Annotated in this window: 55 protein-coding genes (2 of these 55 cut by a window edge); 20 read left to right on the top strand and 35 right to left on the bottom strand. The window is 67.9% G+C overall.

The window, feature by feature from the left end:
• The 6 genes from JL11_RS08340 to JL11_RS08365 all read right to left on the bottom strand — a co-directional run.
• A protein-coding gene (locus JL11_RS08340; RefSeq protein ID WP_054765265.1) for a copper-binding protein crosses the window boundary here: on the bottom strand, positions 1-119 show its 5' end (the start). The gene continues 253 nt to the left of window position 1, outside the view; the window shows 119 of its 372 coding nt (coding positions 1-119); the start codon lies at positions 117-119; its stop codon lies beyond the left edge, outside the window.
• Positions 116-3265, bottom strand: a complete 3150-nt coding sequence (locus tag JL11_RS08345) for an efflux RND transporter permease subunit (RefSeq protein ID WP_054765266.1) — start codon at positions 3263-3265, stop codon at positions 116-118. The genes JL11_RS08340 and JL11_RS08345 overlap by 4 nt, the downstream gene beginning before the upstream one ends.
• Positions 3262-4731 (bottom strand): efflux RND transporter periplasmic adaptor subunit, encoded by a 1470-nt coding sequence (locus JL11_RS08350; RefSeq protein ID WP_054766879.1) that lies wholly within the window; start codon positions 4729-4731, stop codon positions 3262-3264. Before JL11_RS08350 ends, JL11_RS08345 begins: the two co-directional genes overlap by 4 nt.
• Positions 4732-4739: 8 nt before the next feature.
• Entirely contained in the window at positions 4740-6014 is a 1275-nt protein-coding gene (locus JL11_RS08355) for a TolC family protein (protein ID WP_082382643.1), read from the bottom strand.
• A gap of 92 nt (positions 6015-6106) precedes the next feature.
• On the bottom strand, positions 6107-6490 hold the full coding sequence (locus tag JL11_RS08360; protein ID WP_054765267.1) for a hypothetical protein: 384 nt from the start codon (positions 6488-6490) through the stop codon (positions 6107-6109).
• A gap of 34 nt (positions 6491-6524) precedes the next feature.
• Positions 6525-6950 (bottom strand): MerR family transcriptional regulator, encoded by a 426-nt coding sequence (locus tag JL11_RS08365; RefSeq protein WP_224761354.1) that lies wholly within the window; start codon positions 6948-6950, stop codon positions 6525-6527.
• Positions 6951-7028: 78 nt separating this feature from the next.
• On the opposite strand from JL11_RS08365, the gene JL11_RS08370 reads away from it, so the two are divergent.
• The 5 genes from JL11_RS08370 (at position 7029) to JL11_RS08385 (ending at position 11425) form a co-directional block, all read left to right on the top strand.
• Positions 7029-7418, top strand: a complete 390-nt coding sequence (locus JL11_RS08370) for a hypothetical protein (protein WP_054765269.1) — start codon at positions 7029-7031, stop codon at positions 7416-7418.
• A complete protein-coding gene (locus JL11_RS17190; RefSeq protein WP_082382644.1) occupies positions 7415-7633 on the top strand; it encodes a GDCCVxC domain-containing (seleno)protein in 219 nt (72 codons plus the stop codon). Before JL11_RS08370 ends, JL11_RS17190 begins: the two co-directional genes overlap by 4 nt.
• 9 nt (positions 7634-7642) lie before the next feature.
• The gene (locus tag JL11_RS08375; protein ID WP_054765270.1) at positions 7643-8002 is read left to right on the top strand and encodes a bleomycin resistance protein; all 360 of its coding nucleotides are present in this window, start codon (positions 7643-7645) and stop codon (positions 8000-8002) included.
• A gap of 357 nt (positions 8003-8359) precedes the next feature.
• Positions 8360-10366 (top strand): ParB/RepB/Spo0J family partition protein, encoded by a 2007-nt coding sequence (locus JL11_RS08380; protein ID WP_054765271.1) that lies wholly within the window; start codon positions 8360-8362, stop codon positions 10364-10366.
• A 147-nt stretch (positions 10367-10513) separates the two neighbouring features.
• Positions 10514-11425: a HEPN domain-containing protein gene (locus tag JL11_RS08385; RefSeq protein WP_054765272.1), complete on the top strand. Its 912-nt coding sequence runs from the start codon at positions 10514-10516 to the stop codon at positions 11423-11425.
• A gap of 107 nt (positions 11426-11532) precedes the next feature.
• Here JL11_RS08385 and JL11_RS08390 read toward each other — a convergent pair whose 3' ends face one another.
• The 8 genes from JL11_RS08390 to JL11_RS18230 all read right to left on the bottom strand — a co-directional run bounded on the left by JL11_RS08390 (position 11533) and on the right by JL11_RS18230 (position 22466).
• Positions 11533-13047 (bottom strand): argonaute/piwi family protein, encoded by a 1515-nt coding sequence (locus JL11_RS08390; protein WP_054765273.1) that lies wholly within the window; start codon positions 13045-13047, stop codon positions 11533-11535.
• Positions 13044-14435, bottom strand: coding sequence for a toll/interleukin-1 receptor domain-containing protein (locus JL11_RS08395; RefSeq protein ID WP_054765274.1), 1392 nt, complete (start codon positions 14433-14435; stop codon positions 13044-13046). The genes JL11_RS08390 and JL11_RS08395 overlap by 4 nt, the downstream gene beginning before the upstream one ends.
• Positions 14436-14604: 169 nt before the next feature.
• Complete coding sequence (gene chrA, locus JL11_RS08400) at positions 14605-15798, bottom strand: chromate efflux transporter (protein ID WP_054766881.1); 1194 nt, start codon at positions 15796-15798, stop codon at positions 14605-14607.
• A 367-nt stretch (positions 15799-16165) separates the two neighbouring features.
• Positions 16166-17305 (bottom strand): hybrid sensor histidine kinase/response regulator, encoded by a 1140-nt coding sequence (locus JL11_RS08405; RefSeq protein ID WP_054765275.1) that lies wholly within the window; start codon positions 17303-17305, stop codon positions 16166-16168.
• Positions 17302-17889: a chemotaxis protein CheB gene (locus JL11_RS08410; RefSeq protein WP_054765276.1), complete on the bottom strand. Its 588-nt coding sequence runs from the start codon at positions 17887-17889 to the stop codon at positions 17302-17304. Before JL11_RS08410 ends, JL11_RS08405 begins: the two co-directional genes overlap by 4 nt.
• Positions 17886-18710 carry a CheR family methyltransferase gene (locus tag JL11_RS08415; protein ID WP_054765277.1) on the bottom strand — a complete coding sequence of 275 codons (825 nt, stop codon included), beginning with the start codon at positions 18708-18710 and terminating at the stop codon, positions 17886-17888. The genes JL11_RS08410 and JL11_RS08415 overlap by 4 nt, the downstream gene beginning before the upstream one ends.
• An 8-nt stretch (positions 18711-18718) precedes the next feature.
• Complete coding sequence (locus JL11_RS08420) at positions 18719-22150, bottom strand: response regulator (protein ID WP_054765278.1); 3432 nt, start codon at positions 22148-22150, stop codon at positions 18719-18721.
• 91 nt (positions 22151-22241) lie between these two features.
• Positions 22242-22466 carry a DUF4334 domain-containing protein gene (locus tag JL11_RS18230; protein ID WP_125902269.1) on the bottom strand — a complete coding sequence of 75 codons (225 nt, stop codon included), beginning with the start codon at positions 22464-22466 and terminating at the stop codon, positions 22242-22244.
• Positions 22467-22593: 127 nt separating this feature from the next.
• Between JL11_RS18230 and JL11_RS08425 the strand changes: the two genes are divergently transcribed.
• The 5 genes from JL11_RS08425 to JL11_RS08445 all read left to right on the top strand — a co-directional run bounded on the left by JL11_RS08425 (position 22594) and on the right by JL11_RS08445 (position 26316).
• Entirely contained in the window at positions 22594-23220 is a 627-nt protein-coding gene (locus JL11_RS08425) for a tyrosine-type recombinase/integrase (protein WP_054765279.1), read from the top strand.
• Positions 23221-23445: 225 nt separating this feature from the next.
• Entirely contained in the window at positions 23446-24741 is a 1296-nt protein-coding gene (locus tag JL11_RS08430; RefSeq protein WP_054765280.1) for a cation:proton antiporter, read from the top strand.
• Positions 24742-25026: 285 nt separating this feature from the next.
• Positions 25027-25383, top strand: coding sequence for a DUF6768 family protein (locus JL11_RS08435; protein WP_054765281.1), 357 nt, complete (start codon positions 25027-25029; stop codon positions 25381-25383).
• 17 nt (positions 25384-25400) lie between these two features.
• Positions 25401-25961 carry an RNA polymerase sigma factor gene (locus JL11_RS08440; RefSeq protein ID WP_054765282.1) on the top strand — a complete coding sequence of 187 codons (561 nt, stop codon included), beginning with the start codon at positions 25401-25403 and terminating at the stop codon, positions 25959-25961.
• Positions 25954-26316 carry a DUF6768 family protein gene (locus tag JL11_RS08445; protein ID WP_054765283.1) on the top strand — a complete coding sequence of 121 codons (363 nt, stop codon included), beginning with the start codon at positions 25954-25956 and terminating at the stop codon, positions 26314-26316. Before JL11_RS08440 ends, JL11_RS08445 begins: the two co-directional genes overlap by 8 nt.
• 171 nt (positions 26317-26487) lie before the next feature.
• Here the strand turns inward: JL11_RS08445 and JL11_RS08450 are convergent, their stop codons facing one another.
• The 4 genes from JL11_RS08450 to JL11_RS08465 are packed head-to-tail and all read right to left on the bottom strand — an operon-like array spanning position 26488 to position 32589.
• Complete coding sequence (locus JL11_RS08450; RefSeq protein WP_054765284.1) at positions 26488-29739, bottom strand: error-prone DNA polymerase; 3252 nt, start codon at positions 29737-29739, stop codon at positions 26488-26490.
• Positions 29740-29794: 55 nt separating this feature from the next.
• Positions 29795-30364, bottom strand: coding sequence for an alpha-ketoglutarate-dependent dioxygenase AlkB (locus JL11_RS08455; RefSeq protein ID WP_054765285.1), 570 nt, complete (start codon positions 30362-30364; stop codon positions 29795-29797).
• Between the two features lie 31 nt (positions 30365-30395).
• Positions 30396-31916, bottom strand: coding sequence for a Y-family DNA polymerase (locus tag JL11_RS08460; RefSeq protein WP_054765286.1), 1521 nt, complete (start codon positions 31914-31916; stop codon positions 30396-30398).
• Positions 31831-32589 carry an ImuA family protein gene (locus JL11_RS08465; RefSeq protein ID WP_054765287.1) on the bottom strand — a complete coding sequence of 253 codons (759 nt, stop codon included), beginning with the start codon at positions 32587-32589 and terminating at the stop codon, positions 31831-31833. Before JL11_RS08465 ends, JL11_RS08460 begins: the two co-directional genes overlap by 86 nt.
• Positions 32590-32740: 151 nt before the next feature.
• On the opposite strand from JL11_RS08465, the gene JL11_RS08470 reads away from it, so the two are divergent.
• Together JL11_RS08470 and ku are read left to right on the top strand one after the other, a co-directional pair.
• Positions 32741-32977, top strand: coding sequence for a DUF5961 family protein (locus JL11_RS08470; protein ID WP_054765288.1), 237 nt, complete (start codon positions 32741-32743; stop codon positions 32975-32977).
• Positions 32978-33059: 82 nt separating this feature from the next.
• On the top strand, positions 33060-33923 hold the full coding sequence (ku, locus tag JL11_RS08475; protein WP_054765289.1) for a non-homologous end joining protein Ku: 864 nt from the start codon (positions 33060-33062) through the stop codon (positions 33921-33923).
• Here the strand turns inward: ku and JL11_RS08480 are convergent.
• On the bottom strand, positions 33920-34099 hold the full coding sequence (locus JL11_RS08480; RefSeq protein WP_054765290.1) for a hypothetical protein: 180 nt from the start codon (positions 34097-34099) through the stop codon (positions 33920-33922). The two genes, ku and JL11_RS08480, sit on opposite strands and share 4 nt — an antisense overlap.
• 147 nt (positions 34100-34246) lie before the next feature.
• Here JL11_RS08480 and JL11_RS08485 point away from each other — a divergent pair, with 147 nt between their 5' ends.
• From JL11_RS08485 to JL11_RS08495, 3 genes are all read left to right on the top strand, one after another.
• Positions 34247-34825 (top strand): SOS response-associated peptidase, encoded by a 579-nt coding sequence (locus JL11_RS08485; protein WP_054765291.1) that lies wholly within the window; start codon positions 34247-34249, stop codon positions 34823-34825.
• 337 nt (positions 34826-35162) lie between these two features.
• A complete protein-coding gene (locus JL11_RS08490; RefSeq protein WP_054765292.1) occupies positions 35163-35456 on the top strand; it encodes a DUF736 domain-containing protein in 294 nt (97 codons plus the stop codon).
• A 72-nt stretch (positions 35457-35528) separates the two neighbouring features.
• Positions 35529-36419 carry an ArdC family protein gene (locus JL11_RS08495; RefSeq protein WP_054765293.1) on the top strand — a complete coding sequence of 297 codons (891 nt, stop codon included), beginning with the start codon at positions 35529-35531 and terminating at the stop codon, positions 36417-36419.
• A 52-nt stretch (positions 36420-36471) separates the two neighbouring features.
• Here the strand turns inward: JL11_RS08495 and JL11_RS08500 are convergent, their stop codons facing one another.
• On the bottom strand, positions 36472-38100 hold the full coding sequence (locus JL11_RS08500; protein WP_054765294.1) for a hypothetical protein: 1629 nt from the start codon (positions 38098-38100) through the stop codon (positions 36472-36474).
• Positions 38100-38921, bottom strand: a complete 822-nt coding sequence (locus tag JL11_RS08505) for a hypothetical protein (RefSeq protein ID WP_054765295.1) — start codon at positions 38919-38921, stop codon at positions 38100-38102. Before JL11_RS08505 ends, JL11_RS08500 begins: the two co-directional genes overlap by 1 nt.
• Positions 38922-39204: 283 nt before the next feature.
• Between JL11_RS08505 and mobC the strand changes: the two genes are divergently transcribed.
• The 5 genes from mobC to JL11_RS08530 all read left to right on the top strand — a co-directional run bounded on the left by mobC (position 39205) and on the right by JL11_RS08530 (position 43072).
• On the top strand, positions 39205-39726 hold the full coding sequence (mobC, locus tag JL11_RS08510) for a plasmid mobilization relaxosome protein MobC (RefSeq protein WP_054765296.1): 522 nt from the start codon (positions 39205-39207) through the stop codon (positions 39724-39726).
• Entirely contained in the window at positions 39723-40715 is a 993-nt protein-coding gene (locus JL11_RS08515) for a relaxase/mobilization nuclease domain-containing protein (RefSeq protein WP_054766882.1), read from the top strand. Before mobC ends, JL11_RS08515 begins: the two co-directional genes overlap by 4 nt.
• 71 nt (positions 40716-40786) lie before the next feature.
• Positions 40787-41380, top strand: coding sequence for a DUF6088 family protein (locus JL11_RS08520; RefSeq protein WP_054766883.1), 594 nt, complete (start codon positions 40787-40789; stop codon positions 41378-41380).
• The gene (locus JL11_RS08525; protein WP_054765297.1) at positions 41373-42389 is read left to right on the top strand and encodes a nucleotidyl transferase AbiEii/AbiGii toxin family protein; all 1017 of its coding nucleotides are present in this window, start codon (positions 41373-41375) and stop codon (positions 42387-42389) included. Before JL11_RS08520 ends, JL11_RS08525 begins: the two co-directional genes overlap by 8 nt.
• A complete protein-coding gene (locus JL11_RS08530; RefSeq protein ID WP_054765298.1) occupies positions 42386-43072 on the top strand; it encodes a hypothetical protein in 687 nt (228 codons plus the stop codon). The genes JL11_RS08525 and JL11_RS08530 overlap by 4 nt, the downstream gene beginning before the upstream one ends.
• A 171-nt stretch (positions 43073-43243) precedes the next feature.
• On the opposite strand, the gene JL11_RS08535 is transcribed toward JL11_RS08530, so the two are convergent.
• From JL11_RS08535 to JL11_RS08600, 14 genes are all read right to left on the bottom strand, one after another.
• On the bottom strand, positions 43244-43828 hold the full coding sequence (locus tag JL11_RS08535) for an LPD7 domain-containing protein (RefSeq protein WP_054765299.1): 585 nt from the start codon (positions 43826-43828) through the stop codon (positions 43244-43246).
• A complete protein-coding gene (locus JL11_RS08540) occupies positions 43825-45645 on the bottom strand; it encodes a type IV secretory system conjugative DNA transfer family protein (protein WP_054765300.1) in 1821 nt (606 codons plus the stop codon). Before JL11_RS08540 ends, JL11_RS08535 begins: the two co-directional genes overlap by 4 nt.
• Positions 45611-46618: a P-type DNA transfer ATPase VirB11 gene (gene virB11 / locus JL11_RS08545; protein WP_054765301.1), complete on the bottom strand. Its 1008-nt coding sequence runs from the start codon at positions 46616-46618 to the stop codon at positions 45611-45613. The genes JL11_RS08540 and virB11 overlap by 35 nt, the downstream gene beginning before the upstream one ends.
• Positions 46618-47733 carry a type IV secretion system protein VirB10 gene (virB10, locus tag JL11_RS08550; RefSeq protein ID WP_197273290.1) on the bottom strand — a complete coding sequence of 372 codons (1116 nt, stop codon included), beginning with the start codon at positions 47731-47733 and terminating at the stop codon, positions 46618-46620. Before virB10 ends, virB11 begins: the two co-directional genes overlap by 1 nt.
• The gene (locus JL11_RS08555; protein ID WP_054765302.1) at positions 47730-48557 is read right to left on the bottom strand and encodes a TrbG/VirB9 family P-type conjugative transfer protein; all 828 of its coding nucleotides are present in this window, start codon (positions 48555-48557) and stop codon (positions 47730-47732) included. The genes virB10 and JL11_RS08555 overlap by 4 nt, the downstream gene beginning before the upstream one ends.
• A complete protein-coding gene (locus tag JL11_RS08560; RefSeq protein ID WP_054765303.1) occupies positions 48554-49237 on the bottom strand; it encodes a virB8 family protein in 684 nt (227 codons plus the stop codon). Before JL11_RS08560 ends, JL11_RS08555 begins: the two co-directional genes overlap by 4 nt.
• Positions 49238-49426: 189 nt before the next feature.
• On the bottom strand, positions 49427-50347 hold the full coding sequence (locus JL11_RS08565) for a type IV secretion system protein (RefSeq protein WP_054765304.1): 921 nt from the start codon (positions 50345-50347) through the stop codon (positions 49427-49429).
• Between the two features lie 9 nt (positions 50348-50356).
• Positions 50357-50572 (bottom strand): EexN family lipoprotein, encoded by a 216-nt coding sequence (locus tag JL11_RS08570; protein WP_054765305.1) that lies wholly within the window; start codon positions 50570-50572, stop codon positions 50357-50359.
• Positions 50569-51297 (bottom strand): type IV secretion system protein, encoded by a 729-nt coding sequence (locus JL11_RS08575; protein ID WP_054765306.1) that lies wholly within the window; start codon positions 51295-51297, stop codon positions 50569-50571. The genes JL11_RS08570 and JL11_RS08575 overlap by 4 nt, the downstream gene beginning before the upstream one ends.
• The gene (locus JL11_RS08580) at positions 51294-53669 is read right to left on the bottom strand and encodes a VirB4 family type IV secretion/conjugal transfer ATPase (protein WP_224761366.1); all 2376 of its coding nucleotides are present in this window, start codon (positions 53667-53669) and stop codon (positions 51294-51296) included. The genes JL11_RS08575 and JL11_RS08580 overlap by 4 nt, the downstream gene beginning before the upstream one ends.
• A complete protein-coding gene (locus tag JL11_RS08585; protein WP_054765307.1) occupies positions 53662-53997 on the bottom strand; it encodes a type IV secretion system protein VirB3 in 336 nt (111 codons plus the stop codon). The genes JL11_RS08580 and JL11_RS08585 overlap by 8 nt, the downstream gene beginning before the upstream one ends.
• On the bottom strand, positions 53990-54172 hold the full coding sequence (locus tag JL11_RS08590; RefSeq protein WP_054765308.1) for a hypothetical protein: 183 nt from the start codon (positions 54170-54172) through the stop codon (positions 53990-53992). Before JL11_RS08590 ends, JL11_RS08585 begins: the two co-directional genes overlap by 8 nt.
• Positions 54172-54471 (bottom strand): TrbC/VirB2 family protein, encoded by a 300-nt coding sequence (locus JL11_RS08595; protein WP_054765309.1) that lies wholly within the window; start codon positions 54469-54471, stop codon positions 54172-54174. The genes JL11_RS08590 and JL11_RS08595 overlap by 1 nt, the downstream gene beginning before the upstream one ends.
• Positions 54468-54935, bottom strand: partial view of a lytic transglycosylase domain-containing protein gene (locus JL11_RS08600; RefSeq protein WP_054765310.1) — the 3' portion only. 147 nt of this gene lie beyond the right edge of the window; only the last 468 of its 615 coding nucleotides appear in the window; the start codon falls outside the window, past its right edge; the stop codon is at positions 54468-54470. Before JL11_RS08600 ends, JL11_RS08595 begins: the two co-directional genes overlap by 4 nt.

Raw genomic sequence — 54935 nt, forward strand, 5'->3', positions numbered from 1 at the left:
ATGCCGGGTTCGGCGGCAGCGGGTTCAGCCGCTGGCGTGGCGGCCTTATCGGCGGGCTGGCCGCAGGCGGCGAGCAGGGCGGCTGAAGCCAGGGCGGTCAGGGTCAGGTAGCGCTTCATGGGGTGTCTCCTTGAGTTGAAGCGATGGAAGGGAAACGTCGACGTCTCAGGAGCAGGTAAGCCGCGGGGATCACCAGCATCGAGAGCAGGGGGGCGGTCAGCATGCCGCCGATCATGGGCGCGGCGATGCGGCTCATGACCTCCGAACCGGCGCCATGGCCGATCAGGATAGGGAAGAGGCCGGCGAGGATCACCGCCACGGTCATGGCCTTGGGGCGCACCCGTAGAAGCGCGCCTTCGCGTACGGCCTCGACGACCTGGTCCGGCGACGGCGCGGGGCCTCGGTCGGCCAGGGCGTGTTTGAGGTAGATCAGCATGACCACGCCGAACTCCGCCGAGACCCCGGCCAGGGCGATGAAGCCCACGCCGGTCGCGACGGATTGGTGATAGCCCATCAGGTAGAGGATCCAGACGCCGCCGGTCAGGGCGAACGGCAGGGTCGCCATGATCATGGCGGCCTCGTCCAGCCGGCGGAAGGTCAGGTAGAGCAGGCCGAAGATGATCAGCAGGGTGACCGGCACGACGAGCATCAATCGCGCCTCGGCCCGCTGCAGATATTCGAACTGGCCGGCGTAGGCGACGCTGACCCCGGGCGTGAGCCGCACATCCCGGGCGACCGCTGTCTTGAGATCGTCCACGACCGAGGCCAGGTCGCGGCCGCGCACGTCGATATAGACCCAGGTCGAAGGGCGGCCGTTTTCGGTCTTGAGCATCGGCGGGCCGTCGGCGATGCGGATGTCGGCGACCGTGCCGAGGGTGATCTGCTGGCCGCCGGGGGTCAGCACCGGCAGCGCCCGCAGGCCCTCCAGGCTGTCGCGCAGCTCGCGCGGATAACGGACGTTGATCGGATAGCGGGCCAGGCCCTCGACCGTCTGGCCGATGGTCTCGCCGCCGATGGCGCCGGCGACGATCGACTGTACGTCAGCGATGTTCAGGCCGTAGCGGGCGGCGGCGGCGCGGTCGATGTCGACATCGACGTAGCGGCCGCCGGTCAGCCGCTCGGCCAGGGCCGAGCTGACCCCGGGCACCCTCTTGGCCGCCTGTTCGACCTCGGCGGCGATGCGGTCGATCTCGGCCAGGTCCGCGCCCGAGACCTTGACCCCGATCGGGCTCTTGATCCCGGTCGCCAGCATGTCGATGCGATTGCGGATAGGGGGCACCCAGACATTGGCCAGGCCCGGGACCTGGACGGCCCGGTCGAGTTCCTCGACCAGCTTGTCCGGCGTCATGCCCGGCCGCCACTGGTCGCGCGGCTTGAACTGGATGGTGGTCTCGAACATCTCCAACGGCGCGGGATCGGTGGCGGTTTCAGCGCGGCCGGCCTTGCCGAACACCGTCTTCACTTCGGGCACCGTCAGGATCATGCGATCGGTCTGCTGCAGCAGTTCCGAGGCTTTCGCCGCCGACAGCCCCGGCAGGGCCGAGGGCATATACAGCAGGTCGCCCTCGTCCATATTGGGCAGGAATTCGCCACCCAGGCGGCTGAGCGGCCAGGCCGTGGTGGCCAGGACGAGCGCGGCCAGAACCAGCGTCAGCCGGGGCCGGCCCATCACCCAGTCCAGCGCAGGCCGATAGGCCCGCGTCAGTGCGCGATTCAACGGATTGTCGGCCTCGGCCGGGATGCGGCCTCGGATCAGATAGCCCATCAGCACAGGGACCAGGGTGATCGACAGGATCGCGGCGGCGGCCATGGCGTAGGATTTGGTGAAGGCCAGCGGCGCGAACAGCCGGCCCTCCTGGGCCTGCAGGCTGAACACAGGCACGAACGACAGGGTGATGATCACCAGGCTGAGGAACAGCGCCGGCCCGACCTCGGCCGCCGCGTCGGTGACGATCCGCCAGCGGGTCTCGCCGGCGAGGCGCTCGCCCGGATGCTCATGCTCCCAGCGCTCGATATGCTTGTGGGCGTTCTCGATCATCACCACCGCCGCATCGACCATTGCCCCGACGGCGATGGCGATGCCGCCCAGCGACATGATGTTGGCGTCCACGCCCTGGACGCGCATGACCAGCAAGGCCGCCAGGACCCCCAGGGGCAGGGTTATAACCGCGACAAGGGCCGAACGGACGTGCCAGAGGAACAGGGCGCAGACCAGGGCCACGACCAGGAACTCCTCCAGCAACTTGCCGCTCAGATTGGCGATGGCCCGGTCGATCAGCTGTGAGCGGTCATAGGTCGTGACCACCTCCACTCCGGGCGGCAGGCTCGCCTTCAAGGTCTGGAGCTTGGCGCGGACGCCTGCGATGGCGGCGCGGGCGTTCTCGCCGGAGCGCAGGATCACCACGCCGCCGGCGACTTCGCCCTGGCCGTTCAGTTCGGCGATGCCGCGTCGCATCTCCGGACCGATCTGGACCGTCGCCACATCGCCGAGCCGGATCGGTACGCCGCCTGCGGCGGCGCGGATGGGCACGGCCCGGAAATCGTCCAGGTCGGTCAGGTAGCCATTGGCCCGGACCATGTATTCGGCCTCGGCCAGTTCCAGCACCGAGCCGCCGGTCTCCTGATTGGCGCGCTGGATGGCCTCGACGACGGCTTGGTGGGTGACGCCGTAGCCGGCGAGCCGGGCCGGATCGAGGACCACCTGGTATTGCTTGACCATGCCGCCGACGCTGGCGACTTCAGCTACGCCCGGCACGGTCTTGAGCTCATAGCGCAAGAACCAGTCCTGCAGGGACCGCAGCTGCGACAGGTCGTGGCGGCCGGTCCGATCGACCAGGGCGTATTCGTAGATCCAGCCCACGCCGGTGGCGTCCGGCCCAAGCGCCGGTCGGGCGCTCTCGGGCAACCTGGACTGAGCCTGGTTGAGGTATTCCAGCACCCGTGAGCGGGCCCAGTAGAGGTCGGTCCCGTCGTCGAACAGCACATAGACGAAACTGTCGCCGAAGAAGGAATAGCCGCGCACCGTGCGCGCGCCCGGGACGGACATCATTGTCGTGGCCAACGGATAGGTGACCTGGTTCTCGACGATCTGGGGCGCCTGGCCCGGATAGCTCGTGCGGATGACGACCTGAACGTCGCTGAGGTCCGGCAGGGCGTCGACCGGGGTGCTGCGCGCGGCCCACAGACCGGCGGCGAGTAGGGCCAGCGCCGCAAGCAGGACGAAGACGCGGGCCTTGACCGAGGCGCGGATGACGGCGGCGATCACGGTCTGGCCTCGACGGGGGTGAGACGCAGGATCGTCGCCTTGCCGGCCTTCAGCTCGAAGTCGAGGCGGACCCGGTCGCCGACGGCCAGGCCGCGCGTACGGGCGGCGTCGGGAAGGTCGAAGGCCATGGTCATGGCCGGCCAGTTCAAGCTGGCGATCGGCGGATGCGAAATGGTGATTGACCCGGGCGTCAAGGCTTCGACCCGTCCCGTCGTCTGGTGGACTGTCGGAGCGGCCGCCGCCGTCGCGGCGCCGGGCGATCCGATCGGCCGCGCCTCGACCCCTGAGAGGCTGGCTTCGGAATCGATCAGGAACTGGCCGGAGGCCACCACCCGCTCCCCTTCGGCGAGGCCGGCGAGGACTTCGCTCTGGCCGGCGGCCTCGCGGCCGATACGGACCTCGGCCGGGCGGAACCGCCCGCCCGGCTCGGCCAGCATGACCAGCGTACGGGTTCCGGTGCGGATCACCGCTTCGGAAGGGACGACCAGGGCGTCAGTTCCGCCACCGCCGAGGGCGATCTGGCCGAACATCCCCGGCCGCAGCCGGCCGCCACGGTTGGCGAGTTCGACGCGCCCGGTGACCGTGCGACTCTCGCCGGCCACCTCGGGCAGCAGAGCCGTGAGACGACCGGTGAACCGCTCGCCCGGGAAGGCGGCGAGCGTGACGTCCACCATCTGACCGGTGCGCAGGCGGCCGGCTAGGGCTTCAGGAACGGCGGCGTTGAGCCAGACCGTCGACAGGCCGTTGATCTCAGCCAGGGTCGCGCCCGCCGGGACGCTCATGCCAGACCGGACGCCCAAGGTGCGGATCACGCCGCCGATGGGACTGGTGACGGTGATGACGGTGCGCGGCCGGCCGCTCCGCTCGACCGAAGTGATCAGGCTCTCGGGCATGCCCAGCAGCACCAGGCGCTGGCGCGCCGCCTCGATCAGGCGATCGTCGCCGCTGCGCCGCACCGCCAGATACTCGGTCTGGGCCCCGCCCCAGTCCGGGACGAGCAGATCGGCCAGCGGCGCCCCGGCGACGATGATGTCGCCGGGCGCGCGATTGTAGGTCCGCTGCACGAATCCGGCGGCTCGGACCTGGACGACGGCGATGTCGCGCTGGTTGAAATCGACCACGGCGGTGGCGGTCAGATCGTCCGCCAGCCGACCTTGTCGCGCCGTGGCGAAGCGGACGCCCAAGGCCTGAATTCGGGACGGGTCGATGCGGACGCCCGGCGCCGCGCCGGCCTCGTCGGCGTAGCGAGGAACCAGCTGCATATCCATGAAGGGCGATTTGCCAGGTGCGTCGAAATGCTGGTCCGGGACCATGGGATCGTACCAGTAGAGCACGGCGCGGCCGTCGCCCGAGGCGGCGGTCGGCGCCTTGGCGGCCGGCAGCCATCGGCCGGCCAGCAGGCCGCCGCCCAGGCCGACGGCGAGCAACAGGACGGCCGCCGCCGCCAGCCGGGCGCGGGGGGACATGAGGCGGGTCATTGATCGGCGCTCCCATAGATGAGCGTGAGCCGCACGGCGTCGCGGGCCACGGCGGCCTCGCGGTCCAACGCCTCCAGGCGGGCGTCGGCGACGGCGGTGAAGGCTTCCAGCACCTCGCCGATCCCGGCGCGGCCCGCGCCGTAGCTGGCGGTCTCCAGGTCCGCGCGCCGCAGGGCGTCAGGCAGGACCACGTCCCGCGCCCTCAGCCATTGGTCGTGATGCATGACATGGTCTGCGAGGTCGCTCTCGAGCTGAGCCCGCAGCGTCCGCAGCGCGGCCTCGCGCTCGACACGGACCCGGGCGGCGTCGGCGGACCGGGCCGCGATCACCGGAGCCTGTCGCTGGTCGGCGAACAGAGGCAACCTGACACGCGCGCCGACCGAGACCATGTCGCCGAACATCGGGTCGCGTCGGCCGTACTCGACCTCGAACGCCCAGTCGGGCCTTTGCCCGGCCTGGGCCATGGCGACATCGGCGTCGGCGCGCGTGCCCGCCGCGGCGTAGGCCTGCAGCATCGGCAGGCGGTCCAGGGCGGCCCGCAGGGTCGCAGGATCGACCTCGACGTGAGGCGGCGTCCCGGCGGTCGTGGGCGCGGGATCGTCAGTCCAGCGGGTCACCTCAGCGCGCGCCCGGGCCTCGTCGGCCCGCAGGCCCGCGAGTCGATCTTCCAGGGCGGCCCTGAGGCGGACGGGCGCCAGCCCCGTCGCCGGCCGGTCGGCGCCCGAGGCGACGCCGGCGGGGGCGGCCTCCCACAGCGGCTCCAGGGTCGCCAGGACCTCTTCGACCGCGCGGCGCTTGCGGTCGGCGTAGTGCAGGTCGATCCAGGCCAGCCCCGCCGCGAGGCGGACGTCGCGCCGGGCGATGCCCGCCCGGGCCTCGGCCACGCCGATGTCGGCGTCGGCGACCGCGCGTTCGGCGCGCCGCCGCTCGCCGCTCGGCACGCTCTGCATCAGGCCGATGCGGGCCATGGTCATCTCGTCGTCGCCGAAGCGGCCGGCCATCGGACCCGACACCGGAAAATTGTCGACGCCGAAGGTCAACTCCGGGTCCGGCAGTCGTCCGGCCGCGTCGGCGCCGGAGCGGGCGGCTGCGACCTCCAGGTCGCTGGCTCTCAGATCCGGCGCCGACTCGGCCCGGGTCAGGGCCTGGTCGAACGTAAGGGGGTCGGCGAGGGCGGGCCCGGACGCGTGGAGCAGGGCGATCAGGCTCGCCGCGAGGCCGGCGCGGCGCGGCGCGACGCCTGGCGCGGTCGGCCAAATGGGGTTCGACATGGGTCAAGGTCCGAAAGTTGACGAGGCTCGAGCGAGCGCGACGGACGGCGGCGCGACGCCAGACGGCGTCGGCAGTCGTTCAGGGCGTGGCTTCAGGCCTGGGGCTTTGGAGGACCTTGCAGCGGCCGCGGACCGACTCCGTCGCGGTCGGTGTCGGCCGGACGCAGGACGGCCAGACGATGTGGGGGAAACGGGGCGGCCAGCGCCGCCGGGCCGGGGAAGGGAACGGCCAGGCCGGCGCAGCCGACCTTGGCGAGGCAGGCGGAGCTCATGTCCCGGCACGGCGCCTTGGACTTGGAGGACGGGTCAGAAACCGGCGCGGCCGTTTCGGGGCAGTCCGGACAGCAGTCCGACATGTCCATCGTGGTCGCCGTCGCCGGCGTCATCGGGGGCGAAGGGGTCGCATGCGCCGTCGTCTGACCGACGAAGCCGGTCAGGGCCAAGGCGACGAGAAGGGAGCGGATCAGGGCCCACATGCGAACCCGACTAGGCTCCTCACGCCATGCCGAGTCAAGATCGACGGGTCTGGAGCAAGGCCCTCGCCGGCTCCGATGAGCCGAGTTCGGCGATGACCGGGCAGTGGATTCGCCGGCCCGCCTCGCAGGCGTCGACCGCTTGCTGGAGCACACCCCGCAATCTTTGAAGGTCGGCGATCCTGGCGTCGATGCCGGCGACATGCTCGCTCGCAAGGTCCCTGATCTGGGCGCAGGCTTGCAGGCCCGGTTCGCTAAGCGCGATCAGCTTGCGAATGGCGTCGACGCCGAATCCCAGCTCCCGCGAGCGGCGAATGAACCGCAGCCTCTCGAGATGTTCGGGGTCATAGCTGCGGTGGCCGCCGCGGGTGCGGCCCGGCTTCGGCATCAGGCCGATGCCTTCGTAGTAGCGCACCGTTTCGAGGTTCACGCCGGCGCCCGCCGCCAACTTTCCGATCGTCAAGACACTCGCCGACATTTCCGCTTGATCCCGTAGCCGCTACGGGTTGCATCCTAGCGATCGATCGAGCGAGGGAAAGCCATGGACGCGCCAGAAAACAAAAACGGAAACGTTCCGGAGATGGCGGTCAGCGTGTCAGCCGCCGCCGGCGCCGCCGCGTCCCTGTTCGCTTGGGCCGCCTGTTGCGTCCTGCCGCTCGCGCTCTCGCTCGCAGGGGTCACGTTCGCGGGAGCGGCGGTGATCGCCGGGATGCGCGGCTGGCTGACGCTCGTCGCGATCGCGGCCTTGCTCGCAGGATGGGCGCTTCACTGGCGGCGGCGCCAGCGATGTCGCCGCGATGCGTCGTGCCGGCGGCCGTCGCGTGTGGCGTTCTGGCTGCTCGTGGCGGCCACGGTGCTGGTCACGCTGTCTCTGGCCTGGCAACCCATCATCGAGCCGTGGGCGCTGCCCCGCCTGGCGGTGGCCCGATGACGGCCGCGGTGGAGTTGCAGTCCACGCTGGTGTGCCCGCACTGCGGCCACTCTGCGACCGAGACCATGCCCACGAACGCCTGCCTGTATTTCTATGACTGCCTGGGCTGCGGTCGAACGCTCAAGCCCAAGGCCGGTGACTGTTGCGTCTTCTGCTCCTACGCCGACGTGCCCTGTCCGCCGATCCAGGTGGATGGAAAGGGTTGCTGCGCTTAGTCTGGCGCGATGAGCGATCACGCAACCCCCAACCTCCCGTCCCGCGACTTCGAAGCGACCTCGCGCTTCTACATCGCCCTTGGCTTCGTCCAGGGTTGGCGCGACGACGGCTGGATGATCCTGACGCGTGGCGAACTGACGCTGGAGTTCTTCCCCCATCCCGACCTCGACCCGTCGACCAACGACTTCAGCTGCTGCCTGCGACTGGACGATCTCGACACTTTCTATGAGATCTGCAAGTCGACGGGACTCGCCGAAACCTGCTGGGGCCAGCCGCGCCTGCATGCGCCGAGGGTCGAGGACTGGGGCGGCTGGGTGGGCGCCCTGATCGATCCCGACGGAACGCTGCTTCGACTGATACAAAACTGAGGCCGCCGGAGATCCCGGCGCGACAATCGGCCGGGCGCAAAGTGTCCGCGCCACGCCCTTGCGACGCTTCAGGTCTGGAGGCGCGCGACCGCGCCGGCGACGCCGCCGCCAAGAGCTAAGGGCGACGCCCTCGCGCAGGCCAGGGTAAAGCGGCTTCGCCGCCGGCCCGGCCGGTCTCCCCGACCTTCCGCGCAGGCGAAGGGCGTCATGCCAATCATCACGGTCAGGCTTGTGCAGGTCGGGCGATCCCCCTCCGGCCGGTCCGCCCTGGCCCTTGCTACCCCGGTCTCGCCGACGGGCAGGGTTTCAGGCGCGCGGTTCGCGTGCCTGCAACCCTTGCCCAAAGGAGGCAGAGACATGACTGCTCAATCCACCCAAACCGCCCCGACCGAAGCGACCGCGCCGCAGCATGGCGCGGAGGTGATCGTGCCGCTGAACCAGCTCAAGGCCTCGCCGAAGAATGCGAGGAAGACCCCGCACAGCCCGGCGACCATCGAGGCCTTCGCGGCCTCCATCAAGGCCAAGGGAGTGTTGCAGCCGCCTGTGGTCGAGGTCGAGCGGGACGGGGAGGGCGTTCCGACCGGGAACTACCTCGTGACCATCGGCGAGGGCCGCCGTCAGGGGCTGCGGCTGTTGGCCAAGCGCAAGGCGATCAAGCGGACCCATCCGGTGCGCTGCATCGTGGACGCCGAGAACGACGCCCACGAGATCAGTCTCGACGAGAACATGACGCGCGAGGCCATGCATCCCGCCGACCAGTTCGAGGCCTTCCAGCGGCTCGCCGAAGAGAGGGGTTACGGCGCCGAGGAGATCGGCGCCCGGTTCGGGGTGTCGGCCCATGTCGTGCGTCAGCGGCTGCGGCTGGGCGCGGCGGCGCCTGAATTGATGGCGGCCTATCGGGCCGGGGCGCTGGCCTTGGACCAGCTGATGGCCTTCTGCGTCAGCGAGGATCAGAACCGGCAGCGGCAGGTGTTCGAGCAGTTGGGCGAGTATCGTCCCGTCCACGCCATTCGCCGGGCCATGACCGAGGCCAAGGTGGCGGTGGGCGACCGGCGCGTCCGCTTCGTCGGCGTCGAGGCCTATGAGGCGGCGGGCGGGGGAATCCTCCGGGATTTGTTCACTGAGGATGGTGGGGGCTGGCTGGAGGACGTGGTCCTGCTCGACCGGCTCGTCGGCGAGAAGCTGACCGGTTTGGCTGACGAAGCGCGCGGGCGGGAGGGCTGGAAGTGGGCCGAAGCGGCTCTGGAGTATCCCGACCTGTCCGCGTTCGGTCGCGTCTATCCGGTCGCGGTCGAACGGTCGGAGGCTGACGCCGCCGAGATCGCGGCCCTGTCCGAGGAGTACGACGGCATCGTTTCGGAGGCCGGTGACGACGGCCTGTCCCCCGAGGCCGACGCGCGGCTGGAGGAGATCGACAAGGCCTTGCAGGCCTTCGGTCCCGACTTCGCCTACGCCCCCGAGGCCAGGGCGCGCGCCGGGGTCATGGTGATGCTCGGCCACGACGGCCTCGCCCGCTTCGAACGCGGTCTGGTCCGGGCCGAGGACGTGCCCGCCGATCCGCCGTCGCCGTGGTCGGAGGAAGAGGCGGCGGACGACGGTGCGGACGGTGGGGCGCAGGCAGGCGCGGACGCGCCCCACGAGGGCGGAGCGGCGTTGTCGGACCGGCTGCTGATCGACCTGACGGCCCACAGGACCATGGGGCTGCGTGACGCGGTGCAGGCCGATGTCAACGCGGCGCTCGCGACCGTGGTCCACGCCCTCGTCCTGCAGGTCTTCTATCCGGGCTACGGCGTCTGGACGCCCCTGCAGCTTCGGCTGACGACCACGGGGCTGGAGCGGCTGGCGCCGGGGGTGGACGACGGTCCCGCCGGTCGGCGGGTCCGCGACCGGTGCGAGGCGTGGGGCGCGCGTCTGCCCGAGCGCCCCCAAGACCTCTGGGGTGTCGTGGCCGCGCTGGCCCCGTCGGACCAGTTGGACCTGATGGCCTGTTGCGCCGGGGTCGGTCTCTACGCCGTGCGCGATCCGCACGACCGCAGGCCCGGCGCCTTGGCGCAGGCCGAGACGCTGGCCACGGCGGTCGGACTGGACATGACCGGCACATGGTCGGCGACGGCGGCCAGCTACTTCACCCGTGTCGCCAAACCCAAGGTGCTGGAGGCGGTGACGGAGGCGGCAGGCGCCCAAGAGGCCGGGCGGATCGCCGGGTTCAAGAAGGCGGACATGGCCGAGGCCGCCGAGCGGCTGGTCGAGGGCAAGGGGTGGTTGCCCGCGCCGCTGCGGACGGTGTCGGACGCGGCGGAGCCGGAAGAGCCGGGCGCCGAAGCGCCAAGTGATGACGACGCCTATTCGTTCGCCGCAGAATAGAACCGTCCGGGACGAAAACTCGCCGCGCGCCCTTTGGGGGCGCGCGGCTTTTTCGTTTGGCGAAATCAGGCATGACATCAAGGCTAAGGTCGACAGAAAGGCCGTTTCAGCCTTGCCGTGTGCGGCCGTATCGCGGAGACTCCGGCCATGAAGACGAGCCTTGATCATCTGCCGCCGCGCAAGCAGGCCGAACTCCGCCAGGTGGTCGAGACTGTGCGCGCGGCTTTCGAGGAGGCGACCGCCACCCGGCGCGCTGATCGGCTCAAGCACGGCAAGATCCTCAAGATCATTCTCTATGGCAGCTATGCGCGCGGCGACTGGGTGCACGACCCGGTCGGACGGTATTTTTCGGACTTCGATCTACTGATCGTCGTCGATCATGAAGACCTCACCGACCGCGAATTCTGGCACGAGGCCGAGAACCGGACGATGCCCATCGGTCCGGACATTCGCACCCCCGTCAGCTTGATCGTCCATTCGCTCGACGACGTGAACGACCAGCTGGACCGTGGGCGGTACTTCTTCGCCGACATCGTGCGCGAAGGCGTGGTGGTCTACGATACCCCGGCGGGCAAGCTGCACAAGCCGGCCGATTTGAGAGCGCGTCTCGCGCTGGAGGAAGCGCAGCGACACTACGAGAAGTGGATGGCGAGCTCGGCAGAGTTTCAGGCTGGTGCTCGCTTCTATATCCAACGTGAAAGCGCCAACCTGGCCGCCTTCTCCTTGCATCAAGCGTCAGAGCATCTCTACCACTGCGTCTTGCTCGTCACGACGCTGTACAGCGGCAAGGCTCATAACCTCGCCTTCCTCCGGAAAAAGGCCGAGGGCATCGACACCCGGCTCGCCGACGCGTGGCCCCGTGAAACCAAGTTCGAACGCCGCTGCTTCGAGCTTCTCCGTGAGGCCTATGTGAAGGCGCGCTACTCCGAGCACTTCAAGATCACTGCCGAGGAGCTCGCATGGTTGGCCGAGCGGGTCGATGTGCTTCGCGGCCTGACGGCGACCATTTGCACCGAACGGCTGGAAGATCTCCGTAGGCAAGCTGAAGCCGAAGGCTAACGAGTCGCCGACACGACTGCTGCTGACTCAAAGGCGAACTTGGGAAGCTCTGCTTTCGGGCGGCCTCTAGTGGATGCGGGCCCGCGACGCCCCGGGCGCGATTGCGATCAGATATAATATCGGAACGGCAACGGCGCGGTGATGTCGGTCGGGCCTGCCGTAAGTATTTCACCGGTCAGGTCAGCGAAGCGCAGCGTGACCGGCAGGCCGTCCGCGAAGCCGGCGTTGTTGAAGTTCAGTTTGGTCAGCGACATTAGGTCGGTGAGTACTTGCCGGATGTCCGCCTCGCCTTGGACGATGTCTACGGTGATGGGGTTCGGCACCTCCCGGCCCGGATAGGTGTTAAGCCGAGGCGTGAAGCCGGTCGTCCAGAGGTAGGCGCGACGATCCGAGGCGAGGATGGCGGTCCCCCGCAACACCGGCCGACTGCCGTAGCGAAACAGCTTCAACTCGTTCTGCCGCCGGATGCGAATGCCGACCAGTCTGGTCTCCGGGGGCACGGTCGATTGGAAACCCTCCCATTCCGCCGTCTCAAACCACGTCTTGCCGTGGATGAACAATTCGGCTGGCGGGCGGCCGTGCATCTCGGTGTAGGAGGCGATCACCATCCCCATCAGTTCCGCGGCCTTTTCGCGGCTCAGGTGGAAGCTGTGGTCGGTGGATGAGAACCAAGGTCCGACGGCGCCCTTGAAAACCACGCCTTCGCCAGAATCCAGAAACATCTGGGCACCGCAACAGGCGTTGTCGCGGCCGTTGGCGTTTTCGATGTGTTTGAACACCAGCCCGACATAGCAAACGCCCTCGCGGACCTCTGCGACCCGCCACGGGCGGCCGCCCGCCTTGTAGAAGCTGGTCGTGGCGAGGTTCCAAGCGACCGACGCCGGATCCTGCAGGGACCTGCGGGCACCTTCCTCGAACTCGGAAGGGGTCAGGGTCGTTTCCCGAACCACCTGCAAGACCTGGCCCGTGTCGAGCAGCCGAGCCTTCAGCTGATTGTGGAAGTTGAGCTCATACTCATAGAGCGCGGCGGCCTCCATCTCTTCGACGAAGAGCGAGCCTGCCGACAGGATGGACTTCGCAGCTCGACGCCCGATCGTTCCTGATGCCTTCTCCCGTTGTTCTCGAGGCACGATGGATTTCGGCCGACCGAACCGATGCACCTCTTCGGGGATGACCACGAACCAGAACTGCGGTCGGGCTTCCTGCTCGCGCAGGTATTTCCGCAAGGCGTCGCCATAGACATCGACCGCGCGGAAAATCCCGTCATGTCGATCCTCGCTGCGGATGCGGCGGCTCAGAAGATCGCCGTCGATCGTGATCTTGGCAAAGGGCGTCGCGGGCCAGGGCACGCCGAACGCGGCCTGAAATCCCGGCCACATCGTCTTGTTCTCTTCGCGGCCGCTTTCCGGAGCCGCGATCGTCGCGCCCAAGGCCTTCACCCAGGTCTCGTACCGCCTGATCCCCTCCAGCGTTCCGATCACGCCCACATCCATGCGCGCGGGATTCTGGTTGGAGGCCGGCGGGCCGAACAGGAATAGGCCGTCCTTTGGATGCTCGGTCTTCTGGTTGAAGCCAAAGCTAAGCATCGGTTCGTCGATGTGCGTCAGTGTCCAGTCGCTCATGCCTCGTCCTCAGCATCAGCATCGAAGACGCCGTCGTCGTCATCATCCTCCGGTTCGTCCGGATCTTCAGCGTCGTCCTGGAACTGGAGATCTCCGACGATGTGTCTCTGGGCGGTCAGCTGCAGCAGCCGACCGGCGAGGGTTAGTCTCTGGTCTCCGTCGAGTGGAATGACGCAGTCCGACTGTCCGTCCGCCAGCCAGGCGGCGAAGGCTTCCTGAAGCTGGCGCCAGTGCTGGTTCCACCAATTCTTGCAGAACCGCCTGCGTATCGGTGTCGTTCGCTTCGGATCCGTGATTGCAGCCTGCCCGTCGTCGGAGAAAGCGACATAGGGCTTGAACCGAACGAACGCCGGCGGTCCGAGGACGACAGTCACCTTCATTGCCAGATGCCAGAAGACGCGGTTCCGCTCGCTGCGACCCACGACCTTCTTGTAGGTCCGCTTTCCGGACGCGGCCGTATAGATGACTTTGTTGTTGGCGAGGAGATCGGCCGGGAAATAGAAGGCCGATCCCGAGCGCTGCTCCAGGGGTTTGAGGCCGCGGCTGAGCAGATGCCGCTCCACATGCTCCCGGAACAAGGCCGTGGCGATATTGTGAGCGTCGCCGCGCTTGGGACTCGTGACGTCGGCTGAGGGGCCCTGCAGAAAGTCCTCCAGCGGACGTTCGGCGCGGAGCTCGGCGACAAACGGCGTCGGCAGGGCCGCATTCACCTCATCGAGGTCGGCGAAGGTCAAAAGCAACTGATAGAAGACCGAGAAGGGAATCCCGCTCGGGCGCAGCGACTGCGCGACGATTGCGGCGTCCGCGTTGACCTTTAGATAGCGCAGTGTGGCCGGCAGAGAGTTGATGGGAGACAGGCTGGTCAGCACAGGCTCCGGCTCGGCGTTGACGAGGGCTGCGGTCTTGGCCGCGTCCTGTCGCCATCGTTCGAACTCGGCGGTCTGGTCGTGCTCAAGGCGAGGCACGTTGGCGGTGTCGAGCGTGTCGAGCAGTTCAACGAGTTTAGGACCCCAGCCCTTGCTGAAATCGATGGCGTTGAGCTGGTGCACGAGGATCGGAAAGTCGGCGAAGGCGACGCCGTCGATCCGAACCGGGATGATGAAGCTTGGGTCCGCCAGCGTTTTCCGCACCGCGTCGGCCACGGAGAGCTCGTTTCTTACCCCTTGGCGCTGGGGATCGACGCTCTCAGTCGAGGCAACGAAGATGACCTTGCAGGCGTGCTCCCGAAGCGCGTCCTCGATCGTGCTCCAGAACGGCGTTCCGCCCTTCAAGCCGAACATGTCCGCCCATACTTTGTAGCCGTGGCCCGTAAGTCTCGCGCCGAGCCAACGGACAAAATCGTTGTCGTCCGGCGTGGCGTGGCAGATGAAAATGGTGTCCCGAGACATGTGGCCGCCGAATCAGTTCAGCCCAGTCTAGTCCGCTCCGGACCGCGAACCGCCAGTTGAATTGATGGTCTCCGCCAGACCGCGCGCGCCTCCTCGCCCCAAAGTCCGCGCTCCGGCATGCCCTCAAGGTCCGAAACTGGCGCTGTCCTGACAGGGCTTGCACCAGCGATCATCTGAACACCGCCCATCCGGCCAGAGCCGCACCCAAGAGGACGACGGCCGGAGCGTAGCGACTTTTCCAGAACCAGACGGTCGTCAGTGCAAGGACGAAGATTGCAATTGCGGCCGGCGCCGACGGCACGCGCTGCAGGGTGGCCCAACCCAGCTGAACGCAGGTCGCCGCGATGATGCCGACGACCGCGGCGGCAACGCCCGCCAGCACCCGGTGCAGTCTCTCGTCGGCGACGACCCGTTCGAGCCGCTCATAAAGGACCATCGAGAAAGCAAACGCAGGCAGGAAGACGCCGGCCGTCATTGCGAGGGCGCCGCTCCAGCCGCCGACAATGAAGCCGACGAAGGTGCAGAAGATTACGAGCGGCGCCGGAATGACGCCTGCGAAAGCGACGCCGTCGAGGAACTGCCCGTCATTCATCAGGCCACGTCCGACGGTGTCGGTTCGGACGTATGGGATGGCCGTATAGGCTCCACCGAACGTCAGGAGCCCCGCCTTCAGTCCCGTCCAGAACATCGCCAGCGCGCCGGCTCCGGCTTCCCCGGCATGGATCAGGGCGCCGTCGAGCGGGTTGTGGGCCAAGGCGACAAGAACGCAGAAGGTCACTGCGGCCGTTCCGGCGATGACGTATCGACCGCCTTTGACCAGGGCATAGGTCGTCCCACCCGCCAGAAGCACGAGCCAAAAGCTCACTCCCGCAAGCGTCGCAACGAAGCCGACCAGGGCGACGCCCCAAAGCCAGCCGTCCTCCAGGATGTGCGAGCCGATCTTGTGCACGGCTCTGGCGATGATAGCGATGACGGCCGACTGAACGCCAAGAAAGGCGCCTGCGAGTACGGCCATCAGGGGGGCAAACTCGACGTAGGCCCAGCCGATCGCCAGCATGATCAGCAGACCCGGCGTCATGAATCCCAGCCCGGCAAGAAGCCCGCCGAGGCGACCCTTCGCCCGCATCCCCAGATGCACGCAGAGTTCGTGGGCTTCCGGCCCCGGCAAGATCTGGAGCACGGCTAGGAGACGGTTAAAATGCGCGCTGGAAATCCAGTGCTCATCCTCGACCAGATCGCGTCGGATCATGGCGATCTGTGCGACGGGGCCTCCGAAGGCGAGCAGTCCAAAGCGCAGGAAGCGGAGGAAAAGATCGAGGTGGCTCAGTGCGGGCGGGGTCGGTTCACCGTCAATGTTCGTCACAGGCATTGCTCCCGCCCACGCTGGCAGGGCGTGGAAAATGGAGCGGAGCTTGACGAGCGAGCGTCTGATCGAGCGTCCGCGTGTGCCCGCCAGCGTAGCCTAGTTTCGTCCGGATTGGCTGCCAAGTCCCGGAAGACGCTCGCCGGCGGGCTGAGATCGATTACAAGTTGATCGAAAGCAACGTCTACTTTCCGCCGAGGCGTCTCGGTCCGCTGTTGGCGCAGGCCTGAAGTCCGTATTGATGAACTCCGCTAGGGGGCGACAAGCTCACCGGCCAGGTTCTTGGGTGTCAGTACGAGCGCCACCAGGTGAAACTTCGGCAGAGGCGCGCAACGAATAGACCTGCACGCTGATGCCGAGGTGCGGGTCAAAGTGCGCGCGGCAGCCGAACCTTGAATGTGCTCCCCCGTCCCGGGCCATCGCTTCGGACAGTGATGTCGCCCTTGTGCAGTTGGACCAACTGCCGGACCAGCGCCAAGCCGATGCCGAGTCCCTCGGCGGAGCGTCCGTCGGGGCCCGGGGCCTGGGTGTATAGGTCGAAGATTCCGTCCTGCATTTCGGGGGGAATACCGATCCCGTTGTCCGAGACCTCGAAGTCGACGGTGTCGGCCTCAAGCCTGGTGACGAGGCACAGGACCCCTTCCGGCGGGGTGTATTTGGCGGCATTTGTCAGCAGGTTGCTGAGGATCTGGGACACGCGGGTGAAGTCCGCCATGATCCAGGCGGCTTCGACGGGGCCCTCTATCTTCAGGCTGTGGCGACCGGCGGTCACCTTTGGTCGGCTGGTGTCGACGGCCGAGTCCAGCACGGTCTGGACCGACACCCGCTCCAGCCGCAGGGTAATCTTTCCCTGGTCAATCCGGGTGACGTCCAGGAGGTCCTCTATCAGGCGAGACAGGTGGTGAACCTGAGTGGTCATACGGGCTCGCACCACGACGGCGGCGTCTGCTCCAGCGTCCCGCTCCAACAGTTGGAGACCCGCCTGCAGCGCCATCAGCGGGTTGCGCAGCTCATGTCCCAGCACCGCCAGAAATTCGTTCTTGCGTCGGTCCGCGGCAACCAGGGCGGCGGCATGGGCATCCAGTTCATCGCGTTGGCGCACGACCTCGTGGCGGTAGTCGTAGAGATCAATGAAGACCTCTACCTTGCTTCGCAGCACGTCCGGCTCGATCGGCTTCTGGATAAAGTCCACCGCCCCGGCCTCATAGCCCCGGAAGCGCCGCTGCCGGTCTGCACTGCCCGCGGTGACGAAGATGATCGGGATATGGCGGGTGCGGGTATTGCCGCGCATGAACTCGGCCAGCTGGAAGCCGTCCATACCCGGCATCTGCACGTCGAGCAGGGCCAACGCCACGTCAGTAGTGAGCAGGATTTCCAGCGCCTCGTCGCCGGAGCGTGCCTTGAGCACCTGTAAGCTGTCGCGGCGCAACAGAGCCTCAAGCGCGACCAGGTTCTCCTCGAGGTCGTCCACGATCAAGACGGTTGCGGGCGTGGGGTGGGCGGTCATCTGGCGCTCCAGTCGGCGAGGCGGGCGGCGAGGGCCGCGAGCGAAAGTGGCTGGGCGCGTGGGCAGGCGGTCAAGGCCGCTTCCGGCATGGCGGAGGCGGCGGCCTGCGTCGGATCCTGCACCATGGCGAAACCGCCGGCGCGCGCCACCGCCGCCAGACCGGCCGCCCCGTCATCATTGGCGCCGGTCAGGATCACCCCGGCCAAGCCGGCGCCCCATGCGTCGGCGGCGCTTTCGAACAGGACATCGATCGACGGGCGGGAATAGTGCACAGCCTCATCCGAGGACAGGGCCAGGTCGCCGGTCTGTTCGACCAGCAGATGATAGTCCGGCGGCGCGAAATAGATTGTGCCGGGGCAGGCCGGTTCCTTGTCCTCCGCCTCCTTTATGTGCAAGCCGCAGCGGGTCTGCAGCAGTGGGACCAGCATATTGTCGCGATCGGGCGGGACGTGGACGGCGACCAGGATCGGCGGGCTGTAGGCGGGCAGGGCCGGCAGCAGGGCGAGAAGGGCCTCGACAGCGCCGGCCGAGGCGCCGATGACGATCGCGGAGCGGGCGCGGGCGGGGACGACGGCGTCGGTCATGCGGCCTGCTTACGGTAGATCTTCTCGTCGCCGACAAACTCGGTGAAGGCTCCTGCGTGGCTGGAGAAACGCAGGCTTTCGCGCGAACCCAAGCCGAGGAAACCGTTGCGCGGAAGGGTATCGTGGAACAGCCCGATGGCCCTGTCCTGCAGCTCACGATCAAAATAGATCATCACATTGCGGCAGGACACCAGCTGCATTTCGGCGAAGACGGCGTCGGTCACCAAGCTGTGGTCGGAGAAAACCACCCTTTCGCGGAGGCTCTTATCGAAGACGGCCCGGCCGTAGTCGGCGGTGTAATAGTCCGACAGTGAGGAACGCCCCCCGGACTTCTGGTGGTTTTCGGTGAAACGTCGAATTCTGTCCAAGGGATAGACCCCGGCCTCGGCCGCGCGCAGGGCTTCGGGATTTATGTCGGTCGCGTAGAACAGGGTGCGGTCGTAGAGGCTCTCTTCCTTGAACAGAATTGCGAGCGAATAGACCTCCTCGCCGTGGCTGCAGCCCGCAACCCAGACTTTTAGCGACGGCCAGGTACGCAGGTGCGGCACCACTTTCTCGCGCAGCGCCCGAAAATAGCCGGGGTCCCGGAACATCTCGCTGACCTGCACGGTCAGATAGCCCAGCATGCGCGACAGCATGGCAGGCTCGTGCAGCAGGGCCGCCTGCAGCGCTGAGAAATTGGCGAAGCCCATCTGGTCGCGGGCTTGGGTCAGCCGACGCTTTATCGACGCGCGGGCGTAGTGTCGGAAGTCAAAATGATACCGCTGATGGAGCGCCTCCAGCAGCAGCTGGATTTCCAGGTCTTCCAAGCTTTCTGGCATGGCAGGTCTCAGCGGGACATCCACACACGGACGAGGGACAGCAGCTTGTCCACATCCAGCGGCTTGGCCATATAATCGTTGGCGCCCGCGGCGAGGCAGCGCTCCTGGTCGTCCGGCATGGCCTTGGCAGTCAGCATTAGTATGGGGAGCTTGCCGAAGCGGCTGTCCTCGCGGATCCGGCGCGTGGCCGTCAGGCCGTCCATCACGGGCATCATCACGTCCATCAGCACCAGATCGATCCCTTGCGAAGGATCGGACGCAGCGGCCTCGAGCTGGTCGAGCGCCTCCTGGCCGTTGCGCGCGATCGCCACCACGGCGCCCTTCGGCTCAAGAACATTCGTCAACGAATAGACGTTGCGCACGTCGTCCTCGACGATGAGGATCCTGCGGCCCTCGAGCACTGCGTCGCGGTTGCGGGCCTTGCGGATCATACTCTGCTGCTCGGGCGGCAGGTCCGACACGACCTGGTGCAGGAAGAGGGAGACCTCGTCCAGCAGGCGTTCGGGCGATTTGGCGCCCTTTATGATGATGGAACTGGAGTAGCGACGTAGCTGTTGCTCAAGCTCTGCCGAGAGGTCCTGGCCGGTGTAGACAATCACCGGTGGATAGGCGTGCTCGTGGTCCCGGCTGAGCGTCTCCAGCAACCCCGTCCCTGAGGCGTCAGGCAGGGTCAGGTCCAGCACCATGCAGTCAAAGGTCTGTTCCGCCAGGGCTGTCAGGCATTCGGCGGCCGTTCCGACGCCGACGGTCTCGACCTGGTCGGACGCGAGCAGGGCTTGGACAGCCTCGCGCTGGACAAGGTCGTCCTCGACGATGAGCACGCGACGTACCGTGCGCTCAAGGGTCTTCTCCAGCCCCGACAGCACCTCTGCGAGGTCTTCACGCTTGACCGGCTTCAGCGTGTAGCCGCGCGCGCCCAGCGCCAGGGCCGTATGACTATGATCCTCGGCCGAGACAATGTGGATGGGAATGTGGCGCGTCTGGTCATCGCGCTTAAGGCTGTCCAGCACCGTGAGCCCCGACTGGTCCGGCAGGCCGATGTCGAGGACGATGGCGCTGGGCGAATGGCGGCGGGCGAGCGCCAAAGCGTCCGCGGCGGTGCCGGCGACCAGGCACTGGAAACCAAGCTCGCGCGACAGGTCGCGCAGAATGCCGGCGAAGCGGTCATCGTCCTCGATCACCAGCAGGAGACGGCGCGACCCGCTGAGCGCATTGCGGTCGTCCTCGATGGCGCGCGGCATGGGAGCGACGCGCCCGATTTTCGTTGGAGCACCGGCAGCCTTGGGCGTAAGGCCGACGCGGGCCTCCAGTGCGGGGACGGGCGCTTGGACCGCGGGCGAATAGGTCTGCGGCAGGTTCAGGGTGAAGGTCGAGCCTTCGCCCGGCGCGCTGCGCAGGCTGATCGAGCCGCCGAGCAGGCGCGCCAGTTCGCGCGAGATGGACAGGCCCAGGCCTGTGCCGCCGAAGCGCCGGCTGATGCCGCTATCCGCCTGCTGGAAGGCCTCGAACACCGCAGCCTGCTGATCCGGCGAGATACCGATGCCGGTGTCTTCCACAGCGAAGCGAACCCGGCGGTCATCAGCCGTGACCGACAACCGTACGGAGCCAGCCTCGGTAAACTTGACGGCGTTGGACAGCAGATTCTTGAGGATCTGTTCAAGCCGCTGGCGATCGGTCTCCAGAATGTCGGGCACATCGCCTTCGACCGAGATCGCCAGCTCAAGGCCGCGCTCCTCCGCCACCGGCCGGAACAGCTGATCCAGGTCCGCGGCCACGCGCTGCAGGGACACCCCTTCGGGGCGCATCTCGACGTGGCCGGCCTCGATCTTGGACAGGTCGAGGATGTCGTTGATCAGGGTCAGCAGGTCGTTGCCCGAGGACTGGATGGTGTCGGCGTAGCGCACCTGCTCCTCGCTGAGGTTGCCGTCGGCGTTGTCGCCTAGCAGCTTGGAGAGGATCAGCAGGGAGTTGAGCGGCGTGCGCAGCTCATGGGACATGTTCGCCAGGAAGTCGGACTTGTACTGGCTTGCCTGTTCGAGCTGATCGGCGCGCGCGTTTAGTTCCGCACTGGCGCGCTCCAGATCATCCTTCTGGGTCTCCAGGGTCTGAGCCTGTTCCTCCAGCTGGCTGTTCGTCTGCTCCAGCTCGACCTGCTGTTGCTCAAGCCGCACCTGGGATTCCTTTAGGGCGCGGCTCTGTTCCTCCAGTTCCTCATTGGAGACGCGCAGCTCCTCGCTCTGCACCTGTAGTTCTTCAGCCTGGCGCTGGGTCTCCTCCAAGGCGTTCTGAAGGTCGGAGCGGTAGCGGGCGGAACGCAGGGCCACGCCGATGGCGTCTTCCGCCTCGCTCAAGAGCTGCAGCACCAGCGCGTCGGGTTCGTGCAGGAAGCCCAGTTCGATGACGCCATTGATGACGCCCTCGGCGCGCGTCGGGGCGATGACCAAGTGGCGGGGCGCACCTTCGCCCAAGGCCGATCCGATGGTCAGATAGTCTTCGGGAACGTCGTTGAGCAAGGTGGGGCGTCCATCGGCAGCGACCTGGCCGAGCAGCCCTTCGCGCAGGCGGAACTCGGTCGGGACGCGAGCCCCGGCGGGTGCGCCGAGAAGCGCCGCGCGGCGGAAGTGACCTGACTCGCCCTTGAACAGGGCCGCCGCCTGAGCTCCGACGTAGCGCGAAAGCCAGCCCAACACGCCGTCGGACAGCTCCTCGATGGTCAGGTCGCCGCCCATGGCTTCGGTCAGGCCTACCTTGCCGGTCTGTAGCCAGTCCTCGCGGGTGCGGGCCCGGGCGCTGCGGCGGATAAGCAGGAAGACGGAGACAGTCAGGATCGCGCCAAACAGGGCGGAAAGCAGGCCGCTGATCAGAGCGGTCCGGTAGGCCGCTTCCATGTCAATGAGCAGTTGCTGGCGCTGGCGAAGGACCTCGGCGCGGATGGCGGCCACGTGGTCGCGGATGCCATCCATGTCGGACAAACCTTGGTCGGTCAGGATGAGCGCCCGTGCGGGCTCAAGACCCTCGGCGCGTCGGACCGCTACAATGCGAGCGAGCTCGGCCATCTTGGAGTCGAGGTGGCGTTTGAGGGGGGCGATGGTCCCGCGCTGGCGCGGGTTGTCTGCGGTCAATTCAACGAGGGTCTCGAACCGGTCCGTGACGACTGGATGGGCCCGCTCATAGGGGGCGAGATACCGGGCATCTCCAGTCAGGACGAAGCCGCGCTGGCCGGTCTCAGCGTCTTGCACCGCACTGAGCAGTTCATCAGCGGTGATCATCACCGTATGGGTTTTGATGACCTGTTGATTGGTTGTGCGGAGCCCGGAAACGTTCGCGTAGGCGATAAACCCGCTAACGAGGAAGAACACCAGAACTGCCGCAAGGCCCGCGGCGGCCCAGACTTCAAGCCGGGAAGGGCGCAGGAAGGTACGGGTCTTGTTCTTGAACATCCGGGCTCGTCGGCAGGTGAGGACAGAACCTGCCTACCTTCCGGGGGCGAATAAGCAAGGTCTGATTGGCTCGCGCCGTCGAGGCGCGGCGTCAGGCCCTACGGCGGAACGACGCGTCGCCCGCGTGGGTCCACATGCGAAACGGGGGCGGCAGTTCCGGATAGTCCATCAGGCCCATGACCCGCATCGCGTCGACGGATCGAAAGCGGCCGGTCACGGGGAGATCGTCGTAGATCCATCGCCGCTGAAGATACGCCGCCCCGGTCAACCCGCCGCATCGGCGCCGTCCACGCCAAACTGGGAAGGACGCAGGCATCGTCGCAATGTGTCCATTGCAACAGGTCTCATTTCCGATGCTGGCTCAATATCCGCTCGGGGCGGACGGCTGACGGAACAGGTGTACAATCTTCCGGGGCAGGGAGGCCATCCGTGGGAGGTTGGCCATGCGCCAGTCTGACCTTTTCATCATCCCTCGACGCCCCTGGAACGCGGGCCGTCTCATCGGCCCGAAGGCTCCGTTGAAGCCGAAGCACATCTGGGCGATCCGACAGCAGCTCAAGGTTGCCAAGCGCGTCCGCGACCTTGCGATGTTCAACTGCGCGCTCGATGCAAAACTCAGAGCGTGTGACCTCGTAAAACTTCGTGTGAGCGACGTCCCGCCTGGCGGTTCGTTGAGGCTCCGCTCCACGGTCATCCAGCAGAAGACCGGACGCCCGGTTCCCTTCGAGATCACAGAGCCGGCCCGCGATGCCATTGCGGGTTGGCTGGAAATTCGAGGGCAGCGTGAAGACGACTGGCTGTTTCCAAGCCGAAGTCATGCCGGGCACCACATCGGTACACGGCAGTACGCGAGACTGGTCGATCAATGGATACGCCTGATCGATCTTGAGCCTGCGGCTTACGGCACGCACAGCCTCAGGCGCACGAAGGTCTCATTGGTCTACAAGAAGACCGGCAATCTGCGCGCTTGCCAGCTGCTGCTCGGTCACCGCAAGCTGGAGAGCACAGTTTGCTACCTCGGCATCGAAGTTGACGACGCCCTGGAGCTCTCTGAGCAAATAGATCTCTGACGACGGCCGGGTTCGCTCAGCGGGCCCGGCACCTGTCCGCAATGGGTGGGAAGCGGACAAAGCTTTAGAGCCCTGCGTCGGCCGCTTTAGGCAGCGCGGAAGGGTCGTTTGCATCAAGGGTGGAGGTCATCGGGCACTCCGGTGAAGCTTCTTGCCAGCATCGGCGACCTTATGGGCGCTGTCGCATTAAGTAAGCGCGGTCCAGTCGGATGGCCCCGGAGACCTATGCCCGATCCATATATCCTGATGCTGTTTGTGGTGGGGGCGCTGGTCGCTCTGGTGGCGTGGTTGCCGCTGGTTTTCCGGCGTGCGCCACTGTCGCTGCCGATCGTCTGCGTGATCCTCGGTGCCGGGCTCTTCGCTTTGCCACAGGTGGTGTTCGATCCGCTGCCTCAGCGCCATCCCGACATCACCGAGCGTCTGACCGAATTTGTGGTCATTATCGCCCTGATGGGCGCTGGACTGAAGATCGACAGGATTTTCAACCTGCAGAGGTGGGGGGTGACCTGGCGACTGCTGGGCGTGACCATGATGCTGTCGGTCGCGGCGATCGTGATACTGGGCTGGACGGTCTTGGGGCTTGGGCTGGCAGGTGCAATACTGCTCGCCGGGACGCTGGCCCCGACCGATCCGGTGCTGGCCTCCGACATCCAGGTGGGAGCGCCGCGCGAGGGGCGAGAAGACGAGGTTCGGTTTGGCCTGACGTCCGAGGCTGGGCTGAACGACGGCCTGGCGTTTCCGTTCGTCAACATGGCCATCGCCTTGGCGTTGGTGGCGTCGGGCCAGAAAACCCAATGGTTCTTGGAATGGCTGACCGTCAGCGTGCTGTGGGAGATCGGCGCGGGGCTGGCTATCGGCTGGGCGATCGGCTGGCTGTTCGGGTGGCTGACCTTTGCCATCCCGGTCAGCACGCGGCTGGCAGCGACACGTGATGGCTTCATCGTTTTGGCAGCGACATTCATCTCGTATTCGGTGACGGAGATGCTGCACTGCTACGGGTTTCTGGCGGTCTTCATCACGGCGCTGGCGTTCCGGCACGCCGATCGAGACCACGACTTTCAAGCCCAGATGCACGACTTCATCGAGCAGATCGAACGGATGGCGATGATGGTGGTTCTAGTGCTGTTCGGTGGAGCGCTGGTGTCAGGTCTGCTAGCGCCGTTGAGGCCGGTCGACGCGGCGGTGGCCGCCGTGATCGTGCTGCTGGTGCGGCCCCTGACCGGCACGATCGGATTGATCGGCTGGAAGCGGCCTCTGCGCGAGAAGCTGATTCTGGCCTTCTTTGGCATCCGCGGCGTGGGATCGTTCTACTATCTGGCTTATGGGCTGAACGCCGCGCCGTTCGAGGGCGGCGACCGGCTGTGGGCCATCGTGGGGTTGATCTGCCTGATGTCGATCCTGCTGCACGGCATCACGGTCACACCGGTGATGCGATGGTTTGACCGCAGCCAAGGCCGCGACCCGGATGCAGAGGCGGATGAGGTGCAGGCCGATACCTCGGGGCGAGGGGCGTCAGCCTGACTTTGTGACCCGGGCCGATGGGATCAGTCAACTCAACTGTCCGCAACGGGTCGATTTCGGTCCCGCGCATCCTCGTCGAGAGCGGACGTCGATGACGGGCCGAAAAGCGGACGGCCTCAGCACCAGCTAGGGGCGGGAAGTAGACGTTCAGCTCGCCGCTGAAGGGCTCCAAACCGTTAGCTTGCGCGGTGGCGAACGCTTCTTGCCGATTTTTGGTCGACGGATTGAACCGAACGGCGCGCGAGTGACACCTCTTTCCCATACGGTTTGGTCAAGGAGACAAAGATGACCGATACGACCCCTGCAACCTGGTCAACTGAAGAACTGGCTGCTTTGGCGCCGCTGGAGAAGCAGCCTGGATTTTTCGAGTTGGCCAAAGGGCTATTCCGCGGGGGCAATGCCTGGCCAACGCTTGCGATGATGACTGCCGAGATCGGGCTCTTCGCAGGCGGCGTCTGGTGCGCATGGCGCTTCAGCCAGTCGAGCGAGGCTTTGGAGGCGTTGCGGTGGGGTTTCCCCGCTCTCGGGATGATCCTGATGTCCTTCACCATCAAGTTCGCATTCTGGCCTGTGATGCATATCAACCGGCTCAAGCGCCAGGTTGTTGAACTTGAGTTGCGGCTGATCCGCAGGCTCCGCTGACCGGGAAGAGTCCGCGCATGGAGCAGTACGACCGGCACAACAATGCATTGCTCGTGCGTCAGGCTCAAGTCGGGTCTGTGTTAGCGTTTCGGCGTCTAGCTGGGCGCTGGAACCGGAAGCTGGTCGCACATGCTTGGCGCCTGCTCGGCGATTTTGACCAGGCCAACGACGCCGCCCAGGGGGCATGGGTCGAAATCGCGCTCGGGCTGACGCGATTGCGAGACCCCATAGCCTTTCCCGCATGGGCCTATCGCATCACCACGCGTCAGGCGACGGCCATCATTCGGCGGCGACAGTCGGACCGCCGGCTGGCGAACGCCTTGGAACAGGCGGCAGAGACCGAGCCGGCGGCCGTTCACGGCCAGGAGACCCCGGCATCCGACATAGCGGCGCTTCACGAGGCCATCAGAAACCTTCCACCTGCCCAACGCGCCGCGCTGGCACTTCATCACTTCGAGAACCTGTCGGTCGCGGAAGTCGCGGTTGCCCTCGATGCGCCTGTCGGCACGATCAAGACCCGCCTCATGCATGCTCGGCTGAAACTGAGAGCCGCGCTGAAAGGAGATACCAATGACTGACCCAGACATCCGGATCGACGCTGAGCTACGCAACGAGGAACGCCGCCTGCTGGAGCAGATTGGCGAGGAGCCCGCCTTTCTCGATCAGGCGTTGGGACTGTTCCGCCGACGCAATGCTTGGGTGAACTGGATCATGATGATCAGCCAAGCCCTGATGTTTGTGGCCGGGGCATACGCGGCCTGGCGCTTCTTCAACGCCGACCAAGTCATTGATGCAATGCGATGGGGACTGCCGTCGGCGGTGCTGTTGCTGATGGCGCTGGTGATAAAGCTCTCGATGAGACCCGACATGCAGATTCAACAGCTCAGGCAAGACATCGCACGGCTGCACACGCTCTCTGATCGAGACATCTGAGGTCGTGCCCAACTGACGATGACGAAAGGAGCGTGCCTTCGAAACGGCGATGGCTCAGTCGCAGACACATCGGACATTCCCGATGTCCGCAACGGGTCGGGAGCGGACGTTCCGCCAGCCAAGCCGCCAACGTCCGATTGTTGGCGGCGCCCCAATGTCCGGAATTGGCGCCTAACGGAAATCCCGCGTCCGAGGCCGGATGGTGTCGAGGTGGAGGTCGGGGATGTAGATGTCTCGCGCCTTTGGACGGGCTTGGCGAGGGTCTGGCGCGCTGCCGTGATAGACCTCGTCGCCGCGGCCATGGGGCAGGGGGAAGGTGTCGCCTCGATCGCCGACGGAGGCGAGCAGGTCCGACCCATCATGGAGTTTGGTGGCCACGATGTGGACGACCTCGCCTTCGCGTTGCACCTTGCCGTCCACGATGAGCAGGCTTGAGGAGAGGACGACCCGGCGCCGCTGTTCGTAGAGGCTGGGCCAGATCACCAGGTTGGCGACGCCGGTTTCGTCTTCGATGGTGATGAACATCACGCCCTTGGCCGAGCCGGGCTTCTGACGGACGAGCACTAGGCCGGCGATCCGGGTCAGGCGCCGATCGCGCATAGCCGTCCCGTCGGCGCACGTCATCACATGCCGGCGCTGGAGTTCATCTCGCAGGAAGGCGAGGGGATGGTCGCGGAGGGTGAGGCCAAGGTGGGTGTAGTCCTCGACGACCTCGCGACCGGCCGTCATCGGCAGAAGGTCGGGGGCGGGTTCCTGGATTTCCGGAATCCGTTGATGCTCGCGCTCGGCGGTCGCGGTGAACAGGGGCAGGGGATCGTCGCGCAGCGCCTTGATCTCCCAGAGTGCCTCCCGGCGCTGCAGGCCGAGGCTGGGCAGGAAAGCGTCGGCCTCGGCCAGACGGGTCAGGGCTGAGACCGGCGCCTGCGCTCGCCGCCAGAGCTCGTCGATCGTCCGGAACGGCAGGTCGGCTCGACCGGAGACGAGCCGCGCCGCGTCGCCGTTGGCCAGCCCGCGGACCATGCGCAAGCCGAGACGGACTGCAAACCGGCTGTCTCGATCGGTGGGTTCGAGGGTGCAGTCCCAACGGCTGGCGTTGACGCACGCCGGCCGGATCTCGACGCCGTGTTCGCGGGCGTCCCGCACGATCTGAGCCGGGGCGTAGAAACCCATCGGCTGGGCGTTCAGCAAGGCGGCGCAGAAGACATCCGGATGATGGCATTTGAGCCAGGAGGAGGCGTAGGCGATCAGGGCGAAGGAGGCCGCGTGGCTTTCCGGGAAACCGTAAGAGCCGAAACCCTCCAGCTGACCGAAGGTCTTTTCCGCGAACTCCTGCGTATAGCCGCGCTCGACCATCCCGGAGACCAGCTTGTCTTTGAAGTGGCTGACGCCGCCGGTGAACTTGAAGGTCGCCATGGCGCGGCGGAGCTGGTCCGCCTCCGAGGGGGTGAAGCCGGCGCATTCGATCGCCACCCGCATCGCCTGTTCCTGGAACAGGGGGACTCCCAGCGTCTTTCCCAGCACCTTCTCCAGTTCAGGCTTGGGATAGTCGACCGGTTCCCTGCCTTCCCGGCGTCCGAGGTAGGGATGGACCATGTCGCCTTGGATCGGGCCCGGTCGCACGATGGCGACCTCCACGACCAGGTCATAGAAGGTGCGGGGCTTGATCCGGGGCAGCATGGCCATCTGCGCCCGGCTCTCGATCTGGAAGACCCCGAGCGTGTCCGCCTTCCGGATCATCGCATAGGTCTTCGGATCCTCAGCCGGGATGCTGGCCAGATCGAGATCGATCCCCTTGTGCTCGCGAAGCAGGTCGAGGCCGCGGCGCATGCAGCTCAGCATGCCCAGCGCCAGCACATCGACCTTCATGAACTTCAGGGCGTCGATGTCGTCCTTGTCCCACTCGATGACCTGGCGATCCTTCATCGCCGCCGGTTCGATGGGAACGAGATCGTCCAGCCGGTCATCGGTCAGGACGAAGCCGCCCGGATGTTGGCTCAGGTGTCGCGGGAAACCGATGAGCTGGCGCGACAGGTCCAGCGCCATTCTGAGCCGCCGGTCCTTAAGGTTGAGGTTCAGCTCTTCGGCGTGTTTGTCCTCGACGCCCTCGCTGGAATAGCTCCAGACCTGGGACGAGAGGGTCTTGATCAGGTCTTCGGACAGGCCGAGCGCCTTGCCGACGTCGCGCAGGGCGCCGCGCGAGCGGTAGCGGATGACGGTGGCGCAGAGCGCCGACCGATCGCGACCGTAGGTATCGTAAACCCACTGGATGACCTCCTCGCGCCGCTCGTGCTCGAAGTCGACATCGATGTCCGGGGGCTCCTTGCGTTCCTGGCTGACGAAGCGTTCGAACAGCAGATCGTTGCGGCCGGGATCGATCGAGGTGATGCCCAGCACATAGCAGACCGCCGAATTCGCCGCCGACCCACGGCCTTGGCAGAGGATTTGCCGGCTGCGCGCGAACCTGACGATGGAGTTCACGGTGAGGAAATAGGGCGCGTAGCCGAGGCGCTCGATCAGCCCGAGTTCGTGCTGCAGCGTGGCCTGCACCTTGTTCGGGATGCCTTCGGGGTAACGCCTTTCGGCGCCTTCCCAGGTCAGCTGCGCCAGAGCCTGCTGCGGCGTCAGGCCGGGCAGGGCCGCTTCCTTGGGATACTGATAGGCCAGTTCATCGAGGTTGAACCGGCACCGGTCCGCGATCTCGACCGTGGCGGCGAGGGCGTCGGGGTATCGGCTGAACAGCCTGTGCATCTCCTGGGCCCGCTTCAGATGGCGGTCGGCGAACCGGCTGCGGCGGAAGCCCACCTCGTCGATCGTGCACCCTTCGCGGATACAGGTGACCACGTCCTGGAGAATTCGCCGGTCTGGGTGGTGGAAAAGGACGTCATTGGTCACGACCGTTCTCACGCCGTGACGCCGGGCCAAGTCGGAGAGCTGGTGCAACCGGAGTTGGTCCTTCGGCCGCCGTCTCAGGGTCAGTGCCAGGTGAGCGTCGGCGCCGAAGGCGGAGACAAGCCGCTCGAGCTGCAACTCGCATCGGGCGTCGGCGCGGTCGGGGACCAGCACCGCGACAAGGCCTTCCGCGAAGACGGCGACATCCTCCCAGCCGAGCGTACAGCCGCCCTTGCCCGCTCGACCCTTGCCGAGGGTCAGAAGCCGGCAGAGGCGGGCGTAGGCGGCGCGGTCGCGGGGATAAACGAGCACGGCCGTCTCGTCCTCGAGGACGAGTTGGCAGCCGATGATCAGCCGCACGCCGGTGACCTTCGCCGCTTCATGTGCGCGGACGATCCCTGCCAGGCTATTGCGGTCGGTGACGGCGAGGGCCTCAAGGCCGCAGACGGCAGCCTGGCCGAACAGTTCCTCGCAGGAGCTCGCGCCCCGCAGGAAGGAGAAGTGGGACGCGCAGTGGAGCTCGGCGTAGCGCATCGCGCCGCTATGTTCCTTTTTTGTTCTTTTGGCGAGTCCGGGGGGCGGCAAGGCGTCAGGTTTGCGCAAGCGTCCGGAATGTCACCGAGTAGCGGAGGCTGGCCAGAGGCGGGATGCTGTGTTCCCACTCACGACGGGCGACGCCGTCGAGGAGATAGGCGGAGCCCGGCTCCAGATCGAGGTAACGCCGCTCCCAGGCTGCGCCCGCCTTCCGGCGAAACCGCATCCGGCAGGGCGTCTCGAACGAAACGCCGATGATCTTGTCGTACTGGGGTCGGTCGCGATGCCAGCCGATGCCGGCGCCGGGCGCGTATTCCGTGACGAGGGTCTGGGCGACCAATGTCGAATTGACGCCGGCGAAGTGGGCCGCCCGGTCACGCAGGTCGTGCAGGAAAAAAGGGAGCGGAGCGGCTTCGTCGAGACGCCCCCGGGTGAAGTCGTAGTGCCAGCCGAACGAGACCACGCGTCGGGCGCCCAGCCAGCCGTGGAACTCGAACGGCGCGAACGGCAGACCGGCGAAGGCCGCTACTAGCGCGGCCTGTTCGTCGGGCGTCACGAGCGCGGGCTCGTATCGCAGGCCGTCCGGCTCGAGCGGCGACCCGAACAGATCGGTTTGCAGCGTCATGATCGTTCAACGTGCGGGCGGGGAGCGGGGGTCATCCGAACAGGCCGTGGATGAACCAGGCCTGCGAGCCGGTTGTGGCGTCCTCGCCGTCGCCGGCGCGGAACAGCCAGAAGCGTTCGCCGGCGTCGTCCTCGACGTGGAAGTAGTCGCGGACGGCGTGCAATTCGGCGTCGCGGCGCCGCCATTCGCCGAAGATCCGCTCCGGCCCGTCCGCGCGGACCACGCGTCGGCGGATTCCGCGCCAGGTGAAGTGGGTCGGGGGATTGTCCGGCAACAGGGCCAGGGTCTCGACGGGCTCGGGGCGGCGCAGAAGCCGGGTCGGCCGGGGCCAGTCTTGCGCCCAGTCCTGGGCGGACGGCGCGGCGAGGGGCGGGACCTTGCGCATCGAGCGCTCGGGAACGTCGCTCTCCACGGGCTGCAGCCGGTAGAGACGCCGGGCGCCGATCCGGTTGGCGAGCACGTCGATGAGGTCGGACACGTCCGGGGTCGCGGTCTCCGCCAGGGCGGTCGCGCCGGGACGCCAGTCCAGCCGTTCGGCGCTGGTGGCGACGAGTATCATCCGGTCGATCCCGAACCCCGGATCGATCGTCTCGATCTTGTCGGTCAACAGGCGGGTGATCCGCGACAGATCGCGGATCGGCCGGGCGAGGCCTACGCGGACCGCTTCGAGTCGGATGTCGACCCGATAGCAGAGCCAGTCGAGGCGACGGACGCCGAGCCCCGCGGTCTCGAGCGCCCGGCAGAGGTCAGCGGCCAGGGCGCCGGCGTAGCGCGCCAGCGTCTCCGGCGCGCCGATCGGTTCGGCGAAGACGCGCTCGACCCGCGGCGCTTCCGGCGCCTCGACCGGGATCAGAGGCTCTCCCGTGCGGGCGTAGGCCTGGTCGAGGCGACGGCCCAGATCGGGGCCGAAGCGGAGCGCCAGGGGCGCGCGGGGCCGATGAGCGACGTCGGCGATCCGCTCGAACCCCATGCGCCTCAGGCCGGCGATCAGGTCGCCGGATAGGCGCAAGGCTTCGAGAGGAAGGGGCCCAATAGCCGCGTCGATCCCGCCGTCGTCCACGATCCGGAGGTCGCGGCGAAAGCGCGCGAGGGCATGGGCGGCGCCGTAGGCCGGGGCGATGGCGGCCTCGGCCCGGACGCCGGCCTCGGCGAGGCGATGGACCATGTCGGCCAGCATCGCCGCCTCACCGCCCTTCAGATGGGCGGCGCCGGTGGCGTCGATGGCGAGGCCGTCGGGCGGATCGGTCTGGCAGACGGGCGCATAACGTTTCAGGGCCCAAACGGCGAGCCGCTCCAGGGCGTCGGCGTCGCCCTGCGGGTCCGCGTCCCGCACGTCGAGGCCCGGGATCAGCGCCTGGGCCTGGGTCGCCGCCTGCCCCGCGCGGGCGCCCGCCTGACGCGCGGCGGCGTTGGCGGCCGTCACGACCCGGCGCCGGCCGACGCGGCCGACGAGGATCAGGGGCTGGTCAGGCGGCGGCGCGTCGTTCCCGAGCTGACGGCGCAGCCGATCGACGGACCAGTTCGGCAGGTAGAGCGAGACGACCCGTCTCATCACAGGCTTCCAGGGTGAATTCCGCGGCCTCGGCGCCGCGACAACGGAGAAGTTCGACGAACCACCGTCCCCGGCCGACGCCGGGAACGGGCAGGGGAGAGGACGGCGCCGGGCTGACCCGCCAGCGGGTGACGGCGGCCGTGGGCTGGCCGAAGTCGGCGGCGTCGGCGGCGCGGCGCCAGCGCCGGATCGCCAAAGCCAGGGCGCCCGAGGTCTCCGCCGCCAGCTGCAGGCGCCGCGAGGCGGTCATGCTGAGGCGCGCCGTCTCGGCCACGACCGTGCCGAGACCGCCGTGCCGCAGGCCCTCCTCGAAACAGGCCATGAGGCTGGGCTCGTCGCCGGCCTCGACATAGATCACCCGATCCGGACCGAGCCCCGCCTGGCTGAGCGCCGGCGCGAACAGGTCCGGGCGGGTCACGCACCAGAGCACCTGACCGGGTCGGCGCGCGGCGATGCCGGCGGCGAACAGCGCCGCCGCGGCGCCGTCGACCGCGCCGTCCCCGCCGCCCGCGACCTCGTGCAGGGCCCCCAGCGCGAGCCCGCCGCCGGGAAGGGCCGCGTCGAGCGGCGGCACGCCGAAGGGCAGCGCCCCGCCGGCCGGCCGGCCGTCGTGCTCAAGCGCGCGGATGCGCGCCCTGAGGGTTTCGAGCTCGGCGGAAGGCCGGGCGTGCATGTCGGCCTCCCGTGGTTCGGTGTCATAAACGTTCCTGAAATGTTCTGGCTCTCATTTCGTCACGGAGTCAACGGGGCGGGCGCCTTATCCCCGGACGAATCGCGGTGAATCCTTTCGGTTGGTTTCGCGTTTGGACGTCCGAGGAGATCCGATGACCGATCCTGAACAGCACCGCTATTTCGCCTGGGCCGACGGCGTCGGCCGGGGCCATGGCCACGTCGTGGAAGCGCCGAGCTACGAAGCGGCGGCGGTCGGCTACACTGAACTCTATGCGCCGCCGGTCGATGGCGACGGCGAAATCCGGATCTTCGTGACGGGGGTCGACGACGGCCAGGAGCATTGCTTCACCGTTGACCTGAGCGACGGCGAAGCCGAGCCCTGCGACTGAGGCCGGAGGCCGGAGCGAATCACCCCGCTCGGTGTTGAGTCGAATCTTGGCGGGCCGGATGGCCCGTGCGGAGGCTTCGACGATGGCCTATCGGCCCACATGGCAGGGACACCTGCGTCTGTCCTTTGTGACCTGCCCGGTGGCGCTCTACACCGCCACCAGTTCGGGCGGCGACGTCCATTTCAATCTGATCAATCCGGCGACTAACAACCGGATCAAGATGGTGACGACGGACCCGGAAACGGGCCCCGTTGATCGCTCGTCCCTGGTGAAAGGCTCCGCCGTCGCCAAGGACGAATACATCCTGCTGACTGACGAGGAGATCAAGTCGGTCAAGCTGGAGAGCACCAAGACGATCGACATCGAGCGCTTCGTCCCCGAGGACGAGATCGACCGGGTCTATTGGGACAATCCCTATTACCTCGCCCCGGCCGGCGGGATCGCCGAGGAGGCGTTCGGCGTCATTCGTGAAGCCATGCGGTCAGAAGGCAAGATCGCGCTTGGCCGCGTCGTCCTCTCTACGCGGGAGCGCCTTCTGGCGCTCGAACCTCGCGGCAAGGGCATTCTGGCCTACTCCCTGCGCACCCGCGACGAGGTCCGCGACACGCGGGACGTCTTCGGCGCGATCTCGGACAAGCAGCCCGATCCGGCGATGATTGAGATCGCGCGGCGGATTATCGAGCAGCAGGCGGGCCCGTTCGATCCGGATCAGTTCGTGGATCGCTATGAGGAGGCGCTGAAGGCTTTGATCGCCTCCAAGCAAAAGGGCCAGGCGCCGGTTCGCTCAGCCGAGCCGGACGACACCCAAGTCGGAGACCTGATGGCGGCGCTGCGCGCCAGTCTCCAGGGCGCCGCCACGCCGCGCAGCGGGCGCGGGCGGACGGCAAGCCGGCCCGCCGCCACCGCGAAGCCGGCGCGGGCGCCGGCGCGGCGGCGGGCGGGCTAGTGACGCCGGTCGCCCTTGTCGCCTTGGCCCGGCTTCGACGCGGTCTTCGCTTGGCGCTTCTGATCCTGCGCCGACGACTTACCGACATCGACCTGTTCATCGAAGCGGCCCTCGCTGTCACGGCGGACATAGCGCTTGTCGCCTGGAGTCGGTTCGATCAGTTCGCGTTTGGACATGGCGGTCTCCCTTCGATGAGAAGGGAATCCGCGCTGGCGAGTCGGGTTCCGTGTCAGCGACTGCGGTGACAACGGACGGGATCCGCTCAATGGCAATCGACACCGGTCGGACCGACGGCGACCGTCGATGCGGGGAGAGATGATGCGATGTGCAACGAATTCCAGCTCATCCTGCCCTTCGACGGCGTAATCGAAACCTTCAATCGCAGCGGCGACCCGCTTGTGTTCCCGGGCGGGATGCCGAACTTTGGGCCGGCCGCCTCCATCCGGATCGGCGATCGGGTGCCGATCATCACCTTGGGCGGAAGCGGTCCCCAGCTGGTCACAACGCCTTGGGCGTGGCGCTCGCCGCAGGGGCCGCCGGTGTTCAACTTCCGCTCGGATGGCCGTTCCTTCGCCAACTCGGTCCGGTGTCTGATCCCGGCGGACGGCTTCTTCGAGTTCACCGACCCGGAGCCTGGACAGAAGCGGAAGACCAAGTGGCGGTTCACCCTCGCCGGCGAGCGCCTCTTCTGGGTCGCGGGTCTGGTGAAGGATGGCGCCTTCGCCATGCTGACCACCGAGCCCGGGACCGACATTGCGCCCTACCATAACCGGCAGATCGTCGTGCTGAAGCCCGAGGAGGGTGCGGCCTGGCTCAACCTCGAACGGCCCGAAGCCGAGCTTTTGCGGGCTCCGCCCGCAGGGAGCCTCGACGTCGAGAAGATCTTCCCGGCAGCGGCCTGAGCCTGAAGTGGGGGAGGGTCCCGGCCGACCGCGTAGTGCCGATGGCGCGCGAACGGGGCGGTTGGGGCGGCCATTGTCTCGCATACTTATCGCGCCAGTCGGCGCGGCCTCTCGATGAGGCGGATCTGACCGAAACCCGGTCGGCTGGCGCAACCGCTCGCTCGACTTTCATCCCCGGCCTGACGGCCTTCCTCGCGAAACAAGAAAGTCTCTCATTGCGGTCCTTCGCTTCGCTGCGGGGGCTCGCTTCGCTCTCCCTGCGCGCCGCCCGGGCCCCGGTCTCCCGATCGCCATCGAGGCCGCGACAGGCGTGGCCCGAAGCAAAGGAGAGACTGACATGGCCACCATCGGCACCTTCACCGCCCAAGGCGACGGCTACACCGGTTCGATCAAGACCCTCACCCTCAACGTCAAGGCGGCGGTCCTGCGGCCGAACGAGAAGACCGACGACAAGGCTCCCGACTTCCGGATCTTCGCCGGCCAGACCGAGTTCGGCGCCGCCTGGAAGAAGACGAGCCAGCAGAACCGCGAATACCTCTCGGTCAAGCTCGACGATCCCAGCTTCCCGGCGCCGATCTACGCCTCCCTGGTGGAGGTCGAGGGCGGACACAGCCTGATCTGGTCCCGCTGACCCAAGAGCCGCGGCGGCGCGGGAACCGCGCCGCCGCTCCTTCATCCGAAAATCCCTCTCGAGGAGGCCGCCATGACGCGCCCCGCCGATCCCGCACGCCCGGACATCCATAGCCGGATCACCCAACAGATCATCGCCCAGCTCGAAGCCGGCGTTCGCCCCTGGACCCAGCCGTGGAAAGCCAAGAGCTCCGTCAGCCGCCCGCTGCGCCATGACGGCACGCCATACAACGGCATCAATGTCGTCCTGCTCTGGGGCGAGGCCGCGAGCCGTGGCTTCAGCCGATCGACCTGGATGACCTTCCGCCAGGCGCTGGCCCTCGGCGCCCACGTCCGCAAGGGCGAACGCGGCGCGACGGTCGTCTACGCCAACCAGATCGTCCGGGAGGACACAGACGACACCGGAGCCGACGTCCAGCAGCGCATCCCGTTCCTGAAGGCCTACACCGTCTTCAACGTCGATCAGATCGAGGGCCTGCCAGATCGCTACGGCGAGCCGGAGACGATCGAGATCAATCCGGACGAGCGGATCGCGCGCATCGACGCCTTCTTCAGGCACTGCGGCGCGGACATTCGTCACGGCGGTGGAAGCGCCTATTACGCCCCGGGTCCGGATCATGTGCAGATGCCGCCGTTCGAATGTTTCGAGACGGCGGATGCCTATTACAGCACGCTCTGCCACGAGATGACCCACTGGACGCGTCATCCCAGCCGCCTGGACCGGGACTTCGGCCGGCAGCGTTTCGGCGATCCGGGCTACGCTCGCGAGGAACTTGTCGCCGAACTGGGGGCCGCCTTCCTCTGCGCGGACCTCGGGCTCGCCCTGGAACCGCGCGAGGACCATGCCGCCTATATCGCCAACTGGCTGCAGGTCCTGAAGGACGATGTACGGTTTGTCGTCTCGGCCGCCTCTCATGCGCAGAAGGCCGTGGATCACCTAAAGGCGCTTCAGCCTCCGCCCTGAGGCTGATTAACCGCCCGATTGCGGACCCAGAAGTTGCCAGAACCGCAATGGACTACGCCGCGGACCCACCGGGTTGGGCCGCGATGGCCTCAGTCAGCGCCGATACCGCGATCACGACGTTTTCCAGAAGAGTACGCCCCTGGATCACTGCCGGGGCCTTCGGATCGACGCGAAGTCGGTCGAGCGCCGAAGCGACGTCCGATCCGAGATGAGCATCGGCCAGACGCAGATCATAGAGGCCGAACAGCGGCGCCATGAGCGCCTTCGCCGCCATCTCGCCGACACCGGTGGACGCGAGGGCTTCAAGCGCCTTGAGCGCCTTGACGCCCCCAATGACATGGCCACGCGCAACGGCGGCGTTGCGAACGGCGTCGACATCTACTCGCTCGATGAACAAGCGCGTGACGTCTTTCGCGAGGGATAGCAAACCGTCGGGTTCCGCTGCACGAAACCGGTGCGATCGCTTCAGCAGATCATTGACTGACTGATGTGGGCGCAGAATCTCGCTTCCGAACACGTCTCGGAATGTCGCCTCGAACGCACCCAGCACTTCTGGCAATACATGCTCCGGGGCAGTTGTATCCGCCGGGTTCACCATCATCTGAACCTGGAAGAGCTCGGCGGAAACGCCGCCGTCTTCAGCCACGCTGTGAGCAGCCCAGATGCGCTGTTCCCACGCCTGAAGGCGACCGACATCCTTGGCGAATACATTGATGAGGCCTCGCTCATTCAAACCGAAATGCAGCGGCGCCTCAGCTGCCCCGACGGCGCCGGTTTCTGCGCTGGCCCACTGCAGCCGGCTGCCGCGGTGTCGCAAAAGATGCCCGACCAGAGTTGGTTCGAAGAAAAGCCAGTCGATGCCTCTCTGCAACGCATCGGCGGTGACACGCTCACCGCGAGGTCCTGACGCAAATGCAATCGGGTTGGGATCGCGATCGCCGCGGACGCGCGGACTGAAATCGCCTGGCTCGAACCACTCCGTTCGCCATAAGACGCCGGCGATCCGGAACCCGTCGCCGCCCAATCCCAACTTCCGTCTGGGGGCGATCCGGCCCTCATGCGTGTCGCGATTGTTCTCGAGGCTGTACCCCTCTTCGGGCCAAGAGAAGCTGGGCGCCTCATCCGCCTCGACAACTCGCTCGTGGTAGCTGGACAGGTAGAGTTTCATCGAACGAGCAGCGAGATAGTCGGCAAGAAACTCGGCGCGGATCTCCAATCGAACCGGGCGATCTTCATCGCGGATGAGGCGTACGACCTCCGCCCAGCCTTCGTCAGGCCGAAACCAGGTGTCGCCATCGCGGCTCAGACGGAGGGCCAGGACCAGATCAGGGTGAAGGTGCCAGACGCCGTCCGCCGCGCCTTCGAGGTCCTGATCTATGACGAGGTTGATCCCCAGCGGCCCGTCGAAGCGATTGTCCAAGTAGACGTCGGCGGGATGGTACTCTCCGTTCCAGACGAAGGCGCGATGAGGCTGGAGGCTCAGGTCGCCCCAGTTCAGACGTGCCGCGCTTTCCTCTTTCCCGGCGTAAACCGCCAGTGTGGCGACACCCGCAAAGCGCTTCGCCGATCTCAGGTCCTCGGGCGCCTCCAGATCAACATCGTGGTTGGCTCTAAGGGGGATCCAAGATTGGCCCGCGACGGCTGGAACGTCGCCCATTTCGAAGTAGGCCTGGTTCAACATCAGACGGCTTTCGCTTCTGGAGCGTTCTTTGCCTCGAACTTGGTGATGGCTTCCACCTGCTCCCCGACCAGCGCTTGGAAGGCGTCGAAGGCGACGTAGCATTGGTCGCACTCGAGCTGCAGCAAATCTGCGACCTTGTTCAAATCGAGAGGAGGCGTTCCGCCGACTCCGTAGCTCACGACGCCCGTCGCCCCATCGACGTAGCGGGTCACCGTATTGCTCAGCCCCAGAAGGAGCCGGGGTGAGAAGCGGTGGTTGTAGGCGTTCCGGAAGTCGTGGGTTTGGGCTTTGAAGCCGCTGCCGGCGATGGGTTCGACCTTGAGCTTGAAGCGAAGAAACTTCCCCCAGGTGCGACCAAAGGGCTCGACGTCGTTCAAGTAGAGGTTCTTGTCGGGAAACTCGTCTCTCCAGTTCTCGAGGTCTTTAGCCATGTTCGCCTGGTGGGACAGGTGGGCCGCCGCGACCGCGAAGCGCGATTTGATCGCGTACGGCGCGCTGAGCGCGGCGACGCCGAGGATGCCGATAAACTCGTGCGCGACTTCCATCTTCGCGTCATCATCCATCGGCTCGACGATGATCGCCCACGCTCGCAGACGCGCGACGTGGTGAGTGAGGTCGTTGATCACATTGGCGAGGTCGGTGGCGTAGTCCTCAAGCATGCTGCTGTACACAAGCCAGAGGCCGCTGATGGGGTTCGGGAGGGTCCACCAGCGATACGGCATGAAGCGTTTCGCGACCCCCGACGCATCGAGCGCGGCTCTGTAGTCGGCATAGGCCGCGTTGAGACGGGCTGACCGTTTCAGGCTGAAATCGTCGGGCATATAGTCTCGCCACTCCGTCGATACGACGCCGGATCCTGCAAACCTGCGCGTGCAGAACAACGCGCGTCACAAGCCTAGGCGCGATCCCCTGTTCTCCACAAACGCGACGTCTCCCGGCGTCGCGCCGCCTCGGTTGGGGCGCCCTTCAGGGCGGCGGGCGAGCGGCCGTGAAGCGGACGCCGAGGGGAGGGCGGGCAGCACCGGAGGCCTACGGGGCGAGGGTGGTGACGGTCTAGGGCAGGATAGGCTTTGCGCCGGCAATGTCTGACAGACCAACCTCCCGATGAACCGCCTCACCCTTCGCGTCTCGCCCGATCTGATCCGCCGGTTCGACGCCGCGGCGGCGGGTCAGGGCGGGCGCTCCCGCTTGCTTCGTCGGCTCATGGAGGGGGCTGCGCAGGCACCCGTCCCGACGTCGCTGGAGGCGGTCTGCGCGCCCAGATCCGGCAAGCTGACACTGCGCCTCAGCGAGGCTGACCTGCGTCTCCTGGAGGCCGAGGCCGCCGCTGTCGGGCTATCGCGAACCCAATGGAGTGTCTCGCTCATCCGGCGGCGGTTGCGGGATCGTCCGCAGTTCAGCCGTCCCGAGGCCCTGGCGCTGATCGAGGTGCGGCGCGAGCTGCGGCGCATCGGCGTGAACATCAACCAGATCGCCCGCGCCCTGAACACGGCGGTGATGGAGGGGCAGGTGCTCGATCTTGAGCTGGCCCAGCTCGGCGCCTTCCAGGCCGAGATCGCGGCCTGGGTGGAAGCGCTCGGCGAGGCCTTCGACGGCAACCTGTCCTATTGGGCCGCGCGGCCGTGAGCGATTTCCGCTCGCCGCGTGGGTTCGAGGAGGCGTTGCGGCCGCCGGTCGATCCTCGCCGCGCGCGGATCACGCCCACGGTGCTTCGGCCGTCCCGAAACAGGGATCAGGATCCGGTCGCTCGTTTCGTCCGCGTCGCGCGCCGGGCGCCGGAGGTGATGGTCAAGGTGACCGGCCGAACCCGGGACGGCGACCACCTGAAGGCGCATCTCGACTACATCAGCCGCAACGGCGCCGTGGCTCTGGAAGGGCCGGACGGGGAGCGGTTGGACGGCCGCGCCGAGGTGCGTGCGCTCGCCCGCGATTGGGCCGAGGAATTCGCGATGGAGCCGGGACGCAGGCGCGACGCCTCGATCTCCCTGTCGATCGTGCTCAGCATGCCGGCGGGGGCTGATGCGGTGCGTCTGCATGACGCCGCCCGGGCGTTCGCGGCCGAGACCTTCGGCGAGCGCTTCGCCTATGTCTTCGCCCTGCATGACGAGGGACGGCACCCGCACGTGCATCTGACGGTGCGCCGGCTGGGACGCGACGGCGAACGGCTCAATCCGCGAAAGGCCGACCTGCAGATCTGGCGCGAGGGGTTCGCCCGGGCGCTGCGCAACCGGTCCATCGAGGCGGAGGCCACCCCGCGGCGCGCGCGTGGCGTGACCCGCAAGGCCGAACGGATGCCGATCCGCAAGATGCGAGAGCGGTTCTTGGCCGGGAAGGGGGAGTTGCCCGACGCGCTCGCCGCCGCCTATCGCGATGCGCTTCGGGAGGGCGGCGGTCGAGGTCCGTGGTTGGACGCGATCGAGGCGCGCGAGCTGGCGATGCGGCGCGCCCTGGTCGCTGAAGCGGTTCGCTTGGGTCGGTCCGATCGGCCGGCGGATCGCGCCCTGGCCCTGGTGGTGGAGCGGTTCGTGCGGGAGCGGCCCGGGCCGAAAACCCGCGACCAGGCCTTGAGGGACGCGGCCGTCGATCGCTCGACCGGGCGGGAGCGAAGCCGATGAAGCTGTGCGTTTCCATGGGCTCGGTTGCGGAGTGTCAGAAACAGAACTATATTTCTGACAAGGAGACGATCATGCAGGTGCTCGCTGAACAGATCATGGAGCGCGCCCAGGCCTTGCCGGAGGGCGCGCCGGTCGCCGCCAAGGGGCTGCTCCATCTGGGCAGCCGCGCGGCGGTGGATCAGGCCCTGTCGCGCCTCGTGCGACGGGGGCGGCTCGTGCGCGCCGGGCGCGGCGTCTACATGCGTCCGCTGGAAAGCCGCTTCGGATCGCGGACGCCTTCGGTGGAAACGGTCGTGCGCGCGGTGAGCGAGCAGCGTGGCGAGGTCGTCGCCTCCAATGGGGCGGCGGCCGCCAACGCCCTGGGCCTGACCACCCAGGTGCCGATCCGCATGGTCTATCTGACCAACGGCAAGAGCCGGCTCCTAAACGTCGGCAAGCAGACGGTGGAGTTTCAGCACGCGCCCGCATGGCAGCTGCTCCTGGCCGATCGTCCAGCCGGCGAAGCGGTTCGCGCCCTGGCCTGGCTGGGGCCGGAGAAGGCCGCTACGGCGCTGGAGGCCCTGAAACGAAAACTGGGGCCTGCCGCCTTCGGCGAACTGGTGTCCGTCGGACCGCGTCTGCCGACCTGGCTGGCGCGGTCGGTCAGCCAGGCGGCCCATGTCTGAGACCTTCCTGCAGCTTTCAGCCGAGGACCGGGCCGAAGCCCTCGCGGCGGCGGCGTCGGAGTCCGGCCGGCCCGCTCATCTCCTTGAGAAGGATGTCTGGGTTGTCTGGGCCCTGAGCGCGTTGTTCGAGGCGCCCGTGGGTGAAGGCCTGGTTTTCAAGGGCGGGACGTCCCTGTCCAAGGCTTATGACGTCATCCAGCGGTTCTCGGAAGACATCGATCTGACCTGGGACATCCGTCGCCTGCTTCCCGATCTGGCCAATGCGCCCGAAGACCCGGTGCCGGAGACTCGCGCCGAGGAGCGGCGCTGGTCCCGGGATGTCCAGCGGCTGTTGCCGCTCTGGGTCGATGGCGAGGTGCGGCCGCTTCTGGAAGCCCGGATCGCCGCCGAGGGCGTCGGCGCCACGGTGCGGATCGAGGGCGCCAAAGCCTTTGTCGACTATGCGCCGACCAGCACCGGCACCGGCTACGTCTCGCCCAGCGTGATGCTCGAGTTCGGCGCGCGGGCGACCGGCGAGCCCAGCGCGCCGCGACCGGTGGTCTGCGATGCGGCGGCTCATCTGCAAGGAATCGTCTTCCCGACCGCCACGCCGCGGGTGATGGCGGCCGAACGGACGTTCTGGGAGAAGGCCACCGCCGCCCATGTCTATTGCGCGCAGGGACGACTGCGGGGCGATCGCTTCTCTCGCCACTGGCACGATCTGTCGCGGCTGGACGCGGCCGGCTTCGCCGACACCGCGATCGCGGATCGGGCGGTCGCCGAGGCGGTCGCGCGACACAAGGCGATGTTCTTCCGCGAGACCGCCGACGGCGCGGAGATCGACTATGGACAGGCGGTCACGGGCGGGCTGCGTCTGAAGCCTGAAGGCGCCTCGCTTGAGGCCCTCAGGGACGACTACCGCCGGATGGTCGAGGACGGCCTGCTGGAGGCGGACGCCGAGCCCTTCGAGACGCTGATGGACACCTGTGAGGCGCTCGCGGACCGCGCCAACGCCCCGACGGCCCGGTGATCCTGCGCTACGCGCCGATCGAGCAGGAAGCGATCCTGCTGAAGGCGGTCTGGGACATGATCGACGACATGGTCAATCTGGAGATCTTCGACTACCCGATGACCTCCCGCCCGACCAATCTGGTGTTCAAGTCGGGAACCCATAAACGAGTCTTCGCCATCCTGCTGGCGGATTTCCTGGCCCAGCCCCGGCCGTCTGCGCTGCCCTTCGCCTTCGCCCCTTCGACGGCAGACGCGCGCGAGACCGATCGAACCTATCTGTTCTATCTGGACGCCATCGGCCGTCAGCCGACCCTGGGCGCCGACGCCTCCGGTCTGGCGGCTTCCGCCTCGGCCTTCGCGGACTGGCTGAACGCGGAGTGCTTCTGTCCCAAGGTCTGGCTTCCCGAACTCGACCTGTCGGTGGACCTGCGCGTCTCCCGCATCTGGCTGCTCAAGATCGTGGGCGACGCCAACAAGCACAACTTCTCCCGGCTCGATGCACGGGTGAAGCAGATCAGGGCGATGCTCGCGCGGCACGGCCATGAGATCGATGAGGGGATGGTCTATCGGTCCCTGCCGGACTTCCAGCAGTGGTTCTACACCGACGTCTTCTCCTATCATGCCAGCACCATCGGCGAGTTCCTGGACCAGATCCGCCGGGCCCTGTTCGCCTACCTCTCGCCGGAGTTCGCCCGGGCCTAGCGACGTGGCGCCCGGTTCGAGGGCGATTACAGCTTCGATGTTCCGGCGGACATCCGCGATCCGCTGGCGCTGGGCATGTATTGGGACCTGATCAACCGGATGAGGGACGGCGTCGGATTCCCGGCCTTCACCGTGTCGCCGTATCTGAAGAACAATTTCTAGGCGCGACCGCTAGCGCCGCCGCTCGCGGTCGCGCGTCGTGTCCCGTTCCGTCGGACGCGCGCGGCCGGCGCGTGCCCAGGCGGCCTCCAGCAGCCTGGTCTGGATGGCGGGATCGGGGATGAGACGGGCCACCACCACGGCCGCGCGGGCGAGCCGCTCGGCGAGCGGATCCTGGAGGGGCTTCTGGGAGGAGGCCCGGTCGATCCCGGCCGCCTGGCGATCGCGGTCCCTGGGCCGATGGCCGTGGACCTCCAGACCCAGGCTCTGGGCCTGGATCCAGACCTCGCGCCGGAAGGCGGGGTCGCCCGAGACCTGTATCCGCTCCCAGCCGCGGTGCCGTGCGATCTTGAGCATGTCGATGACGGCGTCGGGATAGGCCTGGGTCGAGGTGAGCGATCCACCCCGGTCGCGGAACATCGGCGCGGGGGCACGATGATCCCGGAAGAACCGCTCCGCCCGGCCCCTGAGATCGCGCTCGACCAGATAGCGGTCGAGCACCGCGTCGGGCACGTCGCCCTTGGCGGTCGAGCGGGCGGCTGCGCCGGGCGCGGGCCGCAGGCGGTTGGCCGCCGGCGCGGACACTGGCGGGGTCATGGCTCGCGCTCCGGCGGGGTGGCGTCGACGACGCGGTCGAGCCAGGCCGCGACATCGGTTTCATCCGCGTCGGGCGGGGGCGGAGGAAGGCCTTCGGCGGCGAAGGCGCGGGCGATGACGTCGAAATCCATGGGGTCCTCCTCGAGAGCGGACGGGACGACCGGCGCATCGACCGTCGGCGCGGGCGTGGGAGGGGGACGCAGACGGCGCCGGAAGATCCGCTCCCGCCAGTAGGCGATCTTGATGCCGCGAACGGGCGGCAGGCCGGCCTTGAGAACGATCAGGGCGGTCTGCGGAAGCTGCATGAGCTCCTGGGGCAGCATCAGCGCCCGGCGCTGATCGGACACGGTCGTACTGCGTCGGCCGCGCGCGAGGCCGGTCGGCCGGCTGCGGCTTCGCCCGTCCGTCGTATAATAGCCCAGCCGTTCGCTGAGCTCCCGGGCGATCCTCAGTTCCTTGGGCGCGAAGACGATCTCGATGCCGCAATTGGTCATCACGTCCTCGGCCAGATCGGGTCCGTAGAGCGCCCGGAGCTGGGAGGGACTCTGAAGCACGGCCAGCAGACGCAGCCCGTAGCCCGCCACCCAGGCGAAGGCGTGGGCCAGCACCGGCGCCGGGCCGAGGCGAGCGAATTCGTCGAGCATGACGAGGGTGGGACGGTCGGCGGGGGCCGGAAGGCTGCGGCTGTTGAGATCGACCAGCTGCTGGAAGAGCAGGGCGTAGAGTGGCTGTATCCTCAGCATGTTGTCCGGCGTGGCCCCCAGATAGAGGGAGAGCCGCCCGCGGCGCAGATCGCGCAGGTCGAAATCCGAGACCGAGGTGGCGGCGTCGATCCGGGGGTTGAGCCACAGGCCCATCCGGGTGGTGATCGACTGACGCACGGAGGCGAAGGTGTTCTCGCTGGAGCTGGTGAAGTCCGTCAGGGCGGCGACGACGGGCCCCGGAAGAGGGCGTCCCTCCCGCGCGCGCGCCGCAACGATGCGGGGCAGACGGGCGCGGGCGTCGCCGGCGGTGAGCTGGCGGAAGATCTCGCCGAGGGTGAAGGGGCGATCGGGCGTGGCGGCGACATAGCCGCCGACGCCGATGAAGCCGGTGCGCGACGCCTCCGCCCAGAAGGGATCGGCCCTGTCATGGGCTGGAAACAGCATCGCCGCCATGCGCTGGAGTTCGTCCAGCACCTGGATCGGGTCCGAACGGTCGATGTGATCCAGCGGGTTGAAGCGGGCGGTGCGGCCGTCCGGCGCCAGCGGATCGAATAGATGGACCGTCTGGCCGGCCTCGGCCCGATAGCCGGCGGTGGCGAGATAGTTCTCACGTTTGATGTCCAGCACCACGATCGAGTCCGGCCAGGCGAGCAGGTTCGGAATGACCACGCCGACGCCCTTGCCGGTGCGCGTCGGGGCGTAGAGCATCACATGCTCCGGGCCGTCGGCGATCAGGAACCTCCCGTCCGCCCGGCCCAGGACCACGCCGCAGCGCGATCTGAGACCGGCGCGGCTCTGTTCGGCCGCCGACGCCCATCGGGCGGCGCCGTGCAGAGGGCGTCTCTGGCGGAGCAGGACAGCGACGATGAGGATCCCGCCGACCAGACCCGCGCATGACAGGCCCACGGTCAGCCAGCGTCGCACCTCGGGATCGTGACGGTAGTACCAGAGCCAGCCGGGGACGCGCGTCGGGTCGATGTCGCCGGAGAACCGACCCAGGCCGATGAGGGCGATGGTCACGGTGAGGACGCCCAGGACCACGGCGGCGCCGAGAGCCGCGGTGGCGATCAGCGCCGCCCTAGTCGCCGGGCTGGCGCTTGCGAACCGGGTCATGCCAGACCTCCGTCACACGGAACCGGCCGTCGACCTTCTTCATCTGGACGACGACATCGACGAGCAGGTGCAACAGGGCGCGGATATCCTCGCGCGGCAGATCGCGCCCGCCTTCGGACTCCCGCACTAGCAAGGTCAGTTGCTCGAAGGCGAGGGCGGCCGAATCCGCGTGCACGGTGGTGATCGAACCGGGATGCCCCGAGTTGACGTTGCGCAGGTAGAAGAACGCCGTGCCGTCGCGAAGCTCCTGAAGCAGGATGCGGTCCGGCCGCATGCGCAGGGCGCTTTCCAGAAGCTGTTTGGGGCCGATCCGGGCCAGACCCTGGCCGTCCTTGGAATAGACCAGATGGACGACGTTGCGGTGGGGCGTCACGAACTCGCGGGTGTCCTCGATCGTCAGCAGACGCTCATGATCGGGGATGAGGGCGATCAGACCCTTGGCCAGGGTGGTCTTGCCCGAGCCGGTAGCGCCCGAGATCAGGATGTTGCGGCGAGCGGTGACGGCCAGGGTGAGGAAGCCCGGCCAATCTCCGACCTCGCGCAGGCGCGTCAGCTCGGCATCGACGGGATCGGCGGTCTCGGCGCGGGCGTCGGCGACCTGGTCGAACAGGCCGGCCGCCGCGAACTCGGCCAGGCCCAGGCGTCGCCGCGACGGCTTTCTCAGGGTCAGGGACAGGCCGCCGTCGGCGACCGCGGGCGGCAACACGATCTGGCAACGGATGTCGCCGGGCAGGGTGGTCGAGCAGATTGGCTGTTCGGGGCTGACGTCCTGTCGGGTGTAGGCGGCGGCCGCGATCGCGAGCGTGCGCAGCCAGGCTTCGGTCAGCTCCGGCGTCTCGGCCCAGCGCCAGACGCCGTCGGCTTCGACCCCGACCTCGCCGGGACGGTTGACGACGACCTCCGTCACCGTCTCCGGCTCCAGAAAGGGGCGCAGCGGCGCGAGGTAGTGATCGAGGACGGAGGTGTCGTCCATCACCGGGATCGCAGCCGATAGACGCCGGCGAAGTCCAGATCCTGGGCGACGAAGATCGATACCTCCGCGCCCTGGCCCTTTCGCAGCGTCGGCGGGATATCGACCGAGCCCTGCAGGGCGACCCCGGCCGCGTCGGACGGGAGGCGGGCGGTCGCGCCGCCGTCGTCGCGGCCCACGGCGGCGTAGACGCCGTCGTCGACGATCGACAGCAGCAGCGCGCCCCCGAACCGATCCCAGAAGCGGGTGTCGACCACGCCGTCGAAGCCGGATCGGCCGAGCGCATCGGCGGCCGGCGAGGCGAGGGCGACGGCGACTCCCGTGGGCGTCACCGCCCGGGTCCAGAGGACGAACAGACGGCGCCGGCCTTGCTGGAGGCCGCCGCGATACTCGCCGAGGACCCGGGTGCCCCGCTCCATCAGCACCACGGCGCCGTTGTCGGACCAGGCATCGCGGGACAGGACACAGGTCACATAGCCCGGAGTGGTGCTGTCCATGGCCGTCTGCAGCACGCAGGGGACGCTGGTCCCGGCGGTGATCAGCAGATTGCGGTCGGGCAGGCGGTGCGCGCGGGCCTGACCGACCGGGGTGACCTGCCTGAGCTGGTCCAGAGAGGTCTGCGGTCCCGCAGGCGCGCCGGGCGCCGGTGCCTGCGGAGGAATAGCGGAGCCGCCGCCCGCCCGGCTGTAGGCCAGCAGCGGCGCCCGCCGCGCGCTTTCAGCCAGAGCGCGTCGTTCCTCCGCTGGCGACGGACCGGAGCGGGGCGCGCCTTGAGGTCCGGCCTCGATCGGCGGAACGGAAGGCCCGTCGTCGAGCACGGGGGCCTGGGGATCGACGATCGGGTCGCTGAGCAAGGGCGCCGGGTCGCGACGCGCGGGCTCGAACGGCGCGGTCTGGCGCGGCGGGTCATCACGCGTCGTCGGGCCTTCGGCGTCGCGGTCGCCCCGATCCCAGCTCGCGATCAGGAAGACGCCGCAACCGGCGGCGAGCGCGGCGAGGGTGATCATCTTGCCGCGCGGTCCGCCAAACCGTCCGGCGATCGGCGAGACGCCGCGGTCCGCCGCCGTCGAGGCCGGGGACGGACTCTCGTCCGGAGGCGGCGCCGCGACCCCGGTCATGACGGATCTCCGAGGGGAGCCCGATCGACGACAGGCGAGGCCGTGCCCGTGCCCAGGCCCCTGCCGCGCGGATCGAAGGCGTCGTTGAACAGGCAGAGGACCGATGATCCGCGTCTCAGCCGCAGGCCGCGCGCGACTCCGTGGACGACCACCAACTCACCGCGCACGTCGTAGGGGATAAGCCGCTCCGAGCCGTCCTCGGCGACCTCGAACAGGGCCGGCAAGGCCTGAACCCCCGGAAAGCGCAGGATAGTGAAGCGGCCGTTGTCGCTGACCTCGCTCGGCTGCAGGGCCGCGTCGCCCTGTGCGGACCAGGCCAGATTGCGCGGACCCTCGAGCACGCCGCGGTCCAGTTCGAGGCCGATCAGGCGCTGTTCGACCGCCTCGGCCTGAACGGCAAGGGCGCGGGCGGTCTGGGCCTGATCGTCGGCCGGGTAGCGGAAGCGCACCTGATAGGCGAGGGCGGCGCGGTCGCCAGGGTCGCGCGCGACCAGTTCGAAGGCGTAGTGGCGGATGACGCCGGCCCGCTCGGTGACCACCAGCAGATTGGTCGCCTGATGGCGCTCGCGCGGCTTCAGGAACAGCACCGACCCTTCGGCGGCCACCTCCCAGGCGACGCTGTCGCCGATCGCGGCGTGGCGGATGATCTCCTCGGGGGAGAAGACGATCTGGGTCGCCGTCCGGAAGGCGCCGGCGATGCGGTAGACCGCCGTCGGGTCGTAGACGGCCTCCCGGATCCGGGGATCGGGGGGTGTTTGCGCCATCGCCGGGGCGGCGAGAACAAGCCCGGCGATCAGGGCCAGGGCCGGCAGGGGACGTGTCATCGGATGACCTCCGGATCGGCGCGGTAGGAGGTCACCTGGAAGCCGAGAGGGTTCCTCAGCCGGTCAGGCTCCGACATCGGCGCGCGCGTGTAGGTGAAGGCAATGGTGGCGATCCAGTCGCTCTCGACGGTCTGCTGGTCCTGTCGGACCGTGCGTCGGAAGCGGACATTGGCGACGCCGTCGTTGATGAAGCCTATGGCGCGGATCGCCACGATGGCCTCGCCGTCCGGACCGTAGAGATTCTGCGGACTGGCCGGGTTGGAACCCCGGAATAGATCGGCCCAACGGCGTTGCTCGCCGGGCGCGGACAGGATGGACACCAGCCGGAAGGCGTCCTCCGCCGCCGGATCGAGATAGCCCTCCCGCTGGCGGACATATTGTCCGAGGAAATATTTGCTGACCGCTTCCTCGTAACGGACCGGCCCGTCCTCGGCGGAGAGGCCGCGCATGACGTCGACCGCGCCGGTGGCCTGATCGACCCGGATCACGAAGGGCTCGGTCGATTTGAGCGGCGTCAGCAGGGCGACGGCTCCGGTCGAGACCACGGCCAGACCCGTGGCGAGCGCTGCGGCGGACCAGGCCAGGCGGCGTGAGCGGAGCGCCGAAGCCAGGCGGTCTTGGTCCCAGCGCCGCGCCTCGACGAAATAGCGCTGCAGCTCTGAGGAGTGGACGCCGCTCATGCGCAGCCTCCCGTGTCCGGTGAGGCGACGGATTCGGCGGGAGGCTCGGACGCGGGCGTCAGCACCGATCCGTAGGGGTTGGCCGGTCGCCGGGCGGAGCCGTCGCAGGTCGGCAGCGAGGGATCGCCGCGGTGGGCGCAGGCTCCCAGCAGCAACAGGCTAGCGAGCAGAAGTGAGCGGTAGGTCATGTCAGGCGCCTCTCGGTCGGATGGAGCCGCCGCTCCTCGGGGGTTGGCGGCTGGATTCCTGCGGACCCTGGGCGCGGCCCGAGCCGCTTCCGCCCAGGGCGGCGGCGTTGGCGAAGTCGGCCAGGCCGGCGCTAGCGCCGCCGGCGATCCCGGCGGCGATGGCGGGGGTTTGCAGGAAGAAGATCGCGCCCAGCAGGCACAGGGCGATGAAGATCAGGCCGCCAATCATCGGATCGGCGCCCTGGATCGCGCCCCATTGATCGCGCACCAGCGACAACACGAGCTGGAAGATGACGATGATCAGGGCGAACAGGACGAGATAGTTCACCGCCTGGCTGAGCCAGCCGAAGAAGAAGCGCCGGGTCGCGTCGAAGAGGGCGCAGGCGATGAAGATCGGGCCGAGCGTGACGAGCAGGGCGAGCGCCAGCTTGGCCACCAGCACCACGCCGAAGCCGAGGGCCGCGGCCAGGGCGCCGACGAGGAAGACCGCCGCCGACACCACATAGGGGCCGGGATTGAAGGCCGAGGCGTCGCGCGAGATGTCCTCGCCCAGCCAGGCGGCGTAGGCGAAGAACTGGTCGAAGGCCGCGCCGACGCTGGGCGTATCCGCACCGCTGACCGCCCGGGTCAGGGCGTTGGGCAGTCCGGTGAACAACGGCTCGGTGACGAAGGTGGAATAGGCCGCCGTCGTCGCCAGCAGATAGAGGAAGGCCAGCTTCAGCGAGCGAACGGCGAAATCCATCACCGGCTCGCTGATCGCGCCGCGCAGGATGGCGACGCCGTAGAGCACGACATAGAGGACCAGGGCGATGCGCAGCGGTCCTTCGACCTCGGCGATGACCGAGGACAGCCGGTCGCCGAGAAAGACGTTCAACCGCTCGTCGATGAAGTCGTAGCTGGGCTCGAAGACGCGGAAGCTCATGGCCGGTCCTCAGAAAGCCTGCTCATAGGCGCCCATCCGGGCGTCGCGCCGGGCCTCGGCCAGGCCGCGACGCGCCGCGTCGCACTCCGTTTCCGTCCGGCCGGCGTCGCAGGCGGCCACGACCCGGGCCGCCGCGTCCGGGTCGGCCGCGAATTTCTCGGCGGTTCGGTCCGGCGCACTGCAGCCGGCGAGCGCGACGGCGACGAACAGGGCGATCCGCGTCACTGGAAGGCCCTCTCGTAGACGCTCATGCGCGCCGTACGGGCGGCTTCGGCGCGTTCCCGGGCGCGTTGCTCCTCCAGCCGGGCCTCCGCCGCCTGGGTCAGGGCCAGGCCTTGCAGCCGCACCTGTTCGTTCTGGATCAGGGCCTGTTCCGCCGCGAGCCGCGCCTCCAGATCCATCACCGCCCGGGCGTTGGGCGCGGTGTCGAGCGCCGAGCGCAGCGTCTCCAGACCTTCAAGCCGCCGGTCGGCGGCTCCGGCCACCGCCTCGCCCACGGCGAGATCGCGCGCCGTGCGGGCGCCCGCTCGCTCGAGACTGTCCCGGTAATAGGCGCCGGCCGGGCTCAGATCGCCCGTCGGCGGCGTATACAGTCGGGTGTCGCGACGGATGGCGTCGGCGCGGTCGGCCAGGTCACCGAGCGCGCCGAGGTCGCCGTTCGCCGCCGCTCGCAGCGACCGCATATCGGGCAGGGGATTGCGCACGGTCGGCAGGCCGAGCTCGCCGGCCAGGGCGTTGACGTCGGACAGGTCGTTGAGACTGTCGAACAGCCGCTGGCCCTGTTCGACCTGGGTCTGCAGCGCTTTCAACTGATCCAGGGTGGTGCGCGCCTCCTCGATCATCTGGGCGAGGGCCCTCGGGTCGTGGACGATCTGCTGGGCCCGGGCGGCCGGAGCGCCAGCGACAACGAGGGCGACGACGGCCGCGGCGGACAGGATTCGGGCTCTCACAGGAACCTCCTCTGGTCATGGAAGGGGGCGCGCCATTGCGCGTAGTCGTCGCCCGCCTCGGCGCGCAGACGGTCGAGCAAGGCGACGGTCTCGGTCCGGCCGGACAGGATGGCCAAGGCGTCGTCCATGCCGCGCAGGTCGAGCTCGACCACCACGCTGTCGTGTCCCTGTTTGACCAGGAAGCGGTGCGACTCCGGGGTCAGCACCTCGCGGACGAGCCGGAACTCCTCCTGGGTCAGGCCAAAGCCGTCGATGTAGTCCCGGGCCTGGGCGTGGGCGTTGGGCAGGAAGATCTTGGTCGCGCACTGCTCGAGGATGGCATGGGCGATGGGCGAGCGGAGCGCGTCGGCCGGCGACTGGGTGCCGAACACCATCAGGGCGTTCTGCTTGCGCCAGGTCTTGAGACCATCCCGGGCGAGCTCGGTGAAGGCCGGATCGTCCAGCACCTTCCAGAACTCATCGATGTCGAGCACGAGGCGTCGGCCATCGACGCGTTCGGCGATGCGATGAAACAGATACAACATCGCGGGCGTGCGAACCTCGTCGTGGTCCAGCATCTGGGTGATGTCGAAGCCGGCGAACCGCGCCTCCAGGCTCAGGGCGTCCTCCTCATTGTCGAGCACCCAGCCCAGCGGACCGCTGCGCTGCCAACGCTCCAGCCGCGCGCCCACGCCCCCGACGTCGCCCTGGCCGAGCAGGCTGCGCAGGGCGGCGATGGATCGGCGCTCGCGAGGCAGGGCCTCCAGCGCCGCGACGCCCTGATCGATGGCGCGCGCCTCCGGAACCGTCAGGGTTTCGTGGGGACGATCGACCAGGGCGCGGACGAGGCGAACCAGAAAGGCGCGGTTCGCCGGCGTCGGGTCGAGCGCCTTGAACGGGGCGAAGCCCGTCGGCTCGCCGTTGCGCAGGGCGAGATAGGTGCCGCCGCAGGCGCGCACGAAGATCTCGGCTCCCCGGTCCTTGTCGATGAACAGCTGCTGGGCGTCGAAGCGTTCGAGCTGGGCCAGCATGAAGTTCTGGACGACCGTCTTGCCCGATCCGGACGGCCCGCAGATGAAGGTGTGTCCAAGATCGCCGACGTGGAAGTTGAACCAGAACGGCGATCCAGCCGTGGTGCGCAGCACCGCCACGGCCTCGCCCCAGTGGGCGCCGCGCGCCTTGCCGACTGGATGGGCGTGGAACGGCGCCAGGGCCGCGAAATTCCGCGAGGTGATGGCGGCGGGCCGGGTGCGGCGGGCGAAGGCGCCGGGGAACTGGGACCAGAAGGCCGCCTCCAGTCCGAGATCCTCCCGGGCCACGACCAGGCCGGAATCGGCGAGGATGGCGCGCGCCTTTGACAGGTGGTCCGCCAGGGCCGCCGGCGTATCGCCGTGCACGAGGATGGAGGCCTGGTGCTCGCCCATCACGAAGCGGTTGCTGACCAGGTCGTCGAGCGCGTCCGACAGGCCGATGATCTGGGAGGCGGCGCGATCGCGCGCGGAGACCATCTGGTTCTGCTTGCGCTCCATCACCGTCCGCGCGGCGGCCTTGGACAGGAAGGCGAAGGACTGGCTCGCCACGAAGCCGAAGCTGACGCTCAGCAGATCGTCCCACAGCCCCGGCCGGGTCGTCGCCGGATATTCCTTCACCGCCAGGACGCCGGCGTAGCGGGCGTCGGCGACGTCCCTCAGCTCCAGGGTTTCGCGGCCGAAGATGGCGCGCACCGTATGAACGGCCGCGCCGAGGTGGCCGAAGACGATCGGAACCGCCGAACGACGACCGGTCAGAACCAGCCGCATCACCTCCATCGGCTCGGAGAACCAGAGACCGTCGCGTTCATACAGGCCCAGCCGGCGCGGCGCGTAGCGGTCGAGATACTGGATCAGGTCCCGGCCCGCTTCCTCGATCCGCTGGAGGTGGGCGGTCTCGACCTCGGCTTCCGCCCGCCGCGCCGCCTTCAGACGACGCGCCAGGGCTGCGGCGCGATCGCCGGTCTCGCGGCCCGGGTGGAGGACGAGGGTGACGAAGAGCTCGTTGACCCAGAGCTGACGCTCCGCGACCCGGTCGTCGTAGAGCGCGCCCAGTTCGCCGGCGAAGTCCGAGCGGAAGCCGGAGGACCGCTCGAGTTTGGCCGGGCGGCGCACCACATGGTGCCAGACCGCCAGGCGATCGTCGGCCAGATTGCGCCAGGCCTGGTTCAGCTTGACGTGCCAGTCGTTCAGATCGCGCGCGTCCGCGGTCTCGAAACTGGCCCCGTCGATCTGGAAAACCATCATCAGGGCGCCGTTGTCGAGCGCCACCACGGCGTCGGAGACGTGGCGCGCGTAGGGCAGATGAGGCCGGGCGTCGGCCTCGCGCCGCAGACGCATCGCGCTGACGCCGCCCTCAGCCACGGGCCAGCTCCGCCGGACGATAGCGCCGGATCAGCGGAAGCGGCGTCGCCGAACTGCCGCCCCAGAGCGCGGCGTTGCGCGACCGGCCCTTGGTGTCGACATAGACGAACAGCAGCCGAAAGGCGTTGTGGTCCGCCCGGCAGATCGCCCGGAACACCAGGTGCAAGGCCGGCGCGACGAGCAGATAGAGCAGGCTGCCGCCGACCAGGAAGACGACGCCCGATAGGATGACGTTGACGCCCATGGCTTCCATGGGGACACCAAGGATCATGGCCGGTCGGGTGCAGGCCAGGAACAAGGGGTCTTCGGTCAGTCGCTCTTCAGCCATGCGGGCCTCCGGCGGACAGGCGCGACAGGGCCAGGCCGATGGCGACGCCGGAGGCGAGCCCGGCGAAGATCTGGGCGAAGCGCTTGGGCGAGATCAGCTTCAGGCCGAGCATCAGGACAAGGGCCAGGAGCGCTGACGCCGATCCAATCACGACCCAGGGGAGGGCGTCGTCCATCAGGCGCCGCCCGTGATCAGATTGACGATCTCGGCCGCGCCGAAGACGACCACGATGCCGAGCACCACGATCGCCGCGCGCCGCAGGTCGAACAGGCCGAACATCCAGAGAATGCCGACGACCACGACCGCCAGGACGGCGAGCAGCCGCGCGGTGTTGCCGGTCAGCATGTCGACGACGTTCTGAAGCAGGCCTTCGACGTTGGCGGAGGCGAAGGCCGGCTGGACCAGGATCAGGCTGGTCGCCAGGGCGATGGCGCCGACGGCGCCGAACCGGCGAGAGGAGACGGAGGCGGTCATTCAGAACTCCCGGTCTGGGTGGCGGTGAAGGTCAGGACCAGGCTGGTCCGGGCGCGCGCGAAGACGTCCCAGTCCGCCGCTGGCGCGGTCTGGACCGGGTCGGGCAGCGGCGCGGTCGCAAGGGGCTGGACGGGGCGCAAGGCCTGAACGCCGAGGCGGACGGCGGCCGCCTCGACCCGGGCGACATAGCCGTTGCGGAAGCCGCGCTCGGGATGACCGGTGTTGTAGCGGGAGAGGGCGATCCTCAACGTCGTCTGCGGATCGACGCCCTCGGCCGGCCGATAGCCCGCGCGAAGCACCTGACCGGCGGCGGCGAGGTTTCGGCAGGGATCGAAGGCCGCCTCGACCGACAGGCCGAGCCAGTCGAGGTTGTCGCTGTTGATCTGGGCCACGCCGAGATCGAGGTTCGCGCCTCGGGCCAGAAGGTCGCGCGCCACGCGCGCCGCCTCGGCGGCGTCGCGTGG

Source organism: Brevundimonas sp. DS20 (assembly GCF_001310255.1).
Classification (GTDB): Bacteria; Pseudomonadota; Alphaproteobacteria; order Caulobacterales; family Caulobacteraceae; genus Brevundimonas; species Brevundimonas aurantiaca.

Coding starts and splice junctions, on each gene's coding strand:
- mobC (WP_054765296.1), top strand. CDS start 39,205: ATGAACCGCCTCACCCTTCGCGTCTCGCCCGATCTGATCCGCCGGTTC.
- JL11_RS08535 (WP_054765299.1), bottom strand. CDS start 43,828: ATGACCCCGCCAGTGTCCGCGCCGGCGGCCAACCGCCTGCGGCCCGCG.
- JL11_RS08415 (WP_054765277.1), bottom strand. CDS start 18,710: ATGCCAGAAAGCTTGGAAGACCTGGAAATCCAGCTGCTGCTGGAGGCG.
- JL11_RS08395 (WP_054765274.1), bottom strand. CDS start 14,435: ATGTCTCGGGACACCATTTTCATCTGCCACGCCACGCCGGACGACAAC.
- JL11_RS08465 (WP_054765287.1), bottom strand. CDS start 32,589: ATGCACGCCCGGCCTTCCGCCGAGCTCGAAACCCTCAGGGCGCGCATC.
- JL11_RS18230 (WP_125902269.1), bottom strand. CDS start 22,466: ATGCCTGCGTCCTTCCCAGTTTGGCGTGGACGGCGCCGATGCGGCGGG.
- JL11_RS08455 (WP_054765285.1), bottom strand. CDS start 30,364: ATGACGCTGCAAACCGATCTGTTCGGGTCGCCGCTCGAGCCGGACGGC.
- JL11_RS08380 (WP_054765271.1), top strand. CDS start 8,360: ATGACTGCTCAATCCACCCAAACCGCCCCGACCGAAGCGACCGCGCCG.
- JL11_RS08540 (WP_054765300.1), bottom strand. CDS start 45,645: ATGACCCGGTTCGCAAGCGCCAGCCCGGCGACTAGGGCGGCGCTGATC.
- JL11_RS08565 (WP_054765304.1), bottom strand. CDS start 50,347: ATGAGCTTCCGCGTCTTCGAGCCCAGCTACGACTTCATCGACGAGCGG.
- JL11_RS08370 (WP_054765269.1), top strand. CDS start 7,029: ATGGACGCGCCAGAAAACAAAAACGGAAACGTTCCGGAGATGGCGGTC.
- JL11_RS08500 (WP_054765294.1), bottom strand. CDS start 38,100: ATGTTGAACCAGGCCTACTTCGAAATGGGCGACGTTCCAGCCGTCGCG.
- JL11_RS08590 (WP_054765308.1), bottom strand. CDS start 54,172: ATGGACGACGCCCTCCCCTGGGTCGTGATTGGATCGGCGTCAGCGCTC.
- JL11_RS08440 (WP_054765282.1), top strand. CDS start 25,401: ATGGAGCAGTACGACCGGCACAACAATGCATTGCTCGTGCGTCAGGCT.
- JL11_RS08595 (WP_054765309.1), bottom strand. CDS start 54,471: ATGACCGCCTCCGTCTCCTCTCGCCGGTTCGGCGCCGTCGGCGCCATC.
- JL11_RS08435 (WP_054765281.1), top strand. CDS start 25,027: ATGACCGATACGACCCCTGCAACCTGGTCAACTGAAGAACTGGCTGCT.
- JL11_RS08585 (WP_054765307.1), bottom strand. CDS start 53,997: ATGGCTGAAGAGCGACTGACCGAAGACCCCTTGTTCCTGGCCTGCACC.
- JL11_RS08375 (WP_054765270.1), top strand. CDS start 7,643: ATGAGCGATCACGCAACCCCCAACCTCCCGTCCCGCGACTTCGAAGCG.
- JL11_RS08430 (WP_054765280.1), top strand. CDS start 23,446: ATGCCCGATCCATATATCCTGATGCTGTTTGTGGTGGGGGCGCTGGTC.
- JL11_RS08525 (WP_054765297.1), top strand. CDS start 41,373: ATGTCTGAGACCTTCCTGCAGCTTTCAGCCGAGGACCGGGCCGAAGCC.
- JL11_RS08490 (WP_054765292.1), top strand. CDS start 35,163: ATGGCCACCATCGGCACCTTCACCGCCCAAGGCGACGGCTACACCGGT.
- JL11_RS08425 (WP_054765279.1), top strand. CDS start 22,594: ATGCGCCAGTCTGACCTTTTCATCATCCCTCGACGCCCCTGGAACGCG.
- JL11_RS08460 (WP_054765286.1), bottom strand. CDS start 31,916: ATGAGACGGGTCGTCTCGCTCTACCTGCCGAACTGGTCCGTCGATCGG.
- JL11_RS08560 (WP_054765303.1), bottom strand. CDS start 49,237: ATGAGCGGCGTCCACTCCTCAGAGCTGCAGCGCTATTTCGTCGAGGCG.
- virB10 (WP_197273290.1), bottom strand. CDS start 47,733: ATGACCGGGGTCGCGGCGCCGCCTCCGGACGAGAGTCCGTCCCCGGCC.
- JL11_RS08450 (WP_054765284.1), bottom strand. CDS start 29,739: ATGCGCTACGCCGAGCTCCACTGCGCGTCCCACTTCTCCTTCCTGCGG.
- JL11_RS08480 (WP_054765290.1), bottom strand. CDS start 34,099: ATGTCCAAACGCGAACTGATCGAACCGACTCCAGGCGACAAGCGCTAT.
- JL11_RS08360 (WP_054765267.1), bottom strand. CDS start 6,490: ATGTGGGCCCTGATCCGCTCCCTTCTCGTCGCCTTGGCCCTGACCGGC.
- JL11_RS08495 (WP_054765293.1), top strand. CDS start 35,529: ATGACGCGCCCCGCCGATCCCGCACGCCCGGACATCCATAGCCGGATC.
- JL11_RS08385 (WP_054765272.1), top strand. CDS start 10,514: ATGAAGACGAGCCTTGATCATCTGCCGCCGCGCAAGCAGGCCGAACTC.
- JL11_RS08390 (WP_054765273.1), bottom strand. CDS start 13,047: ATGAGCGACTGGACACTGACGCACATCGACGAACCGATGCTTAGCTTT.
- JL11_RS08485 (WP_054765291.1), top strand. CDS start 34,247: ATGTGCAACGAATTCCAGCTCATCCTGCCCTTCGACGGCGTAATCGAA.
- JL11_RS08355 (WP_082382643.1), bottom strand. CDS start 6,014: ATGTCGAACCCCATTTGGCCGACCGCGCCAGGCGTCGCGCCGCGCCGC.
- JL11_RS08350 (WP_054766879.1), bottom strand. CDS start 4,731: ATGTCCCCCCGCGCCCGGCTGGCGGCGGCGGCCGTCCTGTTGCTCGCC.
- JL11_RS08555 (WP_054765302.1), bottom strand. CDS start 48,557: ATGACACGTCCCCTGCCGGCCCTGGCCCTGATCGCCGGGCTTGTTCTC.
- JL11_RS08505 (WP_054765295.1), bottom strand. CDS start 38,921: ATGCCCGACGATTTCAGCCTGAAACGGTCAGCCCGTCTCAACGCGGCC.
- JL11_RS17190 (WP_082382644.1), top strand. CDS start 7,415: ATGACGGCCGCGGTGGAGTTGCAGTCCACGCTGGTGTGCCCGCACTGC.
- JL11_RS08420 (WP_054765278.1), bottom strand. CDS start 22,150: ATGTTCAAGAACAAGACCCGTACCTTCCTGCGCCCTTCCCGGCTTGAA.
- virB11 (WP_054765301.1), bottom strand. CDS start 46,618: ATGGACGACACCTCCGTCCTCGATCACTACCTCGCGCCGCTGCGCCCC.
- JL11_RS08405 (WP_054765275.1), bottom strand. CDS start 17,305: ATGACCGCCCACCCCACGCCCGCAACCGTCTTGATCGTGGACGACCTC.
- JL11_RS08520 (WP_054766883.1), top strand. CDS start 40,787: ATGCAGGTGCTCGCTGAACAGATCATGGAGCGCGCCCAGGCCTTGCCG.
- JL11_RS08470 (WP_054765288.1), top strand. CDS start 32,741: ATGACCGATCCTGAACAGCACCGCTATTTCGCCTGGGCCGACGGCGTC.
- JL11_RS08410 (WP_054765276.1), bottom strand. CDS start 17,889: ATGACCGACGCCGTCGTCCCCGCCCGCGCCCGCTCCGCGATCGTCATC.
- JL11_RS08445 (WP_054765283.1), top strand. CDS start 25,954: ATGACTGACCCAGACATCCGGATCGACGCTGAGCTACGCAACGAGGAA.
- ku (WP_054765289.1), top strand. CDS start 33,060: ATGGCCTATCGGCCCACATGGCAGGGACACCTGCGTCTGTCCTTTGTG.